46 protein-coding genes, 1 tRNA gene, 2 pseudogenes and 1 riboswitch are annotated in these 44,585 nt (G+C 70.7%); of the genes and pseudogenes, 21 read left to right on the forward strand and 28 right to left on the reverse strand.

Annotated elements, in window-relative coordinates:
* Nucleotides 1-171: 171 nt before the first annotated feature.
* The 5 genes from AB0H93_RS40945 to AB0H93_RS40965 all read right to left on the reverse strand — a co-directional run bounded on the left by AB0H93_RS40945 (nucleotide 172) and on the right by AB0H93_RS40965 (nucleotide 4,586).
* Entirely contained in the window at nucleotides 172-954 is a 783-nt protein-coding gene (locus AB0H93_RS40945) for a putative hydro-lyase (RefSeq protein ID WP_132488082.1), read from the reverse strand.
* Between the two features lie 153 nt (nucleotides 955-1,107).
* On the reverse strand, nucleotides 1,108-1,989 hold the full coding sequence (locus tag AB0H93_RS40950; RefSeq protein WP_358581538.1) for a biotin-dependent carboxyltransferase family protein: 882 nt from the start codon (nucleotides 1,987-1,989) through the stop codon (nucleotides 1,108-1,110).
* Nucleotides 1,986-2,597: an allophanate hydrolase subunit 1 gene (locus tag AB0H93_RS40955; protein WP_358581541.1), complete on the reverse strand. Its 612-nt coding sequence runs from the start codon at nucleotides 2,595-2,597 to the stop codon at nucleotides 1,986-1,988. Before AB0H93_RS40955 ends, AB0H93_RS40950 begins: the two co-directional genes overlap by 4 nt.
* Nucleotides 2,597-3,358 carry a 5-oxoprolinase subunit PxpA gene (locus AB0H93_RS40960; protein ID WP_358581544.1) on the reverse strand — a complete coding sequence of 254 codons (762 nt, stop codon included), beginning with the start codon at nucleotides 3,356-3,358 and terminating at the stop codon, nucleotides 2,597-2,599. Before AB0H93_RS40960 ends, AB0H93_RS40955 begins: the two co-directional genes overlap by 1 nt.
* Nucleotides 3,359-3,365: 7 nt before the next feature.
* Nucleotides 3,366-4,586, reverse strand: coding sequence for an NRAMP family divalent metal transporter (locus AB0H93_RS40965; protein ID WP_358581547.1), 1,221 nt, complete (start codon nucleotides 4,584-4,586; stop codon nucleotides 3,366-3,368).
* A 178-nt stretch (nucleotides 4,587-4,764) separates the two neighbouring features.
* Between AB0H93_RS40965 and AB0H93_RS40970 the strand changes: the two genes are divergently transcribed.
* Together AB0H93_RS40970 and AB0H93_RS40975 are read left to right on the forward strand one after the other, a co-directional pair.
* Entirely contained in the window at nucleotides 4,765-5,466 is a 702-nt protein-coding gene (locus tag AB0H93_RS40970) for a GntR family transcriptional regulator (protein WP_358581550.1), read from the forward strand.
* 41 nt (nucleotides 5,467-5,507) lie between these two features.
* Complete coding sequence (locus AB0H93_RS40975; protein ID WP_358581648.1) at nucleotides 5,508-6,224, forward strand: maleylpyruvate isomerase family mycothiol-dependent enzyme; 717 nt, start codon at nucleotides 5,508-5,510, stop codon at nucleotides 6,222-6,224.
* Nucleotides 6,225-6,398: 174 nt separating this feature from the next.
* Here the strand turns inward: AB0H93_RS40975 and mshB are convergent, their stop codons facing one another.
* Complete coding sequence (gene mshB, locus AB0H93_RS40980) at nucleotides 6,399-7,223, reverse strand: N-acetyl-1-D-myo-inositol-2-amino-2-deoxy-alpha-D-glucopyranoside deacetylase (RefSeq protein WP_358581650.1); 825 nt, start codon at nucleotides 7,221-7,223, stop codon at nucleotides 6,399-6,401.
* A 161-nt stretch (nucleotides 7,224-7,384) separates the two neighbouring features.
* Between mshB and AB0H93_RS40985 the strand changes: the two genes are divergently transcribed.
* Complete coding sequence (locus AB0H93_RS40985; RefSeq protein ID WP_358581653.1) at nucleotides 7,385-8,317, forward strand: endonuclease/exonuclease/phosphatase family protein; 933 nt, start codon at nucleotides 7,385-7,387, stop codon at nucleotides 8,315-8,317.
* 79 nt (nucleotides 8,318-8,396) lie between these two features.
* Here AB0H93_RS40985 and AB0H93_RS40990 read toward each other — a convergent pair whose 3' ends face one another.
* From AB0H93_RS40990 to AB0H93_RS41015, 6 genes are all read right to left on the reverse strand, one after another.
* Nucleotides 8,397-9,134 carry an SRPBCC domain-containing protein gene (locus tag AB0H93_RS40990; protein ID WP_358581552.1) on the reverse strand — a complete coding sequence of 246 codons (738 nt, stop codon included), beginning with the start codon at nucleotides 9,132-9,134 and terminating at the stop codon, nucleotides 8,397-8,399.
* Nucleotides 9,135-9,139: 5 nt separating this feature from the next.
* Nucleotides 9,140-9,553: a VOC family protein gene (locus tag AB0H93_RS40995; protein ID WP_358581656.1), complete on the reverse strand. Its 414-nt coding sequence runs from the start codon at nucleotides 9,551-9,553 to the stop codon at nucleotides 9,140-9,142.
* A complete protein-coding gene (locus AB0H93_RS41000; RefSeq protein ID WP_358581555.1) occupies nucleotides 9,553-10,146 on the reverse strand; it encodes a helix-turn-helix domain-containing protein in 594 nt (197 codons plus the stop codon). The genes AB0H93_RS40995 and AB0H93_RS41000 overlap by 1 nt, the downstream gene beginning before the upstream one ends.
* 84 nt (nucleotides 10,147-10,230) lie before the next feature.
* Complete coding sequence (locus tag AB0H93_RS41005) at nucleotides 10,231-11,187, reverse strand: DUF3048 domain-containing protein (protein ID WP_358581558.1); 957 nt, start codon at nucleotides 11,185-11,187, stop codon at nucleotides 10,231-10,233.
* Between the two features lie 72 nt (nucleotides 11,188-11,259).
* A complete protein-coding gene (locus tag AB0H93_RS41010; protein ID WP_358581561.1) occupies nucleotides 11,260-11,829 on the reverse strand; it encodes an NAD(P)H-dependent oxidoreductase in 570 nt (189 codons plus the stop codon).
* 64 nt (nucleotides 11,830-11,893) lie between these two features.
* Nucleotides 11,894-12,727 (reverse strand): arylamine N-acetyltransferase, encoded by an 834-nt coding sequence (locus AB0H93_RS41015; RefSeq protein ID WP_358581564.1) that lies wholly within the window; start codon nucleotides 12,725-12,727, stop codon nucleotides 11,894-11,896.
* Between the two features lie 153 nt (nucleotides 12,728-12,880).
* On the opposite strand from AB0H93_RS41015, the gene AB0H93_RS41020 reads away from it, so the two are divergent.
* The 3 genes from AB0H93_RS41020 (at nucleotide 12,881) to AB0H93_RS41030 (ending at nucleotide 15,863) form a co-directional block, all read left to right on the forward strand.
* The gene (locus tag AB0H93_RS41020) at nucleotides 12,881-14,416 is read left to right on the forward strand and encodes an altronate dehydratase family protein (protein WP_358581567.1); all 1,536 of its coding nucleotides are present in this window, start codon (nucleotides 12,881-12,883) and stop codon (nucleotides 14,414-14,416) included.
* 178 nt (nucleotides 14,417-14,594) lie between these two features.
* The gene (locus AB0H93_RS41025) at nucleotides 14,595-15,038 is read left to right on the forward strand and encodes a hypothetical protein (protein ID WP_358581570.1); all 444 of its coding nucleotides are present in this window, start codon (nucleotides 14,595-14,597) and stop codon (nucleotides 15,036-15,038) included.
* A 66-nt stretch (nucleotides 15,039-15,104) separates the two neighbouring features.
* Nucleotides 15,105-15,863, forward strand: a complete 759-nt coding sequence (locus AB0H93_RS41030; protein ID WP_358581573.1) for a hypothetical protein — start codon at nucleotides 15,105-15,107, stop codon at nucleotides 15,861-15,863.
* Nucleotides 15,864-15,867: 4 nt separating this feature from the next.
* Here AB0H93_RS41030 and AB0H93_RS41035 read toward each other — a convergent pair whose 3' ends face one another.
* Both AB0H93_RS41035 and AB0H93_RS41040 read right to left on the reverse strand, forming a co-directional pair.
* Complete coding sequence (locus AB0H93_RS41035) at nucleotides 15,868-16,206, reverse strand: hypothetical protein (RefSeq protein WP_358581576.1); 339 nt, start codon at nucleotides 16,204-16,206, stop codon at nucleotides 15,868-15,870.
* Between the two features lie 163 nt (nucleotides 16,207-16,369).
* On the reverse strand, nucleotides 16,370-16,819 hold the full coding sequence (locus AB0H93_RS41040) for an Lrp/AsnC family transcriptional regulator (RefSeq protein ID WP_358581579.1): 450 nt from the start codon (nucleotides 16,817-16,819) through the stop codon (nucleotides 16,370-16,372).
* A gap of 150 nt (nucleotides 16,820-16,969) precedes the next feature.
* On the opposite strand from AB0H93_RS41040, the pseudogene AB0H93_RS41045 reads away from it, so the two are divergent.
* Nucleotides 16,970-20,416 (forward strand): annotated as a pseudogene (locus tag AB0H93_RS41045) (indolepyruvate ferredoxin oxidoreductase family protein); the annotation flags it as partial.
* A 60-nt stretch (nucleotides 20,417-20,476) separates the two neighbouring features.
* Here the strand turns inward: AB0H93_RS41045 and AB0H93_RS41050 are convergent.
* Both AB0H93_RS41050 and AB0H93_RS41055 read right to left on the reverse strand, forming a co-directional pair.
* On the reverse strand, nucleotides 20,477-20,935 hold the full coding sequence (locus AB0H93_RS41050) for a GreA/GreB family elongation factor (protein ID WP_358581582.1): 459 nt from the start codon (nucleotides 20,933-20,935) through the stop codon (nucleotides 20,477-20,479).
* A 132-nt stretch (nucleotides 20,936-21,067) separates the two neighbouring features.
* Nucleotides 21,068-21,793, reverse strand: a complete 726-nt coding sequence (locus AB0H93_RS41055; protein WP_358581585.1) for a Clp protease N-terminal domain-containing protein — start codon at nucleotides 21,791-21,793, stop codon at nucleotides 21,068-21,070.
* Between the two features lie 603 nt (nucleotides 21,794-22,396).
* Between AB0H93_RS41055 and AB0H93_RS41060 the strand changes: the two genes are divergently transcribed.
* Entirely contained in the window at nucleotides 22,397-22,600 is a 204-nt protein-coding gene (locus tag AB0H93_RS41060; RefSeq protein WP_093273004.1) for a cold-shock protein, read from the forward strand.
* Between the two features lie 149 nt (nucleotides 22,601-22,749).
* Here AB0H93_RS41060 and AB0H93_RS41065 read toward each other — a convergent pair whose 3' ends face one another.
* The 5 genes from AB0H93_RS41065 to AB0H93_RS41085 form a co-directional block, all read right to left on the reverse strand.
* On the reverse strand, nucleotides 22,750-22,941 hold the full coding sequence (locus tag AB0H93_RS41065) for a hypothetical protein (RefSeq protein ID WP_358581588.1): 192 nt from the start codon (nucleotides 22,939-22,941) through the stop codon (nucleotides 22,750-22,752).
* Between the two features lie 58 nt (nucleotides 22,942-22,999).
* The gene (locus AB0H93_RS41070; protein WP_358581591.1) at nucleotides 23,000-23,326 is read right to left on the reverse strand and encodes a multidrug efflux SMR transporter; all 327 of its coding nucleotides are present in this window, start codon (nucleotides 23,324-23,326) and stop codon (nucleotides 23,000-23,002) included.
* A 2-nt stretch (nucleotides 23,327-23,328) separates the two neighbouring features.
* Entirely contained in the window at nucleotides 23,329-23,718 is a 390-nt protein-coding gene (locus tag AB0H93_RS41075; RefSeq protein ID WP_358581594.1) for a multidrug efflux SMR transporter, read from the reverse strand.
* Entirely contained in the window at nucleotides 23,715-24,266 is a 552-nt protein-coding gene (locus tag AB0H93_RS41080; RefSeq protein ID WP_358581597.1) for a TetR family transcriptional regulator, read from the reverse strand. The genes AB0H93_RS41075 and AB0H93_RS41080 overlap by 4 nt, the downstream gene beginning before the upstream one ends.
* 182 nt (nucleotides 24,267-24,448) lie before the next feature.
* Complete coding sequence (locus AB0H93_RS41085) at nucleotides 24,449-24,796, reverse strand: hypothetical protein (protein WP_358581600.1); 348 nt, start codon at nucleotides 24,794-24,796, stop codon at nucleotides 24,449-24,451.
* 224 nt (nucleotides 24,797-25,020) lie between these two features.
* Between AB0H93_RS41085 and AB0H93_RS41090 the strand changes: the two genes are divergently transcribed.
* Both AB0H93_RS41090 and AB0H93_RS41095 read left to right on the forward strand, forming a co-directional pair.
* Entirely contained in the window at nucleotides 25,021-25,686 is a 666-nt protein-coding gene (locus AB0H93_RS41090; protein WP_358581603.1) for a response regulator transcription factor, read from the forward strand.
* A complete protein-coding gene (locus AB0H93_RS41095; RefSeq protein ID WP_358581608.1) occupies nucleotides 25,683-26,825 on the forward strand; it encodes an ATP-binding protein in 1,143 nt (380 codons plus the stop codon). Before AB0H93_RS41090 ends, AB0H93_RS41095 begins: the two co-directional genes overlap by 4 nt.
* Before the next feature lie 125 nt (nucleotides 26,826-26,950).
* Here the strand turns inward: AB0H93_RS41095 and AB0H93_RS41100 are convergent.
* The 3 genes from AB0H93_RS41100 to AB0H93_RS41110 form a co-directional block, all read right to left on the reverse strand.
* Nucleotides 26,951-27,025 (reverse strand) — tRNA-Val (locus tag AB0H93_RS41100).
* Between the two features lie 95 nt (nucleotides 27,026-27,120).
* On the reverse strand, nucleotides 27,121-27,585 hold the full coding sequence (locus tag AB0H93_RS41105) for a peroxiredoxin (protein WP_093273006.1): 465 nt from the start codon (nucleotides 27,583-27,585) through the stop codon (nucleotides 27,121-27,123).
* A gap of 127 nt (nucleotides 27,586-27,712) precedes the next feature.
* Entirely contained in the window at nucleotides 27,713-28,147 is a 435-nt protein-coding gene (locus tag AB0H93_RS41110; RefSeq protein ID WP_132488180.1) for a DUF3052 domain-containing protein, read from the reverse strand.
* 310 nt (nucleotides 28,148-28,457) lie between these two features.
* On the opposite strand from AB0H93_RS41110, the gene aceE reads away from it, so the two are divergent.
* Nucleotides 28,458-31,196: a pyruvate dehydrogenase (acetyl-transferring), homodimeric type gene (gene aceE, locus AB0H93_RS41115; RefSeq protein ID WP_358581659.1), complete on the forward strand. Its 2,739-nt coding sequence runs from the start codon at nucleotides 28,458-28,460 to the stop codon at nucleotides 31,194-31,196.
* Between the two features lie 62 nt (nucleotides 31,197-31,258).
* Here the strand turns inward: aceE and AB0H93_RS41120 are convergent, their stop codons facing one another.
* Nucleotides 31,259-32,824 carry an alkaline phosphatase D family protein gene (locus AB0H93_RS41120; protein WP_358581611.1) on the reverse strand — a complete coding sequence of 522 codons (1,566 nt, stop codon included), beginning with the start codon at nucleotides 32,822-32,824 and terminating at the stop codon, nucleotides 31,259-31,261.
* A gap of 148 nt (nucleotides 32,825-32,972) precedes the next feature.
* Nucleotides 32,973-33,620: a nicotinamide mononucleotide transporter family protein gene (locus tag AB0H93_RS41125; RefSeq protein ID WP_358581614.1), complete on the reverse strand. Its 648-nt coding sequence runs from the start codon at nucleotides 33,618-33,620 to the stop codon at nucleotides 32,973-32,975.
* 98 nt (nucleotides 33,621-33,718) lie between these two features.
* Nucleotides 33,719-33,854: riboswitch (FMN riboswitch) on the reverse strand.
* Nucleotides 33,855-34,024: 170 nt separating this feature from the next.
* On the opposite strand from AB0H93_RS41125, the gene AB0H93_RS41130 reads away from it, so the two are divergent.
* The 4 genes from AB0H93_RS41130 (at nucleotide 34,025) to AB0H93_RS41145 (ending at nucleotide 37,290) form a co-directional block, all read left to right on the forward strand.
* The gene (locus AB0H93_RS41130; RefSeq protein ID WP_358581617.1) at nucleotides 34,025-35,206 is read left to right on the forward strand and encodes an MFS transporter; all 1,182 of its coding nucleotides are present in this window, start codon (nucleotides 34,025-34,027) and stop codon (nucleotides 35,204-35,206) included.
* 102 nt (nucleotides 35,207-35,308) lie between these two features.
* A complete protein-coding gene (locus AB0H93_RS41135) occupies nucleotides 35,309-35,542 on the forward strand; it encodes a DUF3263 domain-containing protein (RefSeq protein WP_358581620.1) in 234 nt (77 codons plus the stop codon).
* A 186-nt stretch (nucleotides 35,543-35,728) separates the two neighbouring features.
* The gene (locus AB0H93_RS41140; RefSeq protein ID WP_358581623.1) at nucleotides 35,729-36,583 is read left to right on the forward strand and encodes an NAD(P)H-binding protein; all 855 of its coding nucleotides are present in this window, start codon (nucleotides 35,729-35,731) and stop codon (nucleotides 36,581-36,583) included.
* A 26-nt stretch (nucleotides 36,584-36,609) separates the two neighbouring features.
* On the forward strand, nucleotides 36,610-37,290 hold the full coding sequence (locus tag AB0H93_RS41145) for an antibiotic biosynthesis monooxygenase (protein ID WP_358581626.1): 681 nt from the start codon (nucleotides 36,610-36,612) through the stop codon (nucleotides 37,288-37,290).
* A gap of 3 nt (nucleotides 37,291-37,293) precedes the next feature.
* Here the strand turns inward: AB0H93_RS41145 and AB0H93_RS41150 are convergent, their stop codons facing one another.
* Both AB0H93_RS41150 and AB0H93_RS41155 read right to left on the reverse strand, forming a co-directional pair.
* Nucleotides 37,294-38,184: an N-acetylmuramoyl-L-alanine amidase gene (locus AB0H93_RS41150; protein WP_358581629.1), complete on the reverse strand. Its 891-nt coding sequence runs from the start codon at nucleotides 38,182-38,184 to the stop codon at nucleotides 37,294-37,296.
* 136 nt (nucleotides 38,185-38,320) lie between these two features.
* Nucleotides 38,321-39,088, reverse strand: a complete 768-nt coding sequence (locus tag AB0H93_RS41155) for a hypothetical protein (protein ID WP_358581632.1) — start codon at nucleotides 39,086-39,088, stop codon at nucleotides 38,321-38,323.
* A gap of 295 nt (nucleotides 39,089-39,383) precedes the next feature.
* On the opposite strand from AB0H93_RS41155, the gene AB0H93_RS41160 reads away from it, so the two are divergent.
* From AB0H93_RS41160 to AB0H93_RS41185, 6 genes and pseudogenes are all read left to right on the forward strand, one after another.
* Entirely contained in the window at nucleotides 39,384-40,598 is a 1,215-nt protein-coding gene (locus AB0H93_RS41160; protein WP_358581635.1) for a helix-turn-helix domain-containing protein, read from the forward strand.
* 195 nt (nucleotides 40,599-40,793) lie between these two features.
* Nucleotides 40,794-41,714 carry an ACP S-malonyltransferase gene (locus tag AB0H93_RS41165; RefSeq protein ID WP_358581638.1) on the forward strand — a complete coding sequence of 307 codons (921 nt, stop codon included), beginning with the start codon at nucleotides 40,794-40,796 and terminating at the stop codon, nucleotides 41,712-41,714.
* Entirely contained in the window at nucleotides 41,711-42,691 is a 981-nt protein-coding gene (locus tag AB0H93_RS41170) for a beta-ketoacyl-ACP synthase III (RefSeq protein ID WP_358581641.1), read from the forward strand. The genes AB0H93_RS41165 and AB0H93_RS41170 overlap by 4 nt, the downstream gene beginning before the upstream one ends.
* A 69-nt stretch (nucleotides 42,692-42,760) precedes the next feature.
* Nucleotides 42,761-43,000, forward strand: a complete 240-nt coding sequence (locus tag AB0H93_RS41175) for an acyl carrier protein (RefSeq protein ID WP_242188891.1) — start codon at nucleotides 42,761-42,763, stop codon at nucleotides 42,998-43,000.
* Nucleotides 42,997-44,241: a beta-ketoacyl-[acyl-carrier-protein] synthase family protein gene (locus AB0H93_RS41180; protein WP_358581645.1), complete on the forward strand. Its 1,245-nt coding sequence runs from the start codon at nucleotides 42,997-42,999 to the stop codon at nucleotides 44,239-44,241. Before AB0H93_RS41175 ends, AB0H93_RS41180 begins: the two co-directional genes overlap by 4 nt.
* 144 nt (nucleotides 44,242-44,385) lie before the next feature.
* A pseudogene (locus AB0H93_RS41185) lies at nucleotides 44,386-44,585 on the forward strand (acyl-CoA carboxylase subunit beta); the annotation flags it as partial.

Here is a 44,585-nt window from a genome sequence, read left to right on the forward strand (position 1 = left end):
GCCCACAACGTCGCCATCGACCTGCACCGCGGCCGGCGGGCCCGGCCGACCGAGGTCGGCTTCGACGGCGAAGCGCTGGCGAACACCGCCGTGCAAACCGGCGCCCGCCACGCGTGCGGAGCGCCGGTTTCGCGCGAAAGCGGCGATTTCACCCGATCCGGGAGGCGGCGGTCACGGGACCAGGAAGCGGCTGTCCCGGGCGTCGGTGATCGCCATGTAGCCGGGCGCGTGGCCGATGGCGAACGGCGGCCTGGACCGCATCACGGCCGCCTGCGGCGTCACCCCGCAGGCCCAGAACACCGGGATCTCGCCGGGCCGGATCTCCACCGCGTCGCCGAAGTCGGGCCGGTCGATGTCCTTGATCCCCAACGCTTCCGGCGCGCCGATGTGCACCGGGGCGCCGTGCACCGCCGGGTAGCGGGAGGTCACGCGGACCGCGGTGGACACCAGTTCCGCGGGCACCGGCCGCATCGACACCACCAGCGGCCCGGCCAACCGGCCTGCCGGGCGGCATTCCCGGTTCGTCCGGTACATCGGGACGTTGCTGCCCGCCTCGATGTGGCGCACCGGGACCTCGGCCTCCAGCAACGCCGCCTCGAAGGTGAAGCTGCAGCCGATCAGGAACGACACCAGGTCGTCCCGCCACAGGTCGGTGACCTCGGCGCGCTCCTCCGCCAGCTCGCCGTCCCGGTAGACGGTGTACGCGGGCAGGTCGGTGCGCAGGTCGCCGGCGAAGATCGACATGCTGGTCTCGCCCGGCTCGGTCACGTCGAGCACCGGGCACGAGCGCGGATTCCGCTGCGCGAACAGCAGGAAGTCGTAGGCGTACTCGCGGGGCAGCGAGATGAGGTTCGCTTGCGTCCAGCCCGCGCTGTAACCCGAGGTGGGCACGCGCAGGCCGGCGCGGAACTCCGCGCGGGCCTGGTCCGGCGACATCGCCTGCGGCTGCGTCATCGAATTCTCCCTACTCGAGCAGTGAAACTCCGCCCGTTGTTCATTTGTGAAGCGCCGGAGGCGCTTTGCAAGTCCTCGAGACCTGCCCACCCGTCGAGGGCCGCGTACCGGACGGAGATCCCGCAGTCCAGTCCGAGGTTCCGCCCCGCACCGCTACGAAGGACGGGTCCGGAAACCCTTTTTCAAGCGGAAGCGAATCCGCTGCCCGGGACGCGCCTGGGCGGCTGCGTCGAGGTCGGCGGCGGCGACCACGGCGATCACCGGGTAGCCGCCCGTCACCGGGTGGTCGGCGAGGAACAGCGTGGGCCGCGCCGACGGCGGCACCTGCAGCGCGCCGGCGACCATGCCCTCGCTGGGCAGTTCCTCGGTGCGGCTCCGGTCCAGCGCCGGGCCGTCCAGCCGCATGCCGATCCGGTTGCTGTCGGCGGTGACCTCGTACGGCTTGCTGACCAGGGTGGTCAGGGCGTCGTCGACGAACCAGTCGTGACGCGGTCCTGGCGCCACGCTCAGCACGATCTCGTCGGCCGGGCACACCGCCACCGGTGCGACGTCCACCTGCGGGAACCGGTCGGGCGGCGGGCCGACCGGCAGCACCGCGCCGCCAGCCAGCGGCTGCGGCCCGAGCCCGGCGAGGACATCGGTGGCGCGCGAGCCGAGCACCGGCGGGACGGCGACTCCGCCGCGCACCGCGAGGTAGCTGCGGAGCCCGCAACCGGGCACGCCCATCCGCAGCTCGGCGCCGGCCGGGATCCACAGCACCGAGTTCACCGCCGCGCCGCGACCGTCCACAGTGATCGGACAGGGCGCACCGGTCACCGCGGCCGTGAGGTCGCGGGTCGCGCGGACCGCGAGCCCGCCGAACGTGACCTCGATGGCCGCGGCGCTCTCGTCGTTGCCGACCAGCCTGTTGGCCAGCCGGAAGGAACCGGCGTCGGCCGCGCCAGAGCGGCCGACGCCGATGCCGGCCAGGCCCGGTCGCCCGAGGTCCTGGATCGTCGCGAGCGGGCCCGTGGCCAGGATTTCCAGGCAGCTCATGCGACCTCCAGGAAGCGCACCCGCACGCCGGGCCGCAGCAGCGCGGGCGGATTTCGGTCGACCCGCCAGATCTCCAGGTCGGTGCGCCCGATCAGCTGCCAGCCGCCGGGCGATTCGCGCGGGTAGATGCCGCTGAACGCGCCCGCGAGGCCGACCGATCCCGGCGGCACCTTGGTCCGCGACTCGGTGCGGCGCGGCACCACCAGCTCCACCGGGCCACCGGAGAGGTAGCCGAAACCGGGCGCGAACCCGCCGAAGGCGACCATCCACTCCGCGCTCGTGTGCCGGCGCACCACTTCGCGCTCGGTCAGACCTGTCAGCGACGCGACTTCCGCGAGGTCGGCGCCGTCGTAGACCACCGGCACCTCCACCAGCTCACCGCTGGCGCGCGAGCCGTCGCGGGGCTCGGCCGCACGCACCGCCGCCTCGACCGCGCCGATGTCGGCGCGCTGCGGATCCAGGTGCAGCAGCAGTGTCCGGGCCGCCGGGACCAGGTCCGTGACGCCCTCCGGCGGGTTCTCGGCGAGGACGGCGAACAGCGCCTGCACGGCTTCGAGATCGGCCAGCTCGATGAGCAGCCCCGAATCGGCGCACCGCAGGAATCGCATCACAGACCTCGCGCGACGAACGGCGCCAACGTCACTCCTCCGGCCACCAGCCGGTCCCGCACCGCCTCGGCGATGGCCACCGCGCCCGGGCTGTCGCCGTGCACGCAGATCGAATCGGCGTCGATCTTGATGTCGGAGCCGTCGATCGCCTTGATCGGCTCGCCTGCGGCCAGCCGCACGCAGCGGTCCGCGATGACGTCCGGATCGTGCAGCACGGCGCCGGGTTCGCGGCGCGACACCAGGGTGCCCTCTGGCGTGTACGCGCGGTCGGCGAAGGCCTCGCGGAACACCTGCAGCCCGGCCCGCTCGGCCCGGGCCAGCCACTCGGAGCCGGGCAGCCCGAGCACCGCCAGCGACGGGTCGTAGGCACGCACCGCGTCGACCACGGCGGCCGCCTGGTCGGCGTGGTGCACGATCGCGTTGTAGAGCGCACCGTGCGGCTTGACGTAGCCGACCTCGGTGCCCGCGACGCGGGCGAACCCGGCCAGCGCGCCGATCTGGTAGATCACGTCGTTGGCCAGCTCCACCGGCGGCACGTCGATGAACCGGCGGCCGAACCCGGCCAGGTCCCGATAGCTGACCTGGGCGCCGACCACGACGTCCAGCTTCGCGGCCTGCTCGACGGCATGGCGGATCACCGTGGCGTCCCCGGCGTGGTAGCCGCAGGCGACGTTCGCGCTGGTGACGATCCGCAGCAGCGCCTCGTCGTCGCTGAGCTCCCAGCGGCCGAAACCCTCCGCGAGGTCCGAATTGAGGTCCATGCCCACCTCACTTCCACAGCGCGGCGATGCCGCCGAGCGAGTTGAATCCCAGGTACAAGGTCAGCAACCAGGCGAGCACACCCACGACCAGCAGCCAACGCGGGTACCGGTATCCGCCGAGCAGGTCCCGCCGCTTGGCCGCCACGAACATCAGCACGCCGAAGCCGACCGGCAGGATCAGGCCGTTGAGCGCGCCGGCCAGCACCAGCAGCGTCGTCGGCGCCTGGTCCAGCAGCAGGAACACCACCGCCGACACCGCCACGAACGCGACAACCATCCAGTTGCGGGCGCGGGCCAGCTTCGGCGAGAAGGTGACCAGGAACGACACCGAGGTGTAGGCGGCGCCGACGACCGAGGTGATGCTGGCGGCCCAGAGGATCATCCCGAACAGCCGCAGGCCGACCTCGCCGGCCGCGTGCTGGAAGGCCTCCGCGGTCGGGTTCGACGAGGCCAGCGTGACGCCGCCGGCCACGACGCCGAGCACCGCGAGGAAAAGCACCAGCCGCATCACGCCGGTCACCAGCAGCGAGACGACGGAGCTGCGGCTGACGTCGACGATCCGCTCCGGACCGGTCACGCCGGCGTCGACCAGGCGGTGCGCGCCCGCGTAGGTGATGTAGCCGCCGACGGTGCCGCCGATCAGGGTGGTGATGGACAGGAAGTCGACCTCCGACGGCCACACCGCCTGGACCAGGGCCTGGCCGACGGGCGGGTGGGAGGAGAAGGCGACGAACGCGGTCAGCAGGATCATGACCACGCCGAGGACCACGACGATGCGATCCATCGCCACCCCGGCCTTCTTGCTCAGGAAGATCCCGATGGCGATGACGGCCGAGAGGGTGCCGCCGATCTTGGCGTCGAGCCCGAACAGCGCGTCGAGGCCGAGCGAGGTGCCGGCGATGTTGCCGACGTTGAACACCAGCCCGCCGAAGACCACCAGCGCGGCCATCACGTAGCCGAGGCCGGGCACCACGCGGTTGCCCAGGTCCTGCGCCCGCATGCCGGACACGCCGATGACCCGCCACACGTTCAGCTGCACCGCGATGTCGACCAGGATCGACACCAGGATGGCGAAGGCGAAGGCCGCACCGAGCTGGATGGTGAACTGCGTCGTCTGGGTGATGAAGCCGGGGCCGATGGCGCTGGTGGCCATCAGGAAGACCGCGCCCAGCAGGGTGCTGCGCCTCGCCGTCGACGACTTGCCGTCGGCCGTGGTCGTCTGAGCCATGGCACCTCCGATCAACTCAGAACACCGGCCGTTCGCCGGTGACAGGGGGTCTCGCGTTCGGGCCGCTGAGCGGCAGTTCCGGTCAAGATAGTGAATTGTTGAACAATTCTGCAATACCTCGTTCGAAGCTGTCTCGTTACACTCAGATCAACTGCCGGGCACGTCGTTGGGAGCTCGATTGACCACCGCGGACCCGTGGGCGGAACTGCTCACGGCCGACCGATCGCTGTTGGACCGCACCAGCACGGCCGAACGAGTCGCCGACGTGCTGCGGCAGCGCATCATCGACGGCGCGCTCGCCCCGGGCACCCGGCTTTCCGAGGAAACCGCGGGCAAGGCGCTGGCGGTCTCCCGCAACACGCTGCGCGAGGCGTTCCGGCTGCTGGTGCACGAGCGGCTGCTGGTGCACGAGTTCCACCGCGGCGTGTTCGTCCGGGTGCTCAGCGCCGACGACGTGATCGACCTGTACCGGATCCGCAGGCTGCTGGAGACCAGCGCGGTGCGCCGGGCCGGCGCCGCGGCGCCCGAGCTGGTGGCGGCCGTGGACCGGGCGGTGACCGATGGCGAGCGGGCGGCCGAGGACGAGCGGTGGAGCGACGTCGGCACCGCGAACATGCGCTTCCACGAAGCGCTGGCGGCGATGGCCGCCAGCCCGCGGGTGAACGAGACGATGGGACAGCTGCTGGCCGAGCTGCGCCTCGCGTTCCACGTGATGTCGCACCCGCAGGAGTTCTACGAGCCCTACCTGGCGCTCAACCGGACGATCGCGGACCTGATCACCGGCGGCTCGATGGAAGCGGCGGCCGACCGGCTCGACGAGTACTTCGACGAGGCCGAGACGCAGCTCGTCGAGGCGTACAAGACCTACAACTCGCACTGACTGCGCCCCGCGGCGGGACGGGTCTAGGATCCTGGCGCGTGATGCCTCCGTTGCACGCTGTCGCGCAGGGCCATCGTCGACTCCGCGAAGCGCTCGCCGCGCTGACCGATGATCAAGTCGCCGCGCCGTCGCTGCTCCCCGGGTGGAGCCGGGGCCACGTGCTGGCCCACCTGACCGACAACGCCCGAGCGTTCGCGCGGGTCTCCGAGCTCGCGTTGCGCGGCGAGCTGGTCGACGCCTACGACGGCGGGCAGGCCGAACGCGACGCGATCATCGAAGGCCTCGCCGCGAGCAGCGCCGACGAACACCGGTCCGCCATCGCCCGGCACTCCGCCGCGCTGGAAGCGGTGTGGTCGCAGGCCACCGCCGAAGACTGGGCGCGCCCGGTGCGGTTCCGCAACGGCGACCTGGGCGGGCTCGTGCACATGCGCTGGCGGGAGGTGTGGATCCACCTGGTGGATCTCGACCTGGGCATCGGCCCGCAGGAGTGGAGCGACGAATTCTCCTGCCACGCGGTCGATTTCCTGATTCCGAGGTTGCCGGCGGGCGTCGTCCTGCGGCAGGCCGACGGCCCGCGCCGGTGGACGACCGGCGACGCCGACGGCCGTCCCGAGATCAGCGGCCGGGCCCGCGACCTCGCGGCCTGGCTCGCGGGCCGGACGCCGGAGCGCTCGCCGCTCGGCCCGCTGCCGGACCTCGGCCCCTGGCCCGCGCACCCGGCCCCGATCCCGGACCAGCAGCGCCACACTCCCCGGTGACGCCCGATTCCGCCTGAAATCGGGAACTTCGTCGAACCTCGACAGGTCGGGAGTCCCCGATTTCGCCTGAAATCGGGGAGTTCTCGGCACCAGCGGTGCCGGGCTTCCCGAAGGGCGCCTGATTTCGCCTGAAATCGGGCGCCTTCGGGGTTGCCGGTGCTGGGGGGCGCCTCGTCAGGCGAGGCCTGCGAAGAGGTCGGATTCCCAGTCGTAGGTGCCGGATCCGGGGCCTCGTTCGCCGCGGACCAGCAGGTAGTGCTCCATCGCGAACTCCGGGCGCGACACCAGCTGGGCGAAGAACCCGCCGTCGTCCAGGTTGACCTGGCTGCGGTAGTGCCGCAGTGCGGCGGTCTTGATCGCGTGGAAGTCGCGACCGTCGACCATCGCCGTGAGCTCCTCGTCGGGCACCGTGTACGGCTCGAAGCCCTCGACGCCGGCCTCCTCGACCTGCTTGAGGATCGAACGCGGCAGCGTCGTCCAGTACACCTTCGACACCTGCCACGGCTCGCCGAGCTCCGGCGCGTAGTCCGGGTCGGCCGCCGGCTCGATGGAGGTCATCACCGCGCGGTGCGCGCCGATGTGGTCGGGGTGGCCGTAGCCGCCGAACTCGTCGTAGGTGATCACCACCTGGGGCCGCTCCGCGCGCAGGATCTCGACCATCGCGCGGGTGACGTCCGCGGGATCGGCCTTGGCGAAGGAACCGTCCGCGTCGTTGCCCGCCTCGCCCGCCATGCCGCTGTCCCGCCAGCGACCCGGGCCGCCGAGCCAGTGGTGCCGGACGTCGCCGTACTCCGCCAGCGCCGCGCGGATCTCCCCGCGCCGGTGCTCGCCCAGCGCATCGGGTTCTCCGCGCAGATGCGCGAGATCGTCGACGATCACCTCGCCGAGCTCCCCGCTGGTGCAGGTCACCAGCGAAACCGATGCGCCCTCCGCGAGGTACCGGGCCATCGTGGCGCCGGTGGCGGTGGATTCGTCATCGGGGTGCGCGTGAACCAGCAGCAGGCGGCGATCGCTCATGAGCACGAGCCTAGCCACGGTCACCGACAGCAGGCGGCGATCGCCGACCTGGTCACACCCGCAACTTGCCGCGGAATTCCGGCAATGTTCGCCTTCCGGTCAACCATTCCCGGCCGATCGGCGGCGAGGATCTCGATCAGACGATCAAGGAGGCAGCAGTGTCTGGTGTTACCCGACGAGGAGTTCTCGGCATGGCCGGAGTCGCGGCGGTCGCCGGCGTGCTCGGCACCGGCGGTCAGGCCGTCGCGCAACCGGGCGGCGAGGCGCTGATCGGGCCCGCGCGCGGCGATCGGCTGCACGTGATGACCTTCAACATCCGCCTCGACACCAAGGCCGCGCCGCCGAACCCCGACGCCTGGACCACCCGCCGCCCGATCCTCGCCGAGCTGCTCAACACCGAGCAGCCCACTCTGCTCGGCGTGCAGGAAGCCTTGTACAGCCAGGTGAAGGAGGTCCGGGCGGACCTCCCGCGGCACTACGACTGGATCGGGCTGGGCCGCGAAGGCGGCGGCCGCGGCGAGTACATGTCGATCTACTTCGACACCCGCCGGGTCGAGCCGCTGGACTACGACCACTTCTGGCTCTCCGACACGCCGAACGTGATCGGCTCGAAGAGCTGGGGCAACAACGTGGTCCGGATGGTCACCTGGGTGCGCTTCCTGGACCGCCGGACCGGCCGCGAGTTCGTCCACGTCAACACGCACTTCGACCACCAGTCGGAGGAATCGCGCCGTCGCAGCGCGCAGCTGGTGCGCGACCGGATCGCCGGTTTCGACGCCGCGCTGCCGGTCGTGCTCACCGGCGACTTCAACACGCCCGCCGAGACGTCGGAGTCCTTCAAGATCCTGACCGGCGGCGGGCTGGCCGACAGCTGGGCGACGGCCGCCGAGCGGCTCACCCCGGCGTGGGGCACCTTCGGCGCCTACAAGGAACCGGTCGAGGGCAAGGAGCGGATCGACTGGCTGCTGCACAACGGGCGATTCCGGGTGTTGCAGGCCGCGATCAACACCTACCGCAGCAACGGCTACTTCCCGTCCGACCACCTGCCGGTCCACGCGCTGCTCGAATTCGCCTGATCCGCGCGCGAGAGCCGTGGGTCTTCCGGTCGCCGTTGCGGCCCGGAAGACCCACGGCCTGGCCGGCCGAAGGCGGACTTCATCGCCCGGTGATGCGGTCGAGCCAGGACTGCCAGGCGGCGCTGCGGGACTCGCGGTCCACCGCGACGCCGTAGAAGTACTGGGTCGTGCTCACCATGTGGTGCAGATCGTCGGCCATGAAGCGGTAGAGGCCGTGCTCGGTGCGGATGCCGAGCAGCGACTCGTCGCGCAGGTCCACCACGCCCTCGATGGGTTCGAGCCCTTCCGGGGTGAGGCGCACCTGTTCGCCGAGCGCCGGATCCGCGCCGAGCCGCGCGATCAGGTCCGCCCACACCGCTTTTCCGGGCCGGTCGGTGAACCCGGTGGCGACCACGTTGGCCACCGGCAGCCCGGGGAAGTGCCGGAAGTACTCGGCGAGGTTGTGCAGGAACAAGTCCCAGCCCTTGCCGAAGCCGTCGTACTCGGCCTCCCAGTCGTCGCCGCCGAAGAATCCACTTTGGACGAGCCGGAGCACGGTGGTGCCGCCCGCCCTGCCCTCGACCAGGAACTCGATCGTCAACGAGGGTTCGCCGTCCGGGCCGGGCGCGCCGTACACGACCCGCCTGCCCGGCTCCCGCTCCAGCACCTGGCCTGCCTGGGTGTTGCCGCCGCCGAAGTCCGCCTCGATCTCCTCGCCCGCGTGCTCGTGCGGCACGAACCAGACCGACATGCCCTCCGGGGTGGAGATCGCCTGCCAGACCTGTTCCGGGGTGGCGGCGAGTTCGATCTCCTTCGCCAGCCGCCGGCGCTCGTCCACCGCGATCAGCCCTGCTGGACGAGGATGATGAGGTTGCCGCAGGTGTCGTCGAACACCGCCTGCACGCCGAAATCGGTCTTCGTCGGCTCCTGGGTGAACTCGACCCCGAGTTCCTTCATCCGCGCGCAGTCCTTCTCCAGGTCCGTGCTGCCGAGCATGGTGAACGGGATGCCCGCGTCGTAGAGCGTCTTCTTGTACACCTGCCCGGCCGGCTTGCCGTCGATCTGGATCCCGGGGTTGCCGTCCGGTTCGAGCAGCAGCTCGACGCCGTCCGGCGCGTCGGGCGAGACGACGGTCAGCCACTTGGCGTCGCCGGCCGGGATGTCGGTCTTCTTCACGAAGCCCAGCACGTCGGTGTAGAACGCCAAGGCCTTGTCCTGGTCGTCGACCAGGATGCTGGTAACCGGAACGAACATGATCAACTCTTCCCTTCTCGTCGGACCGTCGGATGCACAGCGACCACGATCCGGTGCGCCCGCCCCTCGGCCGCGGACTCGTCGTGGTACTTCGAGATCAGCGATGTCACCGCCCCGGACAGCTCCTCGGCGAACGCGGCGCGGTCGGCCGCGGAGGCGAACCGGACCTCGCCGTCGATGGCGAACGTCGCGAGCCGCTTGCGGGCCTTTGCCGCGCCCGCGATCAGCTCGCCCACGTCGCGCACCAGCCGCGCGGCCACCGCGAGCAGCCAGCGCGCGGACAGACGGTCGCGGGACCGCGCGGGATCGGGCTCGACCGCCGCCAGGACGCTCGGCGAGATCACGTACGAGACCGCGGTCGCCCGCAGCACGCGCTCGGTGAAGTTGCCCTTGCGCCGCTCCTCGACCAGCTCGACCAACCCATGCCGCTCCAGCTCGCGCAGGTGGTAGTTGACCTTCTGCCGGGTCAACCCGACCTTCTGCGCGAGCGTGGTCGCCGAGCCGGGTTCGGCCAGTTCGGCGAGCAGCCGGGCGCGCACCGGGTCCAGCGAGACCTCGGCCGCCCCCGGATCGTCGATCACCGCCACATCGTGCATGTCAACACCGTCCCATTGACAAATTTTTTTGTCAAGACGAGCGCTTCCTCACCAGCGCCTGCTGATCAGTCAGGAATTACTTGCTCAGACGGGGACCAGGACGATCCAGACCTGGCCGGGCGCGAACGGGATCGGCTCGCCCGCCGGCGTGGTGTAGGCGGTGCCCACCTCGGGGATCGGCCGGGACCAGCGGGCCTCGAACGAAAGGCCGTCGCGGAGCACCAGCGCGCGCCCCTCCCCGATGGTTTCCGCGAACGGCGACACGTTCCCCACCACATCGCGGAACGGCGAGGCGGACACGGGGACTTCCTGGAGCACCACCGTGCTCGCGCCGAGCCGGCCGCTGTCGGCGGCCGAGTACGGGCGGCCGTCCATCGACACCAGCCATCGCCGATCACCCGGCGACCAGGTGAAACTCACGCGCGCGGCCCGGTATGCGACCTCCTCCCGGTCCGCAGGCACGCCGCCGGGAGGGGCCGCGCCGAACAGCAGCCGGGCGTTCGGCGACCAACCCGCTCCCACCGGAAGCCGGGCCGGGCGCACGAAGAGGTTGTGCGGCGCCTGGCCCGGCCCCCGGAAGTACGCACCGGGAACGCTCGCCTGCGAGGCGTCGTTCACCGGCGCCCGCCCGATCTCCGGCAGGAGTTCCGGTGCCGCGCCGGAGAACGCCAGCGTCGGATGCCCGAACTGGGGCAGCAGGCGCAGGTCGGTCTGCCGGGCGCTGCGCACCGGACCCACCACCGGCGGCAGGCTGGACGCGAAAACCGCTATCAGCCTGCTGATTCCCGCCTCGACCGGTTCGACGAAGACCACGTCGGCCGCGCCGATCCCGGTCGGCGGGCGGGCCGGCGGCGAGTTGTCCACCTTGACCGCGAGCACCGGCGGCCCGGCCGGCGGAGGCGGCGGTGGGGGCTCGGGCGGTGGCGGCGGGGCCGGCTCGGCGATCGGCACCGTCAGCGTTCCGGTGGGTTGCAGGGCCAACCCGCCGAGCACGACCGCCAGGACGGTGACCAGGGTTCCGAACACGCGCAACCACCACATCGCCCCTCCACGACGGCAGCCGTCCGCTGCCGGGTAGCTTCGCGCGCCCCGGCAGCCACGACAAGGGGCCGATCAGCGGTACGGACGCCGATCCCGGGCTTCCTTCGTCGCGCGCGCCCACCAGACGACCTGGTCCAGCATCAGCTTCGCCGCGCCGGCCGGGCCCATCTCGTCCTTGGGGTTGCCGGACTCGTCGAAGCACTCGTAGACGCCGTGGAAGCTCACGGTTTCGCGGACGGTCACGGCATGCAGCTCGGCGAAGACCTGGCGGAGCTGCTCGACCGCCCGCAGGCCGCCGGAAATCCCGCCGTAGGAGACGAATCCGACCGGCTTGGTCTGCCACTCGGCGTTGGCGGTGTCGATGGCGTACTTCAGCGATGCCGGGTAGCCGTGGTTGTACTCGGGGGTGATCACGACGAATGCGTCCGCGGCGGCCAGCCGGCCGGCGTACGCCGTCAGCTGCGGGGTGAGGCCGGCCGGGTGCACCGCGGGGAGTTCGAGCTCGGCCAGGTCGATGACGTCGACGTCCAGTTCCGGGTGCTGCTTCGCCAGGCCGGCGAACCAACCGGCCACCGTCCCGGCGAAGCGACCCTCCCTGGTACTGCCGACGATGATGCCCAGTCGCAACAGGTCTTCGGACATTTTCGCTTTCCCTTCAGGATGACTGCCTTGCGGGACCATCCTGAAACCTCGACATTACTCGAAGTCAACTCTCGTTGTCCGCAGTGGACCCGTGCCGTGCCCGGAGCGCGTCGAACTCGGCGTCGCTCAGCCGCACGTCGAGGTCGCGCAGGACGGGTTCCAGCTGGTCGACGGAGATCTTGGTGACCTCCACATCGCCGCCGGGACGCTCCACCGTGAGCTCGTCGCCGACCAGGCGGCGGCTGATCCCCCGGTCCAGCCGCATGACGACCAGCTTGCGACCGAACGGCGACCGGGGATGCGTCGAGATGAAGTGGTGCGCCACCTCGTAGTCGCTGAAGTGCTGCGGCATCTCGTCGGAGGAGTGCAGCGCTTCCCAGCCTTCCGCGGTCTCGATCTCCAGCGTCCACAGTGCACCCTCGCGGACCAGGCGGTGCTTCCAGCCGGCCTGGTCGACCAACGCCCCGTCCTCGAACGGCATCGGCGTGAACAGGTTCGCGCCGAAGCCCACGTCGGCCAGGTGATCGGTGCCGTCGACGCGAACCCGGAGCATCGCGTGGGTCCGGAAGCCGAACTGCCGCGGCCGGGTCCGCGCCATCCGGCGCTCCACGTCGAACCCCAGGTTCTCCAGCACCGCCGCGAACAGCAGCGCGTGCTCGTAGCAGTAGCCGCCGCGGCCGCGCCGGACGAGCTTGTCGTTGATGTCGGGCAACGCGACCCCGGGGTGCTGCCCGAGGATCACGTCGATGTTCTCGAACGGGATGGCGCGCACGTGCGCCTCGTGCAGCGACCGCAGCGCCGCCGCCGACGGCTCCACCCGCGGGTGCCCGAGCCGGTCCAGGTAGGCGCCGACGTCGACAGTCCCGATCTGCCATTCGTCGTGCTCGTTCTCGCTCATGCCCCAAGCCTGGCAATTCGACCGCGCCGGAGGTCAAGGCGCAGATCCGGGATTTCCGGCGGAACGGGCGCGGATCCCGTGCCGTTGACACCGAACGCGAGCCGCAAATACGGTATATCAACCGGTGTTCGAAATACCAGACATGGAGCGGGCATGCCGAACATTCCGACCCTCATCCACCTGCGCGACGAGGACGACGTCGCCATCGCCGGCGCCGACCTGGGCGCGGGCACCGAAACCAGGGTCGGCGGCGGCGCGGTCGTGCTGCGCGCGGACGTGCCGCGCGGGCACAAGGTGGCGGTGCACGACATCGCGGCGGGCAGCGCGGTGCGCCGGTACGGCCAGGTGATCGGCTTCGCGGGCCGGGACATCGCCGCCGGGGAGCACATCCACCTGCACAACCTCGAATACCGCGAGTTCGAGCGGGCCTACGAGTTCGCCGTCGACGCCCAGCCCGAACAGCTCCTGCCCGCGGACCAGCGCGCCACCTTCCAGGGCTACGTCCGCTCCGACGGCAAGGTCGGCACCCGCAACTACCTCGGCGTGCTCACCAGCGTCAACTGCTCGGCGACCGCGGCGAAGCTCATCGCCCAGCAGATGCGGTTCTCCGGCGTGCTGGACGACTTCCCGAACGTCGACGGCGTCGTCGCGCTCACCCACGGCACCGGCTGCGGCATGGCCCCCGACGGCGAGGGCATCGACGTGCTGCGGCGCGTCATGCGCGGCTACCTCACGCACCCGAACTTCGCGGGCTTCCTCGTCCTCGGCCTCGGCTGCGAGGACAACCAGATCGTCAAGCTCACCGAGGACGTCGAGCTGCGCAGCGGCCTGCCGGTCGTCACCGCCACCATCCAGGAACTCGGCGGCACCACCAAGACCGTCCGCGCGGGCGTCGGCCGGCTCACCGAGCTGCTGCCCGAGGTCGACAAGGTCGAGCGCACCGCGGTCCCGGCCAGCGAGCTCGTCCTCGGCACCAACTGCGGCGGTTCGGACTCCTACTCCGGCATCACCGCCAACCCCGCGCTCGGCGCGGCGGTCGACCGGCTCGTCGCGCACGGCGGCACCGGCATCGTCGGCGAAACACCCGAGATCTACGGCACCGAGCACATGCTCGCCCGCCGCGCCGCCAGCCGCGAGGTCGGCGAGAAGCTCCTGGACAAGATCGCCTGGTGGCAGGACTACACCGCCAAGAACGGCGGTTCGATGGACAACAACCCCTCCCCCGGCAACAAGGCGGGCGGCCTGACGACCATCCTGGAGAAGTCGCTGGGCGCAGTCGCGAAGGGCGGCACCACGACGCTGCGCGACGTCGTCGACTACGCCGCCCCCGTCACCAGCAAGGGCTTCGTGTTCATGGACACGCCCGGCTACGACCCGGTGTCGGTGACCGGGATCGTGGCGGGCGGCGCCAACGTCGTCTGCTTCACCACCGGCCGCGGATCGGCGTTCGGCTGCTCCCCCGTCCCGAGCCTCAAGCTCGCCACCAACACCCCGCTCTACGAGCACATGAGCGAGGACATGGACATCAACGCGGGCAGCATCATCGACGGCGGGACCACCGTCGAGGAGCTCGGCGAGCAGATCTTCGACCACGTGCTGCGCGTCGCCTCCGGCGAGCACACCAAGAGCGAAGACCTCGGCTACGGCGAGGAGGAGTTCGTCCCCTGGCACATCGGCACCGTCATGTGACGGCCCCGGGCCCCGTCAGGGAATTCCCGAGCCAGGCTCGGGGAATCGCCCGGATGTTGCGGGGCGGCTGCGGCACGAGCATGGCTGGCGACCGAAGAAAGCCCCGCCAGTGACAGGGACTTCCATGCACACCGCAACGCCAGCGCGGAAATACGCGCCCACCGGGTGGACCCGTCCGTTGCAGGTCACCACCGCCATCTGCGCGGTGGTGTTCACCATCGGCACAGCACTGCAGAACTTCGTCATCGTCGACCTCGCGATGCTCGAACGCACCATGCAACTGGCCGGAATGACGGCCGAGCAGGCCACCGAAAGCGCACCCGGATTCCTGCTCGGCTTCCGCACCGTCGGCTGCCTCTACATCCTCGGCAACGCCATCGGCCTGCTCGCCCTGCGGGGCCGGACCTGGGTCTTCTGGGCGGTGCTGGCGGTGAACCTGACGCAGGCCGCGGGCGTGGTGGCGATCCCGCCGGAGGTCTTCCAGGCCTCTGTCGAGGAGTTCGGGGTCGCCGGGGTGATGCCGTCGGTCATCACCGATGGCGGCGCGCTGCTGCTGGGCCTGGTGCTGCTCGGCTTCCTGATCCGCTTCCGCTCCCCGTGGGCGCAGCGCAGAACCGCCTGATCAGCGGCATCGCGTCGCACGGTTGGGCCTTACTCGACGCGCCACGCGCTGGCTAGATTCGAAAACATGAGCGAATTACCGCAGGCGGGTGGTCGCGAGCACGAGTACTGGTTCGACAGCGACTACGCCCAGTTGATCGAAGCGTTGCGGCAGGGCGACGACCTGGCCGACATCGCCGCGGAGTTGCAGCGCAGCGTGCGCGCCGTCGAAGGCCGGCTCAGGTACCTGATCCCCGGCGATGCCGTGCGGGGCGCGCGGGCCAGGGAGGACTGGCTGCGCGCGAAGCTCGCCGAAGAGCCCGACTACGACTGGCGCGCCGTCGCGCTGCGGAACTACGCCGCCGAGGAGCGGCGGTACTGGGCCGCGACCGACGAGCGCGAGCTCATCGCGGGCTGGCGGCGGCGAACGTTCCTGCCGGCGCTCGCGGAAGGGCTGCGCGCCTCGGACTTCCAGGTGGCGCGGCACCTCTGCCGCCTCGGCCTGGCGGCCTCGGTGACGGACGTCGTCGAGCACCTCGGCGCCGCGCCCGGCAGCACCACCGAGATCCGCGCCCGGATGCACGCCGACCGGGCCGCGGCGGCGGTGTGGGTGCTCGTGGTGGATGGCGAGGGAACGCGGATCCCGCTGTTCGACGGGCAACGGCGGCACATCTCGCTGCACACCGGTTTCGACGACGCGCAGCGGCGCCTGGACCAGCTGCTCCGCCAAGCCGGACGCCACCACCGCGACGAGCTCCGCTGGAGCCTCGCCGAGCGCACCATCGGCGAGGACGCGCACGGGGCCACCCACCACGACCTGACCCGGCCGCCGGCGGTGGCCGGCTGACGGCTCAGGCGAGCAGGTGGGGGCACTCGTCGGGTTCGCCGAGCGGGCCGGGCCAGTCGAGGGAGTGCCAGAAGCCCAGCGCCTCGGTGCTGCGTTCGATCGGCGCGGTGCTCCACCGGTAGTCCGGCCAGGTGCGCCGCAGGAGGTCGATCGCGAGCGTCGCCAGGCCCCGCCGCCGGCAGCGCCGGTCGATGCGGATGTACTCCACGACCGCGACCCGGCAGCCGTGGCAGATCCGCAGCTCCAGGTCGCCGACGACGAGCCCGTCCAGCCGGATCTCGACGCCCGGCGGACCGGTGGGCAGCAACGCCGGCACGGCGGCCAGCTCAAGATCCCCGACCATGTGATCAGGATGTGCGGTCCACGCCCGTTTGTCTCGCCGAACCCGGATTCCGGCGGAAGTCGGCGCCCCGAAGCCGTGCCACCTGGTCACGTGGGCCGTGCGTACTTCGCGTCGCTATGGCAACCAAAAGTGCGCACGGGTGACCCGCGGGGAGACGTTCCGATCAGCGGCGGCCTCGTTGCCAGGAGTCCAGCGCGATCAGGGTCTTGGTGCTGGTGACCCGGTGGCTCCGGCGGATCTCGTCGATGGTGCGCTGCAGGTGCGCCATGTCCCGGACCCGCAGCCACACCAGCGCATCCGGGTCGCCCGCGATCGTGAACACCGCCTGCGCCTCGGGCATCCGGGTCGTCGTCTGGATGATCTCGTCCACGCCGCTGGTGCCCAGGAACCGCAGCTCGATGAACGCCTCGACGGCCCAGCCGAGCTTCGCGTGATCCACCTGCACGGTGTACCCGCGGATCACGCCGGCCTCCTCCAGCCGGTCGATCCGCCGCTTCACGGCGGCCGTCGACAGCGTCACCCGGCCGGCGATGTCCGACAGCGTCCGCCGCGCGTCCTCGCGCAGCAGAGCCAGGATTTCGTGATCTGTCGCATCGAGCGTCGGGTCGGCCATGGACCGCGATGTTACGCAAAATTCGGGCGTCCGACGGCATCTGCACCACCGAAGTTTGCGTGGTTCCCGCAGTTTCTGGTCTCGGTGTTGTGCGCCACACCGCACATCCGCTGAAGTGTCGGCGATCACGATCCGCGTGCCCGAGCGAGGGAGTTCGACATGGCCGCCTTCACCCTGGACGACCGCTACCTCCAGGAGTCGGGGACCGTCTACGTGACCGGGGTGCAGGCCCTGGTGCGATTGTTGTTCGACCGGATCCGGCACGACCGCCGCCACGAAATGCGCACCGCTGCGTTCGTCTCCGGCTACGAGGGTTCGCCCCTGGCCGGGTTCGACCTGGAGCTAGCTCGCCGCGCGAAGCTGCTCGCCGACCACGACGTGGTCCACCGGCCGGGCCTGAACGAAGAGCTGGCCGCGACGTCGGTGATGGGCAGCCAGCTCACCGAGGGGCTCGGCACGCAGCGCCCGGACGGCGTCGTCGGCGTCTGGTACGGCAAGGCGCCGGGCCTGGACCGGGCCAGCGACGCGCTGCGCCACGCCAACCTCGCGGGCACGAATCCGCGCGGCGGCGCGGTCGCGCTGATCGGCGACGATCCGAACGCGAAGTCCTCGACGGTTCCGGCGGCCTCGGAGGCGGCGCTCGCGGACCTGGCGATGCCGGTGTTCTTCCCGGCGGACTCGCAGGACCTGCTCGACTTCGGGCTGCACGCGGTGGAGCTGTCGCGGGCCAGCGGGTTGTGGACGTCGATCAAGGTGGTCGCCAACGTCGCGGACGCGGCCGGCACGGCGGTCGTGACGCCGGACTGGGCCGCGCCCGAGATCCCGGCCGAGCTCAAGCCGTACTCGCACCGCCCCAGCGCGCGCCTGCTCGGCGCCGAGCTCGCCGGGCTGGAGCACAGCCTGCACAACCGGCGCCTGCCGCTGGCGGTGGAATACCTCCGGCGCAGCGGAGTCAACCGGGTGGTGCGCTCGGGCCCGGCGGACCGGATCGGCATCGTGGCGGCCGGTAAGTCCTATTTGGACATCCGGCAGGCGCTGCGGGCGCTCGGCCTCGGCGAAGCGGAGCTGGCTGCCTACGGGATCCGGCTGCTCAAGCTCGGCGCGATCTACCCGCTCGACCCGCAGCTCATCCGGGACTTCGCGACCGGGTTGACCGAGATCGTCGTGGTCGAGGAGAAGCGCTCGTTCCTCGAAACGGCCATCAAGGAGGTCCTCTACGGCCAGCCCGACGCCCCGGCCGTCCACGGCAAGAAGGGGCCGGACGGCGGGACGCTGTTCACCGAGCTCGGCGAGCTCGACCCGGACCGCATCGCCAAGGGCCTGGCCGGCCGGCTGACCGCGCACGGCGAGATCGAGCCGGTCAACGCCTGGCGGCAGCGCCGCCGCCGCGAGCGCATCGCCGTCCCGCTGCTGGCGCGCACGCCGTACTTCTGCTCGGGCTGCCCGCACAACTCGTCGACGAAGGTGCCGGACGGGACGGTGGTGGGCGCCGGTATCGGCTGCCACACGATGGCGCTGTTCATGGACGCCGACCAGGTCGGCGACGTCGTCGGCATCACGCAGATGGGCGGCGAGGGCGCCCAGTGGATCGGCATGGCCCCGTTCGTCGGCACCGAGCACTTCGTGCAGAACATCGGCGACGGCACCTTCACGCACTCCGGCAGCCTCGCCGTGCGCGCGGCGGTCGCCGCCGGGGTCAACATCACCTACAAGCTGCTGCACAACTCGGCCGTGGCGATGACCGGCGGTCAGGACGCGGTCGGCGCTCTGCCGCTGGCGCGGCTGACCGAGGTCCTGCTGCTGGAAGGCGTCGCCAAGGTGATCGTCACCAGCGACGCGCCGAAGCGGCTGACCGGCAAGCTGCCCCGCGGCGTCGAGGTCCGGCACCGCGACGATCTGCTGCGGGCGCAAGAAGAACTGGCCGCCGTCCCCGGCGTGACGGTGCTGGTCCACGACCAGGAGTGCGCGGCCGAGAAGCGCCGCAAGCGCCGCCGCGGCAAGCAGCCGACGCCGCCGGAGAAGGTGCTGATCAACGAGCGGGTCTGCGAGGGCTGCGGGGATTGCGGCGCCAAGTCCAACTGCCTCTCGGTGCAGCCGGTGTCGACCGAGTTCGGCCGCAAGACGCAGATCCACCAGTCCTCGTGCAACGTCGACTACTCCTGCCTGGCCGGCGACTGCCCGTCGTTCCTGACCGTGGTGCCCAGCGGCCGCACGGTGCGCCGCGAGATCAGCGAGGTCAGCGCCGGTGAGCTGCCCGAGCCCGAGCGCGGGACCGGCGACTTCACCGTCCGCATCACCGGCATCGGCGGCACCGGAGTCGTCACGGTCACGCAGATCCTCGCGACGGCGGCGGTGATCGACGGCCGGCAGGTCCGCACGCTCGACCAGATCGGCCTCGCGCAGAAGGGCGGCGCGGTGGTCTCCGACCTCAAGATCACCGCGGAACCCGTTGCGCAGGCGCCGAAGCTGGCCGCCGGCGAATGCGACCTGTACCTGGGTTGCGACTTGCTGGTGGCGGCCGACCCGGTGCACCTCGCGGCGGCCGACGCGGAGCGGACGACGGCGGTGGTGTCCACCACCGAGGTCCCGACCGGCCGGATGGTCGTGGACACCGCCGTCTCGTTCCCGGTGCAGTCCGGCATCCGCGCAACCCTCGACGACGCCACCGCGCGGGCGTTCTACCTGGATGCGCGCGGCCTCGCCGAGCAGCTGTTCGACGACGACCAGTTCGCCAACATCCTGCAGCTCGGTGCGGCCTACCAGGCGGGTTCGCTGCAGCTGTCGGCCGAGAGCATCGAGCGCGCGATCGAGCTCAACGGGACGGCTGTGGCGGCCAACATCCAGGCTTTCCGCCGCGGCCGCCAGGCGATCGCGGACCCGGACGCGCTGCAGGCCGAGATCACCCCGCCGCCGGCGGCGCCCCGCGAGCCCGGCCCGGCGGCACGGCGGGTGCGGGCGCTGGTCAAGGCCGCGGAGGGCTCGGAACTGGCGCGGCTGCTGGACATCCGGATTCCCGACCTCGTCGACTACCACGACGAGAACTACGCGCGCGCCTACGCGGAATTCGTCGAGGAGGTGCGCGGCCGCGGGGAGGACGCGGTGACCGAGGCGGTGGCCCGCAACCTCTACAAGCTGATGGCCTACAAGGACGAGTACGAGGTCGCCCGCCTCTCGCTCGACGAGCGGCTGCGGGCCGACATCGAAGCCCAGTTCGGCGCGGGCTCCCGGTTCGCGTTCCGCCTGCACCCGCCGGTGCTCCGCGCGCTCGGCATGAAGCGGAAGATCAGCCTCGGCCCCTGGTTCGGCAACGTGCTGCGGGTTCTGCGCGCGGCGCGGAAGGTCCGCGGCACCCGCCTGGACCCGTTCGGCTACGCCGAGGTCCGCCGCGTCGAGCGGGAACTGGTCGGCGAGTACCGGACGGCGATCACCAAGGCCCTGGCGACGCCGGACCACCCGGCGGTCCTGGAGCTGGCCGAGCTGCCGGACGTCGTCCGCGGCTACGAGGAGATCAAGCTGGCGAACGTCGAGACCTACCGCCGGCGCCAGGCCGAACTGCTCAGGTCGCTGGAAACCGCCGAGGTCGTCGCCGCGTCGTGAGCGGCGGAAGGGTGCCTCCCGCCCGGGCGGGAGGCACCCTTCCATCCACTGTGGATTCGCTCAGCCCGGCGGCCGGATGCTGACGACCTCGACGCTCGTCTTGCCTTCCGGCGTCGGGAAGCTGACCTTCTCCCCCGGGCGACTCCCGGCCACCGCCAGGCCCAGCGGGCTGTCGGAGGTGAACGTGGTGTCCTCCTCGCCGTCGGGGATCTCCTCCGGGATCGCCACGACGCGGTAGGCCTGCGTCGCGCCGTCGGGCAACCGCAAGGTCACCTCGGTACCGGCCGCCAGGCCCCGGACGTCGGACGGCCCGCCGGCGAGTATTCCTTCCAGTTCCGCGATGCGGTCGTCGATCGCGACGAGCTCGTCACCGCCCTGCAACTCCTGCGCGGCGTCGCCCCGGTCCCCGGACTCGTCGCCCTGCCTCAGCTCGTCGACCAACTGCCGCCGCCGCGCGCGCAACGTGCGGATCTCCTCGGTCAACCGAGCCCGACCCACCGCGGATTCCTCGCCACCCATGATCGATCCCTTCACCGGCACCCGACTGCCATCATCAGCGGTTGCCCGGCCGCGGGCGAGGCGAAACCGGCGGGCGCGGTTGCGGGGCCCGTTGGCATCCCCGCAGGCCAACGGGCTCCGCCGCCAGGTGGCTCACTCCTCCCGGGCGGCCACGATCGCGTCGAGCGCAGCGGTGATGTTGGCTTCGGCAGCGGCTTTCCCGATGCCCAGCCCGGAGAGCAAACCGGTGCCGTCCTCGTTCTCCAACAGCGCGAGCAGGATGTGCTCGGTGCCGACGTAGTTGTGCCCCAGCCGCAGCGCCTCCCGGAAGGTCAGCTCCAGCACCTTCTTCGCCGCGGCGTCGAACGGGATGAGAGGCGGCACTTCGTCGGCGGCAGGCGGCAGCGCCTCGGCCACGGACTCCCGGATGGTGTCCGGCGACACGCCCTGAGCGGCGATCGCCTTCGCGCCGAGCCCGTTCGGCTCGCCCAGCAGCCCCAGCACCAGGTGCTCGGGCCTGATCTCGACGCTGCCCGAGGTGCGGGCCTCGGCCTGCGACAGCACCACGACATTCCGCGCCCGGTCGGTGAACCGGGCGAATCCCTGGCTCATGTCGAGGCCGGCGTCGGCCTTCGGCACGAACCGCTTCTGGGCGGCCTGCTTCGAGACGCCCATGCTCTTGCCGATCTCGGTCCAGGAAGCACCGGACCGCCGGGCCTGGTCGACGAAGTGCCCGATCAGGTGATCGGCGACCTCCCCGAGGTGATCGGCGGCGATGACGGCATCGGAGAGCTGGTCGAGGGCGTCGGGGTGCGCCTTCTTGATGGCCTGGATCAACGCGTCCAGCGAAACGTGGTTGGAAACCTGCACCTTGTCCATGCGTCAACCATAGGTTGACGTTCAGTTGTCGTCAACCACGAGTTGACGATGATCCGGGAAGTCGCCGCCCCAGAGCACGGGCGAACGCCAGGGCCTCGGCGTCGACGGGTTCCGCCCGGGCGGCCGACCGGAGCCAAGCGGCAAGGGGCCCGGCCAGGGCAGGCGAAAGAGCGGCGATCCACCGAGCGCTCCCGGCCCGCGCCTCCGCGACGTGCTCGGTCGAGCCGCCACCGAGATCCGCAACGACATCCGGCCTGGTCGCGAGCAAACCCCCGACCCGCCAATCACCACCGGTCGAAACGGCGGCAAGCCGCTCAAGCGCCCCGGCCGCCCCCAGCAGCTCGTCCCGCCCACTCGCATCCACGCCCACATCATCCAGCCATCCGCCGAACCTGTCGGTCGCCGGGCACACAGCGGCCCCCGGAGGTGCTAATCTGACCTCGGTCGTATTGAATTCTGAGTTCGTGTTCTCGGCACGCTCGCAGGACGAGTTGCGGGCGAGCTTCTCCCTTTGGTTCAGCTGAAGTGGTAGCCGTCTGAAACTACGGCCCGGATTGCCGCACCGGCGGCGGTCCGTCTTCAGTTCCACAGAGGAGACAGTAAATGGCACAGGGAACCGTCAAGTGGTTCAACGCCGAAAAGGGCTTCGGCTTCATCGCCCCCGACGACGGCGGCGCTGACGTGTTCGTCCACTACTCGGCGATCGACTCCAGCGGCTTCCGCACGCTGGAGGAGAACCAGCAGGTCAACTTCGAGGTCACGCAGGGCCCGAAGGGCCCGCAGGCCAGCAGCGTCCGCCCGCTCTGAGCATCCTCAGACGCTAGCGGTTAATAACATCGGCGCGGCTCCTCCCAACGGGGAGGAGCCGCGTCGCGTTTCAGCACCCAGGCCTCCGCACGGAACGAGGCGAAACCACAAGCGGCGCCGAGCAGCCGCGAACGGTGGCGCCGGCGGAGTCAGCCGAGCCGCACCGGCAGTTCGCCGAGGCCGCGCAACGCCATCAGCCGCCGGTGCGGCGCCTCGCCGTCCCTGACCAGCCCGGGCAGGCGCCGACCGACCGCCGCGAAGAACACCTCGCCCTCCAGCCTGGCAAGCGGCGCGCCGAGGCAGTAGTGCGCCCCCGAACCGAACGCGTGTTGCGGTCGCATCCGGCGCGCTCGGCCAGGCTTGGTGAACTCAGCCTCGAGGAACCCGGCTGCGGGGAGATCAGTGCGCCGCCTGCGCACCGAGTTCGACCACCAGCACGCCGCCGATGATGAGCGCGACACCGGCCGCCATGACCCACGTCAGCGGGTCGCGGAAGATGACGCGGCCGAGGATCGCGGTGAGCGCGACACCGCTCGCGGCCCAGATCCCGTAGGCGACCCCGACCGGCATGCCTTGCCCCAGCACGACGCCGAGCAACGCGAACGCGCAGACGTACCCCAGGACGACCGGCGCGATCCAGGCCTTCTTGGTGAAGCCTTCCGACGCCTTCATCGACAGGGTCGCGACGGTCTCCAGCCCGATGGCGCCGACGAGCAACAACCACATGATCACTCACCCCCCGAAGCGCTCAGCACGCCTTGCGGCTCGCCGGCCTGGTGCCGCGCGCGCTCGGCCCGCTGCGAACCCAGTTCGACCAGCAGGACCCCGCCGATGATCAGCACGATGCCCAGCCCGATCACCCAGGTCAGCGGGTCGCCGAAGATGATGGCCCCGAAGATCGCGGTCAACGCGACACCGGAAGCGGCCCAGATCCCGTAAACGGCCCCCACCGGCAGGCCGGTGGCCAGCACCTTCGCCACGAGGTAGAAGGCACCGACGTATCCGATCACCACGGGCACCAGCCACCACGGGTGCGCGAACCCGCCCATCGCCCGCAGGGACAACGTGCCGACGACCTCCAGCGCGATCGCGGCACCCAGCATCAGCAACCTGTTCATCCCCCCTGCTCCGTCCCGGTCGCCAGCCGTTCGATCCGGTCGATGACCGCGGCCCGCATGGCCTGGTCGTAGCCGGAGGTCCCGCTCGCATCGGCCATCCACAACCCGTCCGCGGCCAGCCGGGCCACGGCCATGTCGACGGACCGGGAGTCCGGAGCGAGCGCGGGCTCGTCCAGCCACCGGCGCAGCATCGCGCGCCACGGCGCGAGCCAGGCCTCCTCGTGCGCGGAGTCGACGAAGATCGCCAGATCCGCCTTGCCGCCGGCCGGTTCCACGGCGACGCGGCAGTAGGCGCGCACCCGCTCGGCAGCGGTGGCCTCGTCGAGGGGTTTGCCCAACTCGGCCAGCATCGCCTCCTCCCAGGCCGCGGTGATGTGCTCGGCCACGGCCACCCGCATCTGCTCCTTGGTGGCGAAGTGGTACATCAGCCCGGGCTTGCTCAATCCGGCCTCCTGGGCGGCGGCATCCAAGGTCAACCCGCCGATCCCACTGCGCTCGGCAACCCGCCGAGCGGCCTCGAGGATCGCTTTCTTAGAACTCGGCCTCATGCGAGTAACTTTACCATCCAGTTGGTAAAGTTACGATTCCAAGCTCCAGCGCCCCACCAGAACCACGGCGACCACGACACGACAAGCAGCAGCGACGACACGGCTCGTGGGGCCGAGGTCCACCTGGCCCCACGAGTCGTGTCGTCGGACATCTGCCTCAAGCGGTCATCGTGACCGCTGTCCTACTCGTCGAGCTCGATGGGCGGGGTCGACACGTCGTCGACCGGCTTCGCCGACTCGCCGGGCGTGCCGGGCGGCAACACCTCGGCCGGCCGGCATTCGATCGGCTTCGCCGGCACGGCGGGGGCGCCGGGCGGCAGCGGCGCGGTCGACACGTCGTCGACCGGCTTCGCCGGCACGGTGGGCGTGCCGGGCGGCAACACCTCGGCCGGCCGGCATTCGATCGCCGTGGTCGGCTTGCTGTCAGTGGCGGCCGGCGAGTTCGTGGTGCTGGCGAACGCGACTCCACCGGCACCGAGCATGATGGCCAGGCCGGCGACGACCGTCGCTACCTTCCGCGAGGACGACATGTGAGATTCCCTTCTGCATGCGGACATCGCTCCGGCGGTCGTACCGCCGGAGCAACCGCGGCAGCGGGCCGCGGCCTGGTCCCATCCAGCCAGACCGCGGTTATCGCCAGCGTCTGATGATCTCCATATGCCGACCGTATGTCCCGACGAGGATCATGTAGTCCTCGTGCCAGCCGGTGTCCGGCCGGCGTAGGCGGGTCACCTGAGGGCAGGAGGATGAACGCGTGCGGGTGCTGGTCGTGGAGGACGAAGCCTTCCTCGCCGAAGCATTGCAGGCCGGTCTTCGCCGCGAAGGCATGGCGGTCGACATCGCCGGCGACGGGGCGACAGCCCTGGAGAGCGTGGCGGTCAACGAATACGACGTGGTCGTGCTCGACCGCGACCTCCCCGGCGTGCACGGCGACGATGTATGCCGACGCGTGGTGGCCAGCCGACCCGGCTGCCGGATCCTCATGCTGACCGCGGCCGGCGGTCTGGCCGACAAGGTCGACGGGCTGCGTCTCGGCTCGGACGACTACCTGGTCAAACCGTTCGACTTCCCCGAACTCGTCGCCCGGCTGCACGCCCTGCGACGACGCGCCGCCGCAGCGCACCCTCCCGTGCTGACCTACGCCGACCTCCGGTTGGACCCCGCTCGCCGCGACGCCCGCCGCGGCGACCACTCCTTGCGGCTGACCCGGAAGGAGTTCGCCGTCCTGGAACTGCTCCTGCGCGCGGACGGGGCGGTGCTCAGCGCGGAACACCTGCTGGAGAAGGCCTGGGACGCCCACGCCGACCCGTTCACCAACGCCGTCCGCATCACCATCTCCACACTGCGACGCAAACTCGGCGACCCACCCATCCTGCACACCGCTACCGGGGTCGGCTACTACCTCGCCGCCACCGCGTGAGCATCCACGCCACGCTGCGGCGGAATCGGCTGTCCATCCGGCTGCGGCTCACCCTGCTCTACGGGGGCACGGTGCTGGCCTGCGGCATCGCGTTGCTGCTCACCGTGTACGCGCTGATGCGGTACATCCCGAGCTACGACCTGCAGCCCTCCACCCCCATGCCGGAAGCTGTGGTTCCGGCCATCCCTGCCGATGACATCGGACCGGCAATCGTCACGATCACCAGCAAAGACGACATCTTGATGACGCTGCTGCAACTGTCCGGCGTGGCGCTGATCGGGTTGGCCCTGATCTCGTTCCTGCTCGGCTGGGTCATCGCCGGGCGCATGCTCGCCCCCATCCACCGCATCACCCGGACGACACGCACCGTCGCAGGCCACTCCCTGCACGAACGCATCCACCTCGATGGCCCCCAGGACGAGTTCACCGAACTCGCCGACACCATCGACACGATGCTCGACCGGCTGCACGCCAGCTTCCAAGCCCAGCAACGCTTCGCCGCCAACGCATCGCACGAACTGCGCACCCCGCTGGCGACCACGCGAACCATGCTGCAGGTCGCCATCGCACACCCCCGCGACCACGATCTCGCCACCCTGGCACCCAAACTGCTGGCCACCAACGAACGCAGCATCGCAACCGTGGAAGCGCTGCTCGCCCTGTCCCGAGCCGACCACGGCATCCACGACGCAAAGCACGTCGACCTCACCTCAGTCGCGGCGCACGCGCTGGAACAGGTGCGAACCGAAGCAGGCGCCAGCCGGATCGCCGTGCGTGACGAGCTGCACCCGGTCACCGTGAACGGCGACGAGGACCTGCTCCACCACTTGCTGACCAACCTGCTGCACAACGCCATCCGGCACAACCGCACCGGTGGCACCGCACGACTGACCACCACCGCCCGGGACGGCACCGCCATCATCACCGTCACCAACACCGGCGAGCCCATCACATCCGAAGAAGCCAGCCGGCTGTTCGAGCCGTTCCACCGAATCCGCGCCCGCACTCACGCCAACGGACACGGCCTCGGCCTAGCCCTCGTACGCGCCATCGCTCACAGCCACCACGGTGCCGCCACCGCCACCCCCAACCCCGGCGGCGGACTGACCATCACCATCACCCTGCCCAGCGCCGGATAGTCCACCCCGCCGGGTCCCACCGACTGCGCAGGCGACCACAGTGGACGAACGGATCAAGATCATCCAGATGACATGCAAAAGCCCGTTGACCTGGTATTTCACCTCGGATCAACGGGCTGTGACGATGGTGGGCGCAGTAGGGTTCGAACCTACGACCCCTTGCTTGTAAGGCAAGTGCTCTTCCGCTGAGCTATGCGCCCTGCCGGTGGCCGTCCGGGTTCATCCGATCGGATCACTTCGGACACCCTACCGGTGTTTCGCGCCGTGTTCGGCACCCGGTCGGCCACCGCTTCGCTCAGGCCTTGAGCTCGGCGAGCGCCTTCTTCCAGACATCCTGGTCGCGGGCCTCACCCGGCTGGTTCACCTCGGCGAAGCGGACCTTGCCCTCGGTGTCGATCAGGAACGTGCCGCGGTTGGCCATGCCGGCCGCCTCGTTGAACACGCCGTAGGCCTTGGCGATCTCGCCGTGCGGCCAGAAGTCCGACAGCAGCGGGAAGGTGTAGCCCTCCTTCTCCGCCCAAGCCTTGAGCGCGAACGGCGAGTCGACGGACACGCCGAGGACCTGGACGTCGTCGTTCTGGAATTCGCCGAGGTCGTCCCGGACCTGGCACAGCTCACCCTGGCAGATGCCGCTGAACGCGAACGGGTAGAAGACCAGCAGCACGTTCTTCTTGCCGCGGAAGTCGGCCAGCGAGACCTTCTCCTTGTTGAAGTCCGGCAACGTGAAGTCCGGCGCCTGCGCGCCGACCTCGACCGTCATGAGGAATCCTCCTGATCGACGTGACCTTGTCATCGCCGAACCTACACCGAGCCGACCGCCGTGGGCACCGATGGCGAGCACCGGTGCCCACGGGGTGGACATGCGCACAGCGACTAGCGACGGCCGATCAGCGCCGGGCCTTCGCCTTGCGGTAGGCCAGCCTGGTACCCATCCAGCCCTCGCCGAGGCTGACCTTCCCCGTTTGGGCGAGGTTCGCCGTCGATGCCGCCTCTGAGATGTCGGCCGGCTCGACGTAGCCCTCCCGGCCGGTCTTCGGGGTCAGCACCCAGATGACCCCTTCATCTGACAGCGGCGTCATGGCATCGAGAAGCGTGTCCGTCAGGTCGCCATCCTCTTCGCGCCACCACAGCAGCACGACATCGACCACTTCGTCGGCATCTTCATCGAGGAGTTCGCTCCCGCAGCGCTCCTCGATCGCGGCTCGGACATCGTCATCGACGTCTTCGTCCCAGCCGAGTTCCTGGACAACCATCTCCGGCTCGATGTCGAGCCTCTCGGCGACGTCGGCTTCGCCTTTACCGGCGTCTCCCGCGGCGACCACGGTTTGCTCACTCCTCCAATGCACCGGTGCGACGACCCTTGGACGCCGCACACCTTCCAGATCTGGCGGATAGCGAACACTGCCGACCGCCATCCGCGCAACTGCTGACGGCACGACACGCCGTAGCAACGCGTTGGGATTCGACTCTAGACCGGCCGGCACGACATCAACAGCCTGGTTCGCCGTCGGTGTGCGCATCGGTGGCCGAGATGGTGGACCATGAGGGTGTCGGACATCACTGTCCGGCGCCCTGCCACGTCCACGACGTAGTCGAGGAGTTCCCTTGTCCCCGCTCAACAACGACGTCCCCATGCCCGCGCAGCGGGTGCGGGTCATCCGGGACGGTCTCGCCTCCCACCTGCCGGACATCGATCCGCAGGAGACCGAGGAGTGGTTGCAGTCCTTCGACTCGGTGCTGTCGGCCAACGGGCAGCAGCGCGCCCGCTACCTCATGCTGCGGCTGCTCCAGCGCGCCCGCGAATCCGGCGTCGGCGTCCCCTCGCTGACCAGCACGGACTACGTCAACACCATCCCCACCGAGCAGGAGCCGTGGTTCCCCGGCGACGAGGAGACCGAACGCCGCTACCGGGCGTGGATGCGGTGGAACGCCGCGATGATGGTGCACCGAGCGCAGCGGCCGGGCATCGGCGTCGGCGGCCACATCTCGTCCTTCGCATCCTCCGCCAGCCTCTACGAGGTCGGCTTCAACTGGTTCTTCCGCGGCAAGGACCACCCGGGTGGCGGTGATCACCTCTACATCCAGGGCCACGCCTCCCCCGGCATCTACGCCCGCGCGTTCCTGGAGGGCCGGCTGTCCGCCGACCGGCTCGACGGGTTCCGCCAGGAGTACTCGCACGCCGGTCCGGGCGGCGGCCTGCCGTCCTACCCGCACCCGCGGCTGATGCCGGACTTCTGGGAGTTCCCCACGGTCTCCATGGGCCTGGGGCCGATGAACGCGATCTACCAGGCGCGCTTCGACCGCTACCTGCACGACCGCGGCATCAAGGACACCAGCCAGCAGCGCGTGTGGGCGTTCCTCGGCGACGGCGAGATGAACGAACCCGAGTCGCGCGGGTTGCTGCAGGTCGCGGCCAACGACGGGCTGGACAACCTCACCTTCGTGATCAACTGCAACCTGCAGCAGCTCGACGGGCCGGTGCGCGGCAACGGCAAGATCATCCAGGAGCTGGAGGCGTTCTTCCGCGGCGCCGGCTGGAACGTGATCAAGGTGGTCTGGGGCCGCGAGTGGGACGCGCTGCTGCACTCCGACCGCGACGGCGCCCTGGTGAACCTGATGAACACCACCCCGGACGGCGACTACCAGACCTACAAGGCCAACGACGGGGCGTTCGTCCGGGAGCACTTCTTCGGCCGCGACCCGCGCACCAAGGAGATGGTCAAGCACCTCACCGACGACGAGATCTGGGGCCTGCGCCGCGGCGGCCACGACTACCGCAAGGTGTACGCGGCCTACAAGGCGGCCACCGAGCACCACGGCCAGCCGACCGTGATCCTCGCGAAGACGATCAAGGGCTACGGCCTCGGCCCGCACTTCGAGGGCCGCAACGCCACCCACCAGATGAAGAAGCTGACGCTGGACGACCTGAAGCTGTTCCGGGACAGCCTGCGGATCCCGATCAGCGACGAGGACCTCGACCCGTACCTGCCGCCGTACTACCACCCCGGGCAGGACGCGCCGGAGATCCAGTACCTGCAGGACCGGCGCCGGCAGCTGGGCGGCTACCTGCCGGAGCGGCGGGCGAAGGCCAAGCCGCTGGTGCTGCCCGGCGACAAGGTCTACGACGTGGTCCGGCGCGGCTCCGGCAAGCAGGAGGTCGCCACCACGATGGCGTTCGTCCGGCTGCTCAAGGACCTCGCCAAGGACCGCGAGATCGGGCCGCGGATCGTGCCGATCATCCCGGACGAGGCCCGCACGTTCGGCATGGACTCGATGTTCCCGTCGCAGAAGATCTACAACCCGCTGGGCCAGCTCTACACGCCGGTGGACTACCAGCTGATGCTGGCCTACCGGGAGAGCGAGCAGGGCCAGATCCTGCACGAGGGCATCAACGAGGCCGGTTCGACCTCGTCGTTCACCGCCGCGGGCACCAGCTACGCCACGCACGGCGAGCCGATGATCCCGGTCTACATCTTCTACTCGATGTTCGGCTTCCAGCGCACCGGCGACAGCTTCTGGGCGGCGGCCGACCAGATGGCGCGCGGGTTCGTGCTCGGCGCGACCGCCGGGCGGACGACGCTGACCGGTGAGGGCCTGCAGCACGCCGACGGGCACTCGCAGCTGATCGCCGCGACGAACCCCGCGGTGGTCGCCTACGACCCGGCGTGGTCGTTCGAGGTGGCGCACATCGTCAAGGACGGCCTGCGGCGGATGTTCGGCGAGAACGCCGAGGACGTCTTCTACTACCTGACCATCTACAACGAGCCGTACCAGCAGCCGGCCGAGCCGGCGGACCTGGACGTCGACGGGCTGCTGCGCGGCCTGTACCGGTACCAGGCCGCGCCGGGCGGCTCGGGGCCGCGGGCGCAGATCCTCTCGTCGGGCGTGATCATGCCGCTGGCGCTGAAGGCCCAGCAGATGCTGGCCGAGGAGTGGGGTGTGCAGGCCGACGTGTGGTCGGCGACGTCCTGGTCGCAGCTGCGGCGCGAGGCCGAGGCCGCCGACCGGCACAACCTGCTGCACCCGGAGGCGGAGCCGAAGGTGCCGCACGTCACCCGGGCGCTGGCGGACGCCGCCGGCCCGGTGGTCGCGGTCAGCGACTGGATGCGCGCGGTGCCGGACCTGATCCGGCCGTGGGTGCCCGGCGACATGGTCAGCCTCGGCGCCGACGGGTTCGGGTTCTCCGACACCAGGCCGGCCGCGCGGCGGGTGTTCCTGGTGGACGCGGAGTCCACAGTGGTCGCGACGCTGGCGGCGCTGGCCCGCACCGGACAGGTGGACAAGTCCAAGGTGGTCGAGGCGACCCGGCGCTACCGGCTGGACGACGTCCAGGCCGCGGGGCCGCAGACCTCGGATCCCGGCGTCGCCTGATAGAGGAACGGCCGCGGGGCGCTCGCCGGGTGGCGGGCGCCCCGCGGTGTCCGGGCGAGGGATCAGACCGCGTGCAGGCCCGGGTCGCGGTCCTGGGTGACGAAGCTGGCCGCCGTCGTCGCCGGGGCGCCGGCGCTGGAGACGTACGGCAGCACCCGGTAGTCGGCGCGGACCAGGTTCGGGGTGATCCGGGTTCGCACGTAGCCGCGGCGGGCGCTGTAGAAGTGCACGTGCTCGTTGGCGGCCTTGATCTTGTCGCCGCCCGCGTTCGTCTCCGAGCCGTCCCGGCCGGAGGTGACCGACGTGGTGGTGAGCTCCACGGCGACGTTGCGCGAGTCCGGGTCGTCGAAGTCGGCCTTGATGTCGGCGGCCCAGTGCGAGTGCACGTCACCGGTCAGCACCACGACGTTGCGGGCGGCGTCGAAACCGGCCTTGACCCGCTGGCGCGACGCCTGGTAGCCGTCCCAGGCGTCCATCGGCAGCACCTTCGCCGGGCCCGGATCGTGGTCCATCTGGGCGAACCAGACCTGCTGGCCGAGCACGTCCCACCGAGCGCGGGAGTCGCGCAGCCCGTCCAGCAGCCACACCTCCTGGTCGATCCCGGTGATGGTGCGCTGGGGGACGTGCAGGTCCGGGCCGTCCGGCTTGTTGCCGTCGCCGTACGCCTGGTCGTCGCGGTACTGGCGGGTGTCGAGCATGTGGAAGTTCGCCAGCGAACCCCACGCACGCCGCCGGTAGAGCTGCATGTTGATGCCGCCCGGCATCGACTCCCACCGCAGCGGCATGTTCTCGTAGTACGCCTGCAAGGCGTCGCGGCGCCGCTGGAGGAACGCCTGCCCCTGCGTCTCGGACTTGGCCTCCGGGATCTCGTCGGCCCAGTTGTTCTCCACCTCGTGGTCGTCGAAGACGACCAGCCAGGGGGCGACCGAGTGCGCGAGCTGGAGGTCCGGGTCGGTCTTGTACTGGGCGTGCCGCTGCCGGTAGCCGGCGAGCGTGACCGTCTCGGGGCCGTGCACCTCGCGCACGTCCTTGCTCGGGTTGGCAGCGTACTCGTACTGGTAGTCGCCCAAGTGCAGGATCAGGCCCGGCTCGTCCTCGGCCATCCGCCGGTAGGCGGTGAAGTAGCCCTCGCCGTAGTGCGCGCAGGAGGCGAAGCACATGGTCAGCTCGCCGAGCGCGCCCGGTGCCGGGGCGGTGCGGGTGCGGCCGACCGGCGAGATCTCGCCCCTGGCGCGGAACCGGTAGAAGTACTCCGTCCCCGGGCGCAGGCCGTTGGCCTCGACGTGCACGCTGTGCGCCGACCGCGGTGCCGCGTCGACGTGCCCGCGCTGCACGACGTGCCTGAACCGCTCGTCGGTGGCGACCTCCCAGTCGACCTTGATCTCCTGGTTCGGCATCCCGCCGAGACCGTCCTCGGCGAGCGGGTCACGGGCCAGTCGTGTCCACAGCACCACGCCGTGCGGCAGCGGCTCGCCGGAGGCGACGCCGAGGGTGAACAGCTGGCCGGGCCGGGTCGGCCTGCCGACACCGCGGAGCTCCGCCGCCGAGGCCGGGAGGGCGGGCGCTGCGGCGGCGAGCGCGGCCCCGCCCACCAGGACCGAACGACGGGACAACGGACTTCCGGACACCTGGACTCCTCACCACGGGCGTTGATCGCCAGCAATCTTCGCCCGGGGAGTCGAACGGCCGGGCGCACCCGCATGGCCGCCGGATGAACACGCCACGCCGGTCCCGCACAGGTGATCCGCGGCGGCGCAGTTTCAATTGAAACTGCGGTCAGCCCGCGACGGCGGCGCTCTCGCGGGTGCGCTGGACGCGTGCCGTGCGGTTCCAGCTCCACCAGCCGTGGACCACCAGCGCCGCGAAGACGACGTAGATCGCCGCGCTGAAGTACAGGCCGGAGGCGATCTGCAGCGGCACGCCGACCGCGTCGACGGCCAGCCAGACCAGCCAGAACTCGACGAGGCCGCGGCCCTGCGCCCAGAACGCGACCAGGGTGCCGATGAAGATCCAGGCGTCCGGCCACGGGGCCCACGAGGCGTCCAGCGCGGACAGCAGCAGCGCGAACGCGGAGGTGCCCAGCGCCAGCGCGGAGATCAGCACGAGCCGTTCGAGGATGCTGGCCTTGCGCACCACGACGCCGTAAACCGGGTCGCTGCGCCGGTTCCAGGCCCACCAGCCGTAGAAGGAGATCAGCAGGATCATCACCTGCCGGATGGCCAGCCCGCCCAGGTGAGCGGAGGCGTAGACGGCGAACAGCAGCACCGTCGCGGACACCTGCACCGGCCAGGTCGAGAGGGTTCTGCGTTGCGCGAGGAAGACGACGGCGAGCGCGCACAGCTGCCCGACCAGTTCCGCCCAGGAGATCTTCTGGCCCAGCACGGTGAACCCGTTGTCGAGCACCCATTCCGCGATTGCCTGCACGCCCGCTCCTCCCGCCGGATGCGAACGCACCGGGGTACACGCGGGAAGCCGACGTCGACGACCGCCGGCCCGACACGCCGACGGCCGATCGCGGCCGCCCGTGCGCTGCCTCTCATCCGGACTTTCACCGTCGGTCCCGGAATTCCACCGGATCGGCCGACACCTCCGCGTGGAGGCGCCGGTTCGCGGACTTTCACCGCCGGTTCGGATTTTCACCGACCCCGGAGCGCACGACTTCGTTCGATCTGCTCAACATCGTGCGCCCGGAGATCTGTTCCGCACCCGATACGTGGGCTGGATCACAGGATCGACCCATCCGGAAAACCGGTTGCGCCCGGTCGGCGCACCGATGATCGTTGCCTCGTGACAGCACTTCCCGGACGTCTGGAAGCAGCCCCGCCGGCATGAGTCGGCCGCTCGTCCTGCTGTTGGCGCTGACCTGCGGCGTGGCCGTGGGCAACATCTACTTCCCGCAGGCGATCAGCCCGCTGATCGCCGCCGGCCTGCAGGTGTCGCCGGAATCGGCCGCGCTGGCGGTGACGGCGGCGCAGTTGGGCTACGCGGCCGGGATCTCCCTGCTGGTTCCGCTCGGCGACCGGATCCCGCACCGCCCGCTGATCGTCGCCCTGCTCGGGCTCACCGGGATCGGCCTGCTCGTCGCAAGCGCCGCGACCGCGCTGCCGGCCCTGGTCGGCACGAGCGTCCTCGTGGGCGTGACGACCGTGATCGCGCCCATCATCGCTCCCATGGCGGCCGGGCTGGTGGCCGACGACCGGCGCGGATCGGTCACCGGCGTGCTGCTGAGCGGCTCGATCGGCGGGATGCTGCTGGCCCGTGCGTTCGGCGGAACCATCGGGGAATGGCTGAGCTGGCGGGCGCCCTACGCGGTGGCCGGAGTGCTCGCGCTGCTCGCCGCGACCGCCTTGGCCTTCTCGCTGCCGACGACGGTCCCGGCATCCCGGCAGCGGTATCCGGCGCTGCTGGCCGAATCGCTGCGGCTGCTGCGCGCCGAGCCCGAACTGCGCCGCTCCTGCTTCTACCAGGCGACGATCTTCGCCGGTTTCACCGCCGTCTGGACCGGCGTCGCGCTGCTGCTGACGGGCCCGGTGTACGGCCTGGGCACGTCGGCGGTCGGGGCGCTCGCCCTGGTCGGCGCGGCGACCATGATCTGCACGCCGCTCGCAGGGCGGCAGGCGGACCGCCGGGGGCCCGATCCGGTCAACCTCGTCTGCATCCTCGGCGTGATCGCGGCCGCCGCCGTCCTCGCGGTCGGCAGCCTCGGCGGCGCGCTCGGCCTGGCGGCACTGGTGGTCGGCACGCTGCTCCTCGACGTCGCGATGCAGTCCGGCATGGTCGCCAACCAGGTGCGGATCTTCGCGCTGCGCCCCGAGGTGCGCGGCAGGCTCAACGCGGCCTACATGACGTGCGCGTTCCTCGGCGGCAGCTTCGGTTCCTGGCTCGGGGTGCGCACCTACTCCCGGTTCGGGTGGCCGGGTGTCTCGGTGCTCTTGGCGCTGCTGGCGGGGCTTGCGCTGACCCGCCACCTGTCCCACCGGCGACGTGCCGTCGCGGCTCGTTTGCCCTGAGTGACAACGAAATTCCCGCGCGACGAACCGGGATGGCCGATCGAACACGCGTGCCCCGGCCGGTAGACTCGATCGGCAGCAACTCGAAGGGGGCACGCCGGGATGAACGACACCGATCGCGCCATCCTCGACTTCGAGCTGGAGCACTGGCACTACCAGGGCAACAAGGAACGGGTCATCCAGGAGCGCTTCGGCTTCTCCCCGAACCGCTACTACCAGCGACTGAACCGCCTGCTGGACGAGCCCGAGGCGCTCCAGCAGCAGCCGGCCCTCGTCAAGCGCCTCCAGAGCCGCCGCGACCAGCGGGCCCAGCACCGCGCCGCCAGGGGCGCTTGACCGAACACCTTCGGACGATCTCCCAGCCCTCCGCCTCGGCCCGCACGCCGACGGGGTGGATTTCCGCTTCCGCCTGAAATCGGGGCTCCTCAAGCCCAGCCTCATCCATCTCCCGTGATCACGCTCACGCTTATCGAAGTACAATGAACGTTGCACTTATTGCCATGATCGTTGTACTTTTCATCCGTGATCAACGAGAAGGTCCTGGTGATCGGCGCCTCCGGCAAGGTCGGACGGCAGGCCGTCACCCTCCTGCAGAACGCCGGCGCCGAAGTCCGCGCGATGGTCCGGAATCCCGCAGCCGCCGAGCTCCCCGATGCGACGGAGGTGGTGCGCGGCGATCTGACCGACCTGCCCTCGCTGCACTCCGCCCTGGACGGAATCGACTCCGCGTTCCTGATCTGGCCGATGGCCTCCGTCCCGGCAGATCCGGCCGTCGTCGAAGCGATCGAGGAGCACGCCCGCCGGATCGTCTTCCTGTCCTCGGCGGCGGTGCGCGACGACGTGGCGGAGCAGGTCGGCCCCATCGCCGGTTTCCACCACGCCGTCGAGCACCAGATCGAGCGCTCCGGTCTCGAATGGACATTCCTCCGCCCATACGCGTTCGCGTCCAACACGCTGGCCTGGACGCCGGAGATCCGCCGCGGCGACGTCGTGCGCGGGGCCTTCGGGGCGGCGTCCATGACACTGATCCACGAGCACGACATCGCCTCGGTCGCGGCACACGTGCTCACCAACGGCGGATTCAGCCGGACCAAGCACACGCTCACCGGGCCGGAGCTGATCACGCAGGCGGAACAGGTGCGCACCATCGGCGAAGTGCTCGGCCGACCGCTGCGCTGGGAAGAGATCACCCCGGAGGAAGCGCTGCCCAAGATGTTCCCCGGCATGCCCACCTCGGTCGCCGAGTCCGCCCTCGACGGCTACGCCGAGATGGTCCGGCGGCCCGGCCCGATCACCTCCGCGGTACCCGACATCACCGGGTTACCGGCACGAACCTTCCGGCAGTGGGTCGACGACCACGCCGAGGACTTCCGCTGAACCCCGACCACTTCCAGGAGGACGGAATGACCAGCACGGCTTCCCTGCCCGACATCGTCCGCGCGGACGCGGGCCTGGTGCTCATGAGCGAGTGGACCGTGGGAACACCGGAGCGCCAGCAGGCCGCCACCGCGGCCGCCATGTCCGTGTGGGACCACCTGGCCTGGCCGGATGGGCTGCTTTCCTACAGCTGCTTGACGAGCACCGACGGCGACACCCTGCTCCACTACTCACAGTGGACGGACGCTGCGGCGCACGCCGGGTTCAAGCGGAGCGATCCGCCGGAGCGGGTCCAGCAGATCTTCGCGGAAGTCCCCGGGATCGAGCGCCACGGCGTGGTCGAATACCAGCGCTACCGCAGCCTCGTGCTGGGCGACGGGCGGTCCGGCTGCGTGGTCGCCGTCTCCTTCGAGACCGACGGCCACGAAACCGCGCGCCACTTCGTCGACACCCTGCTGGACGAGCAGCCGGGCTTGGCGCAACGCACCGACGTCGAACCGCCGGCCGGGATGCTCGCCAACCACTTCCACATCAGCGCCGACGGCACTCGGGTCGTCAACTACGCCGAGTTCGCCGACGAGGACGCGCACCGCCGGATCGTCGCGAGCGACCTGCGCGACGGCGACGACGTTCCGCAGCTCATCTCCACGACACCCGGGCTGCGCCTGCTCGGGTTCAAGCGGTTCCACCGGTGGCGGACCCGCTGATCGCTACGCCTGCGGGCGCTGGGCGTACTGCTCCGGGGTGAGTTGGCGGTCCTGCTGGATCCGCACCAGTTCCGCCAGCAGCGGCGCGGCCTGGTCCGGCGGGAGCGCCTGGAACGCCGCCTTGATCGCTTCCGCGTCGGCCCCCTGCCCCTGCGCCGGAGCCGTCGGGGCCTGCTGCTTCGCCACCACCTCGTTGACGAGGTCGACGAGCATCGCGACGATCGTGCGCGGGCCGATCTCGGTCTGCCAGCCCTGGATCTCGCCCTTCGGCCCGCGGGGGCCGAGCAGCTCGTGTTCCAGGCGGCGCAGAATCGCGTCCTGCTCCGGGTTCATCACGTCCTCCTGATCCCTCTTGCCGAGTTCGGCGCGGAACTGGTCCATGTCGACGTGACCTGGGTCGATCTTGCCGGTGACGCTGGTCTCCTTGTGGCCGCGCGCGGCGTCCATCGGGCGCCCGAGGTGGTTGAGCACCGCGGTGGTCGCCTTGAGCGCCGCCTGGTACTGCTCCGGGCTGGGCCCTTGGACCACGCCCTGGTAGTCCCATTCGAACCCGACGTAGAGGGTGTTGCCGTCGCCCTCGGGGTTCGGCCCGGAGGCCTTCGCCTTGCCGGCGTGGTTGGCCCGACCGGCGGCGATCATGTGCACGACCCCGTCGAAGCCGATCACCGCGTGGCACAGCGGCCCCGCCAGGTCGGGGCGTCCGTCGATGCACAGCTGCACGCTCGGCGCGGGGTTCTCGTATGACGCCGGTGTCGCGGTGTGGTGTTCCAGCACGCCGACCGGAGCGGGCTGCGACCCCGAGGTGGCGGTGCGGTCCCGCCAGCCGTCGGTCTCGACCACCGTCAGCCCGGCCGCGCGCAACACGTCCGCGAGCCAGACGAGAGGCAGAGCCACTACTGATCACCTCCCGGCTTGATCCGTTCTCCCATGGTGTCGCGACCGCGCGCGGGCGACCACGGCCAAGTGCGTGAAAAAGGCCGGGACCCACCCACCGGGTGAGTCCCGACCTCCGGCTAGGCGCGGCGCGCGGTCACGCGTGGCCGCTCACGCCCGCGTCGCCGGTCTCCGGCTTCGCGCCGTTCTTGCCGTTCTCCGCCGGGCCGCCGGCGGGACCGGAAGAGCCAGTTGAACCGGAAGAGCCGGAGAACTGGGCCTCGGCGCTGTCCAGCCACCGGCCCCAGCGCTGCTGCATCGGCTTGATCAGGCCGCCGCCGACGCCGACGATGATCACGCCGGCCAGCGCGGCCAGCGCCGCGATCAGCACCGGGGTGGTCACGGTGAGGGCGATGCCGAGCTGGTTGAGCGCGGCGATCACGCCAAGGGCGACGATGAACCCGAAGGTGACCTTGGCCAGCACCGGCCCGATCGGACGGCTGCCCAGCGCGCCGCGGATCAGGTCGCCGACGGCGCGGCCGATCGCCGCGGCCACCAGCACCAGCACGATCGCCACCACGATCCGCGGCAGGAACAGCACCACCGTGTCGATCAGGTCCTTGATCGCGTTTGGCCCGAAAACGCCCAGCGCCAGCTGCACGAAAATGAGCAGGATGAAGTAGTAGACCAGTTTCACCAGCAGGCCGGAGATGTCGATGTTCGATTTCGACGTCATTTCACCGAGCCCGGACTTCGCCAGCAGCCGGTTGAAACCGAGCCGGGCGAACACGATCTGGATCGCCTTGCCGATCGCCTTCGCGATCAGCCAGCCGACCAGCACGATGATGAGGAATACGACCAGCTTCGGGACGAAGGTCGCAATTGCGACCCACGCCTCTGCGAGTCCCTGCTGGAGAGCTCCCACTTGAATTCACCTCGATAGAACAAAACCCGATTCGCGTGTGCCGGAGATCGTTTCCTGCGACGGCTTTACCGGCAACCGCGACAGGCCCCTCGAAAGGGCGATTCATTTCCCTCGATCGGGTCGATGCCGACGAAGGCGGCCGCCCCGACCGTGGGATCAGCCGTCCGCGGCGGCCCGAGCCCCGACGGCACCGCAACGCCGTTCCCCCGGGCCCGGGCCCCGGCGCGTTGTGAGCCGGCCCGCACCGCCGGCTGCTGGCCGCCGGAGCTGATCGGCGGCATGCGATTCTGGAGGCATGAGTACCGAACGCGCAGGTGAGCGGGATACCGGTACGCAGCGTCAGCTCTCCGCCGCCACGCTCCGCCGCCTCGAACGGGGCACCGGCGGGCTGGCCAGCGCCAGCGTCAGCGCGATGGAACAGCGCCTGCCCTGGTTCCGGCGGTTGCCCGCCGACCAGCGGGCGAGCGTGCTCCTGGTGACCCAGACCGGCGCCACCAACTTCGTGGCGTGGCTGCAGGACCCGACCGAGGCGATCCGGCTGACCGCCGAGGCCTTCCGCGCCGCGCCCCGGGACCTGTCCCGGTGGGTCAGCCTGCGGCAGACCCTGGAGCTGGTCCGGGTGGCGATCGACGTGCTCGAACAGCAGCTGCCGGAGCTGGCCTCCGAGGAGCACGAGCGCATCCTGCTGACCGAGTCGATCCTGCGCTACACCCGCGAGATCTCCTTCGCGGCCGCCACTTCGTACGCCGCGGCGGCGGAGGCCCGCGGCGCGTGGGACGCGCGGCTGGAAGCGCTGGTGGTCGACGGCATCGTGCGTGGCGACGCCGAGGAGTCGCTGCTCTCCCGTGCCGCCGCGCTCGGCTGGGAGCCCTCGTCAGAAGCGACCGTGCTGGTCGGCAACGCCCCGTCCGACGACCCGCCGACCATCGTCTACCAGGTGCGCAGCCGCGCGGCGCGGGTCGGCTGCCCGGTGCTGCTCGGGGTGCAGGGCACCCGGCTGGTGGTGGTCTTCGGCGGCCCTGGCGACGCGCGCACCAACGAGGAGGCGGCCAAGCGGCTGTCCGAGGCGTTCGACGACGGGCCGGTCGTGGTCGGGCCGACCATGCCGAGCCTGGCCGAGGCGCACCGGTCGGCCGGCGACGCGATGTCCGCGCTGCGGGCCGTGGTGGCGTGGCCGACCGCCCCGCGCCCCGTGCCCTCCGGCGACCTGCTGCCGGAGCGGGCGCTGGCCGGTGATCCGGAGGCCGAGCGGCAACTGGTCGAGCGGATCGTGCTGCCGCTGGTGGACGCCGGCGGCGCGCTGATGGAGACCGTCGACACCTACCTGGAGGTCGGCGGCGTGCTGGAGAACTGCGCTCGGCAGCTGTACGTGCACCCGAACACGGTCCGGTACCGACTGCGTCGAGTGGCGGAACTCACCGGCCACACGCCGTCCAACGCCCGCGACGCCCACGTCCTGCGGGTCGGCCTCGCCGTGGGCAGGCTGGCCAAGTCCCGCGGCCTCTGGTGACGCGGTGATCACGCGCCGCAACAGGGCTTTACCGGTGTTCACCGATCGGTCACCAACCGGACACAGCCGACAACGATTCGCCTCCTGCCCGGGTTCCCCCACCCCCGCGCTTGTAGACACTCCACAACTTTGCGGTCCGGACTTCGTCTCTGTCGACATCACCTCGATCGCACCCGGACGTGTTCAGTAGCAAGGGTGATCGCGCTTCTAGCCCCCGGACAGGGGTCGCAGACCCCAGGGATGTTGAACCCGTGGCTCGAACTGGACGGCGTCGCCGAACGCATCGCCGCCTGGTCCGAGTCGACCGGCCTCGACCTGCTCCGCCTCGGCACCACCGCCGCAGCGGACGAGATCAAGGACACCGCGGTCACCCAGCCACTGGTGGTGGCGCTGTCGCTGATCGCCGCCGACGAGCTGCGCCGCCGGGTGACGATCCCGGCGGGCACGCCGGTCGCCGGGCACTCCGTCGGTGAGCTGGCCGCCGCCGCCATCGCCGGCGCCCTGACCTTCGACGACGCGGTCTCGCTCGCCGCCGTGCGCGGCCGGGAGATGGCCGCCGCGTGCGCGCTGGAGCCGACCAGCATGTCCGCCGTGCTCGGCGGGGATGCGGACGACGTGGTCGCCCACCTCGAGCGGCTCGGCCTGGACCCGGCCAACCGCAACGGCGCGGGCCAGATCGTCGCCGCCGGGCGGGTGCCCGCCCTCGAAGAGCTCGCGGCCGAACCGCCGGCCGGCGCCCGGGTGCGGCCGCTGCCGGTGGCCGGCGCCTTCCACACCCGCTTCATGGCACCCGCGCGGGAAAGCCTGGCCCAGCACGCGGAGAAGGTGACCGCCACGGACGCCGCGCTGCCGCTGCTGTCCAACGCCGACGGCGCGGTCGTCACCGACGCCGCCGAGATCGTGAGCCGCCTCGTCTCGCAGGTGACCAGCCCAGTGCGCTGGGACAGCTGCATGGCGGCGCTGGCCGACCGCGGTGTCGAGGCCGTGGTGGAGTTCCCGCCCGCCGGAACCCTCAGCGGCCTGGTGCGCCGCGAACTCAAGGGCGTCAAGGCCGTCGCTCTGAAGACCCCTGCCGACCTGGACAAGGTCGCCGATCTGCTCGGGAGCGACGCGTGACGCGACCCCGCCTCACCCAGAACCCCATTCCGGCCGCCACCCGGCTGCTCGGCTTCGGGAGCACGCAGGGCAACCGGATCGTCACCAACGACGACCTGGCCAAGATCGTCGACACCAACGACGAGTGGATCCGGCAGCGCGTCGGCATCATCCACCGCCGCCTCGGCGACGACGACCAGACCGTGGTCAGCATGGCCGTCGAGGCCGGCGCCAAGGCGATCGCGAACGCGGGCCTCGCACCGTCCGATGTGGACCAGGTGATCGTCGCCACGTGCACCATGCAGGGCGGCATCCCCAACGCCGCGGCCCAGGTCGCCGACCAGATCGGCATCAAGGCCAAGAGCGCCTACGACCTCAACGCCGCCTGCGCCGGGTTCGTCTACGCGCTGTCCGTGGCCTCGGACGCGGTGCGCTCCGGATCGGCCCGCAACGTGCTGGTGATCGGCTCGGAGCGGTTCCAGGAATGGCTGGACTGGGAAGACCGCGCGAACTGCATCATCTTCGCCGACGGTGCCGGTGCCGCGGTGGTCGGACCGGCCGAGGAGCCGGAGCTCGGCCCGGGCGTGCTGGGCAGCGCCGGCGACCTGGTGGACACCATCTACCTGCGCGATGCCAAGTACATCTACCAGGAGGGCCAGTCGGTCTTCCGGTGGGCGACCACGCAGATCGCGCCGGTGGCGGCCCGGGCCGTCGAGGCGGCCGGGCTCCAGCTGTCCGATGTGGACGTCTTCGTGCCGCACCAGGCGAACCTGCGGATCGTCGAGGCGATCGCGAAGAAGCTGAAGTCGCAGGGTGCCCGTGACGACCTCGTGGTCGCGCGTGACATCGTCTACTCCGGCAACACGTCGTCGGCATCCATCCCGCTGGCCATCGACCACATGCGGGCGGCTGGGGAGATCCCCAGCGGTGCCGTGATGCTGCTCGTGGGCTTCGGAGCCGGGCTGTCGTACGCGGCCCAGGTCGCCATCTGCCCCTGAGCCCATCCCAAAGCTGCCGCAGGCCACCGGCTCGCGGTGCGGAACGCAAGAACCAGGAAGGAACTACCCGTGTCGAACGAGGAAATCACCACCGGTCTCGCCGCCATCGTCGAGGAGGTCGCCGGTGTCGACGCCGCCGACGTGACCATCGACAAGTCCTTCGTCGACGACCTGGACATCGACTCGCTGTCCATGGTGGAGATCGCCGTGCAGGCGGAGGACAAGTTCGGGGTCAAGATCCCGGACGACGAGCTGGCCAACCTCAAGACCGTCGGTGATGCGGTGGACTACATCACGAAGAACGCATGACCACGGATGTCGTGATCACCGGGCTGGGCGCGACGACACCGCTTGGCGGTGACGTCGCGTCCACCTGGGACGGATTCGTCAACGGCGCCAGCGGCGTCCGCCGGCTGGAAGCCGAGTGGGTGGACCGGCTCGAACTCCCGGCCAAGATCGGCGCCCCGCTGCTGGTCGACCCGAGCGAGGTGCTGCCCCGCGTCCAGCTGCGGCGCATGGACCGCTGCGAGGCGATCGCCGTGATCGCCGCCCGCGAGGCCTGGGCCGACGCCGGGTTCGAGCTGCCCACCGACGACAACGAGCCGGTCGATCCGGACCGGCTGGGCGTGTCGCTGGGCACCGGCATCGGCGGACCGGTCACGCTGCTCCAGCAGAACGAACTGCTGCAGCAGCAGGGGCTGCGCAAGGTTTCGCCGCTGACCGTACCGATGCTGATGCCCAACGGCCCGGCCGCGATGGTCAGCCTGGACGTGCGGGCCCGCGCCGGGGTGCACTCCCCCGCATCGGCCTGCGCCTCGGGCGCCGAGGGCCTGGCCAAGGGCTTCGAGATGATCCAGCAGGGGCATGCCGACGTGGTGGTGGCCGGTGGTGCGGAGGCCTGCATCCACCCGATCACCATCGCCGGTTTCGCCCAGGCCCGGACCCTGAGCACCCGCAACGACGACCCGGAGCGGGCCTCCCGCCCGTTCGACGTCGACCGCGACGGGTTCGTGATGGGCGAGGGCGCCGGCGTGGTCGTCCTGGAGAGCGCGGAGCACGCCAAGGCGCGCGGCGCGCGGATCTACGGCCGGCTGGCGGGCGTGGGCATCACGTCCGACGCCTACCACATCACCGGCAGCCCGCCGGACGGCCGCGGCCAGGTCGGCGCGATGCGCAAGGCCCTGCAGACCGCGGGCCTGCAGCCGTCGGACATCGGGCACGTGAACGCGCACGCGACGTCCACCGTGGTCGGTGACATCGGCGAGGCGAACTCGGTGCGCAAGGCGATCGGCGACGGCGCGGTGGTCACCGCGCCGAAGGGCTCGCTGGGTCACCTGGTCGGCGGGGCCGGCGCGGTCGAGAGCATCCTGACGATCCTCTCGCTGCAGCGCGGCATCATCCCGGCGACCCGGAACCTGGAAACGATCGACCCGAAGATCGAGATCGACGTGGTCGCCGACAAGCCGCGGCACGTCGAGCAGACGGCAGCGATCAACAACGCCTTCGGCTTCGGTGGGCACAACGTCGCGCTCGCCTTCGCCAGGGCATGACCGTCGCGCAAAGGACGGGCTGGGCGTCCGCTCAGCCCGTCCTTTAGCGCTCTGCGGTACTACAACCGCACACGGTCGGCCGCCGTCAGCGGCGCCAATCAAGCCCACGGCGGCCTTCCCAACACCGAGCTTCCGGAGGATCCGATGACCGCAGTGGCCACCCGGCCGGAAACCGAGCAGGCGCAACGGGATCCGCGCGACCCCGACGTGCGGCTGGAGCAGCTGCTCGACCCGGAGTCGGTCGAGCCGCTGCACCCCCGCGACAACAGCGGGATGTACGCGGTGCGCGGTCGCATCGACGGCACGAGGGTGATCGTCTACTGCAGCGACGCCACCAAGATGGG

Origin of the sequence: Saccharopolyspora sp. NPDC050642 (genome assembly GCF_040654735.1) — a bacterium.
Classification (GTDB): domain Bacteria; phylum Actinomycetota; class Actinomycetes; order Mycobacteriales; family Pseudonocardiaceae; genus Saccharopolyspora; species Saccharopolyspora elongata.

Coding starts and splice junctions, on each gene's coding strand:
- AB0H93_RS41130 (WP_358581617.1), top strand. CDS start 34,025: ATGAGTCGGCCGCTCGTCCTGCTGTTGGCGCTGACCTGCGGCGTGGCC.
- AB0H93_RS41000 (WP_358581555.1), bottom strand. CDS start 10,146: ATGCACGATGTGGCGGTGATCGACGATCCGGGGGCGGCCGAGGTCTCG.
- AB0H93_RS40975 (WP_358581648.1), top strand. CDS start 5,508: ATGCCTCCGTTGCACGCTGTCGCGCAGGGCCATCGTCGACTCCGCGAA.
- AB0H93_RS41020 (WP_358581567.1), top strand. CDS start 12,881: ATGCCGAACATTCCGACCCTCATCCACCTGCGCGACGAGGACGACGTC.
- AB0H93_RS41030 (WP_358581573.1), top strand. CDS start 15,105: ATGAGCGAATTACCGCAGGCGGGTGGTCGCGAGCACGAGTACTGGTTC.
- AB0H93_RS41055 (WP_358581585.1), bottom strand. CDS start 21,793: ATGGACAAGGTGCAGGTTTCCAACCACGTTTCGCTGGACGCGTTGATC.
- AB0H93_RS40950 (WP_358581538.1), bottom strand. CDS start 1,989: ATGAGCTGCCTGGAAATCCTGGCCACGGGCCCGCTCGCGACGATCCAG.
- AB0H93_RS40955 (WP_358581541.1), bottom strand. CDS start 2,597: ATGCGATTCCTGCGGTGCGCCGATTCGGGGCTGCTCATCGAGCTGGCC.
- AB0H93_RS41005 (WP_358581558.1), bottom strand. CDS start 11,187: ATGTGGTGGTTGCGCGTGTTCGGAACCCTGGTCACCGTCCTGGCGGTC.
- AB0H93_RS41040 (WP_358581579.1), bottom strand. CDS start 16,819: ATGGCCGACCCGACGCTCGATGCGACAGATCACGAAATCCTGGCTCTG.
- AB0H93_RS41070 (WP_358581591.1), bottom strand. CDS start 23,326: ATGTGGTTGTTGCTCGTCGGCGCCATCGGGCTGGAGACCGTCGCGACC.
- AB0H93_RS41085 (WP_358581600.1), bottom strand. CDS start 24,796: ATGTCGTCCTCGCGGAAGGTAGCGACGGTCGTCGCCGGCCTGGCCATC.
- AB0H93_RS41065 (WP_358581588.1), bottom strand. CDS start 22,941: ATGCGACCGCAACACGCGTTCGGTTCGGGGGCGCACTACTGCCTCGGC.
- AB0H93_RS41080 (WP_358581597.1), bottom strand. CDS start 24,266: ATGAGGCCGAGTTCTAAGAAAGCGATCCTCGAGGCCGCTCGGCGGGTT.
- AB0H93_RS41135 (WP_358581620.1), top strand. CDS start 35,309: ATGAACGACACCGATCGCGCCATCCTCGACTTCGAGCTGGAGCACTGG.
- AB0H93_RS41105 (WP_093273006.1), bottom strand. CDS start 27,585: ATGACGGTCGAGGTCGGCGCGCAGGCGCCGGACTTCACGTTGCCGGAC.
- AB0H93_RS40965 (WP_358581547.1), bottom strand. CDS start 4,586: ATGGCTCAGACGACCACGGCCGACGGCAAGTCGTCGACGGCGAGGCGC.
- AB0H93_RS41015 (WP_358581564.1), bottom strand. CDS start 12,727: ATGAGCGAGAACGAGCACGACGAATGGCAGATCGGGACTGTCGACGTC.
- AB0H93_RS40960 (WP_358581544.1), bottom strand. CDS start 3,358: ATGGACCTCAATTCGGACCTCGCGGAGGGTTTCGGCCGCTGGGAGCTC.
- aceE (WP_358581659.1), top strand. CDS start 28,458: ATGCCCGCGCAGCGGGTGCGGGTCATCCGGGACGGTCTCGCCTCCCAC.
- AB0H93_RS41145 (WP_358581626.1), top strand. CDS start 36,610: ATGACCAGCACGGCTTCCCTGCCCGACATCGTCCGCGCGGACGCGGGC.
- AB0H93_RS41160 (WP_358581635.1), top strand. CDS start 39,384: ATGAGTACCGAACGCGCAGGTGAGCGGGATACCGGTACGCAGCGTCAG.
- AB0H93_RS40945 (WP_132488082.1), bottom strand. CDS start 954: ATGACGCAGCCGCAGGCGATGTCGCCGGACCAGGCCCGCGCGGAGTTC.
- AB0H93_RS41075 (WP_358581594.1), bottom strand. CDS start 23,718: ATGAACAGGTTGCTGATGCTGGGTGCCGCGATCGCGCTGGAGGTCGTC.
- AB0H93_RS41010 (WP_358581561.1), bottom strand. CDS start 11,829: ATGTCCGAAGACCTGTTGCGACTGGGCATCATCGTCGGCAGTACCAGG.
- AB0H93_RS41180 (WP_358581645.1), top strand. CDS start 42,997: ATGACCACGGATGTCGTGATCACCGGGCTGGGCGCGACGACACCGCTT.
- AB0H93_RS41060 (WP_093273004.1), top strand. CDS start 22,397: ATGGCACAGGGAACCGTCAAGTGGTTCAACGCCGAAAAGGGCTTCGGC.
- AB0H93_RS41035 (WP_358581576.1), bottom strand. CDS start 16,206: ATGGTCGGGGATCTTGAGCTGGCCGCCGTGCCGGCGTTGCTGCCCACC.
- AB0H93_RS41050 (WP_358581582.1), bottom strand. CDS start 20,935: ATGGGTGGCGAGGAATCCGCGGTGGGTCGGGCTCGGTTGACCGAGGAG.